Consider the following 57,671-nt stretch of genomic DNA (forward strand, 5'->3'; position numbering starts at 1 on the left):
CAACGCCGGGGTCGACGGCATCGGCCAATTGGAAATGCGCGTCGGCCAACGTCCCTGAAGCCTCCCACCCGGATCAATAAAAAAGGAAAACCCGACATGCCCAACACTCAACCCTTGAAAGTCGCACTGGTGACCGGCGCCGGCAGCGGAATCGGTCGCGCCGTGGCCCAGGCCCTGATGGCTGACGGTTTCACTTTGGTTCTGGCCGGCCGGCGGCCTGAGCCTTTGCAAGCCCTGGTCGAGCAGGCGTGCAATGAAGGTCTCGAGGCCTTGGCCGTTCCCACCGACGTTCGTGATGAAGCCAGTGTCGACCGACTGTTCGCGACAATCAGCGAGGTCTACGGACGCCTGGACGTGGTGTTCAACAACGCGGGCATCAATGCCCCCGCCGTGCCGCTGGATGAGCTGACGGTCGAGCAATGGCGCAACGTGATCGACACCAACCTCAACGGGGTTTTCCTCTGCGCCCGTGGCGCGTTCGGCCTGATGCGCCGACAGCAGCCGCAGGGCGGACGCATCATCAATAACGGCTCGATCTCGGCCCATACCCCAAGGCCGTTCAGCAGCGCCTACACCGCCAGCAAACACGCCGTGCTGGGCCTGACCAAATCCCTGGCGCTGGATGGACGGGAATTCAACATCGTCTGCAGCCAGATCGACATCGGCAATGCCCTGACCGAAATGTCCGTGCGCATGACCAAAGGTGTGCGCCAGGCCAACGGCAGCATCGCGGTGGAGCCGATGGTCGACGTCCAGCATGTCGCCGATGCCGTGCGCTACATCGCCGCCCTGCCGCTGGCGGCCAACGTCCTGAACATGACCGTCATGGCCAGCGCCATGCCGTTTGCCGGTCGCGGTTGAATCTTTTTTGAATTATTCGAGGTTTACATGAAGCCAGAAGTCTTGCAGCTCAGCCCGATCCTGATTCCGCAAATCAATGCCCGACTCGATGAACTGTTCACCGTGCGGCGCTATTTCCAGCAAACCGACAAAGCCGCCTACCTGCAACAGCACGGCGCCAATATCCGTGGCGTAATCACCGGCGGGCATACCGGCATCACCCAGGCAGTGATGGCGCAACTGCCCAATCTGGAAGTGGTCGCGGTCAATGGCGTGGGCACCGATGCGGTGGATCTGGCCTACGCCAGGGATCGCGGCATTCGGGTGACCGCCACTATCGGCGCCCTGACCGAGGACGTTGCCGATCTGGCGATAGGGTTGTTGATTGCCGTGTGTCGCGGGCTCTGCACCAGCGATCGTTACGTGCGCTCAGGCCAGTGGCCGCAGAGCCCGACGCCGCTGGCCCCGCTGCCACTGGCGCGTCAGGTGTCCGGCATGCGTATCGGCATCGTCGGCATGGGCCGGGTGGGTCGTGCGGTGGCGGTTCGCGCGGCAGCCTTCGGTTGCCCGATCAGCTACACCGATCTGCAACCGATGAGCGATGTCAGCCACACCTTTGTCGCCGACCTCAAGCAACTGGCCCGCGACAGCGACGCCCTGATTCTTGCCGCTGCCGCCGACAAGGCCGAAGCAATCATCGATGCCCAGGTGTTGAAGGCTTTGGGGACGGACGGTTATTTGATCAACGTCGCCCGGGGCAAACTGGTCAACGAGACCGATCTGGTCGCCGCCCTTGCAGCCGGTGAGATTGCCGGCGCAGCGCTGGATGTGTTCGTCGATGAGCCGAACGTCCCCGAAGCGTTGTTCGGCAACGAGCAAGTGGTGCTGCAACCGCATCGCGCCAGCGCCACCTTGCAGACCCGCACGCGCATGGGGGAAATGGTGGTGGCGAGTCTGGTGGACAGCTTCGCCGGCAAAGTCCCGCAGGGTTGCGTGACAGGCTGACGGTTCGGCCACCGGGGTGCAATGCCTCGGTGGCGCCTGCCGATGTCGATCAATGCTGTGGCCAGGCACCTTCTGGAATTTGCGCCAGAGCTTTGAACGCAGGCTTGGCGAACCAGTAACCCTGCATCAGATAGATGCCGCAATCGGCGAGGAAGTCCCGTTCTTCGGCGTGTTCGATGCCTTCGGCAATCACCTCTACTCCCAGCTCCACACAGATGCCCACCACCCCTCGAACGATTGCCTGACGTACGCGATCGCGATGAATATCACGAATCAGCGCCATGTCCAGCTTGATCAGATCCGGCTGAAAATCGGCCAGCAGGTTCAACCCGGAATAGCCGGCGCCAAAATCATCGATGGCAGTCTTGAAGCCAAACTCACGGTATTCGCGCAGGATATTCATCAGGTGTCTGTTGCTTTCGACGTGCTCACCCTCGACCGCTTCGAAGATCAGCCGGTCGAGGGGAAAACCGTGAGCGCGTGCCGCATCCAGTGTGCTGCGGATGCACAGTTCCGGGCGGTAAACGGCATTGGGCAGAAAGTTGATCGACAGATGCTGCGTCATTCCCAGGTCTGCGGCGGTCGAGATCGCCCGAACACGACACTGCTGGTCGAAACGGTAGCGGTTCTGATCGTCGACCTGCTCAAGCACAGACAAGGCACTCTCGCCATTGATGCCGCGTACAAGTGCTTCATGCGCGAAAACGCTTCGATTTCGCAGATCGACGATAGGCTGAAAAGCGAAGGAAAATTCGAGGTCGGGCTGGCTGCTGCGTCGGCATCCCTGGCAGCCACCGGATGGCGGGAATAGTTCGGAAAAATCGGTCATGAAGCCTCGCCAAAAATGGGTTGCCGCCTTCCATGGTCGGGCTGGAAAACTGGTAGGCGAAACGCTGTGACCGCGTTTCGCATGCTGTGCGGGTGTAAGTCTGCGGGGTATTGCGCGTGGGCGCCGCTCACTGTTCGCGGAACGGTCGCAATCGGGTTATCGACCGGTCAAATTCAAACCTTAGCTCCGTTCGTCGCCTGCCCCGCGGCCCCTCACAGACGCGGTTCGCCATCAGTCCTGAAAAAACCAAATTGCGATGTGTTTCCTTCGTTCCTTTACACGTCGCAATGTTCATTGCCCGTTCCTGTCTGTCTGGAGTTTCTCGATGCCCGCGCCCAAATCCCTGCCCACTGCATTGTTGGGGCTGGCCCTTGCCTGTCCGGCGATGGCTGAAACCCAAGGCCTGGAGCTGGGGCAAGTGCTGATTTCGGCTGAGGATCAGGGCAGCGAAAACGCGAGTGTCGAAGAAGCCAGGGCGCGTCTCGCTCAGGTTCCCGGCGGCAGCAATGTGGTCGACATGCGCCGCCCGTTGCAGGGCCGCGTGGCCGGCAATCAGGATGTGCTGACTTATCAGCCGGGGGTATATGCCCAGTCTTCCGGCAATGAAGGGACGAAAATCTCGATCCGAGGTTCGGGGATCAACCGTGCGCCGGGTGCCCACGCCTCGGGGTTGTACACGATGCTCGACGGTCTGCCGCTGACCGGCCCCGGTGGCACGCCTTATGAGTTGCTGGAACCCTTGTGGCTCGATCATGTGGAAGTGCTGCGCGGCGCCAATGGCTTCGACCGTGGCGCGCTGGCCCTGGGCGGCGCCATTGATTACGTCAGCCACACCGGTTACGACGCGCCGAAATTACAGGTGCGTTATGCAATGGGCAGCAAGGGTTATCAGCAGCGTCAGATCAGTTCCGGGCAGGTGCTGGGCGACTTCGATTACTACGTATCAGCCACTGACGCGAGCGCTGACGGTTATCAGGATCACACCAAAAGCGAGAGCCAGGGTGTCATTGCCAACGTCGGCTATCGCTTCAACCCGAATCTGGAAACCCGCTTCTATTTCCGCTACCGCGAGACCGACAACGACCTCGCCGGCCGGGTCACCAAGCATTCCATCGAACATGATCCACGGGCGGCCAACCCTGCCTATGTGTCGCGGGACGACAGCCGCAAGCAACCGGGCAGTACGTTCTTCGGCAACAAGACCACGTTCTACATCGACGACGATTCGAGCATCCAGACCGGGCTGGTTTATCACGACTACCCGATGGATCTGCGCGAAGGCCCCAATCGTCTGAAGGTCGCCTACACCGACGTCAGCGGCACCTTCGACTACAAGCGCCGCGACACGCTTTGGGGAATGGAAAGCCGCAGCACCGTGGGCCTGCGCGTGACCAAACACCTGCCCAACGACGGCGCCAGCGAAATGGTCCGCATCCCGACCGGCAACACCGCCGGTTATGCGCCGGGCACGCACATGCGCAATTTCACCTATCAGGGTTCGGACACCGTCCTGCATGTAGGCAATGACCTGGAAATCGCCGACGACCTGTGGCTCACCACTGGTCTCGCCGCGATCTACACCCGCCGCGAAAGCGATGTTACCTACCCGCAAAGCGGCGGCAAGACCAGCCTGGGCGACTGGGACTATGCCCCGCGCCTGGGCCTGCGCTATCAGGTGACGCCGGATCTGCAACTGTTCGGCAATCTCAGCCGTTCGGTGGAAGCGCCGCACCCGTGGTCGCTGATCTACAGCTCCAACATCCGCTTTGGGCCGGGCAACGGTGCGGCCACCGGCACCCAGCGCGACCCGATCAAACTGCAAAACCAGACCGCGACCACCCTGGAACTCGGCGGTCGCGGCGACAGTACGCTGGGCGAATGGAGCCTGGCCTGGTACTACGCGCAAGTGCGCCACGAACTGCTTTCGGTATTGCCGGACGCCAACGCCACCACGCCTTATGAACTCAACGCCAGCCCCACGGTGCATCAAGGCGTCGAAGCCAGTCTGCAGAGCCATCTGTGGACGGCCAACGACGGCGGCCAGTTGAGCCTGCGTCAGGCCTACACCTTCAGCGACTTCCACTACCGCGACGACGAGCGCTTCGGCGACAACCGCCTGCCGGGCCTGCCGATGCATTACTACCAGGGCGAGTTGCGCTACGACTGGCCGCAGGGTTTCTTCGCGGCACTGAACACGCAGTTGTCGTCGAAAGTCGCGGTGGATTACGCCAACAGTTATTACGCCGACCCGTACGCCACTTTCGGCGCCACCCTGGGCTACAACGCGCCCAAGGGTGACTGGCAGACCTGGCTGGATATGCGCAACCTGACCGACCAGCGTTACGCCGCGACCGTCACCCCGGGCTACGACGACAAAGGCCTGGACGCGGCGCGTTCGACGCCGGGGGAAGGCATGGCGATGTATGTCGGGGTGTCGTGGAGTTTGCGCTGAGGACTGGCGGGCTGTTTAACCGTTGACTCGCCGGGTAAAACCGGCAAAATCGCCGGCCTTTTTTCGCGACAGGAAGTCTCCATGCAACGGATTGTGATTCTAGGAAATGCCGGTAGTGGCAAATCCACTCTCGCCCGCAGACTCGGCGAACGCCTAGGGCTACCGGTGGTGCACCTGGATACGCTGTTCTGGGAACCCGACTGGACCGAGCCCGATGCAGAAGAGTTTCGTGAACGGGTTCGCGAAGCGGTCATGCCAGATGCCTGGATTTGCGAAGGCAACTACTCCCGACGCACGTTCGACCTGCGCCTGCCGCGCGCGGACCTGATCATCTGGCTCGATACGCCGCGCCTCACTTGCTTGATTCGGGTGTTCATCCGCAGCGTCATGAACCGCCCTCGCCCCGACCTGCCAGCCGGCTGCACGGAAAAACTCAACCGGGCCTTCCTGACATTTCTTGGGTTCGTCTGGGCCTTTGATCGCGCCTATCGCCCCGGTATCGAGTCGGTGCGCCTTGCCACCGCGCCAGAGATTCCGGTATTGCACCTGCGGGACAAACGACAGATCGCCGCGTTTGTCGAAGGGCTGCGCGCAATGCCCGGGACTTGCCCGGAATAGAGACTTCATTGGCAATCCGCTGCTGTTCTGTGGTGTCCTGTCAGGCAGGAACCCGAGGTTCTGACCCGGGTCCACGTCATCTCAGCCAGCAAACAATGAGGTCTGCTTCATGAGCAAAGCGTCTTACGTTCCGCCCAAGGTCTGGAAACACGAAGCGCCGTCCGGTGGACAGTTCGCCAGTATCAACCGCCCGGTGGCCGGGCCGACCCATGACAAGACCCTGCCAGTTGGCAAGCATCCGTTGCAGTTGTATTCGCTTGCCACGCCCAATGGCGTGAAAGTGACGATCCTGCTCGAAGAACTGTTGGCGCTCGGACACACCGAAGCCGAGTACGACGCCTGGCTGATTCGCATCGGCGAGGGCGACCAGTTCTCCAGTGGTTTTGTCGAGGTCAATCCGAACTCGAAGATTCCGGCGCTGCTGGATCGCAGCGTGGAACCACCGATTCGCGTCTTCGAATCAGGTTCGATCCTGCTGTATCTCGCGGAAAAATTCGGCGCTTTGCTGCCCAAGGACCCGGCCGGCCGCGCCGAAACCCTGAACTGGCTGTTCTGGCAGATGGGTTCGGCACCTTATCTGGGCGGTGGCTTCGGGCATTTCTATGCCTATGCGCCGGAGAAGTTCGAATACGCGATCAACCGTTTCACCATGGAAGCCAAACGGCAGCTGGATGTGCTGGACCGACGCCTGGCCGAAAGCAAGTACCTGGCGGGCGACAGCTACACCATCGCCGACATCGCGGTCTGGCCGTGGTATGGCCAACTGGTGCGCAACAACGTCTACTCGGCCGCCGAGTTCCTGGCCGCCCATGAGTACACCCATGTGCAGCGCTGGGCGGAAGAAATCGCCAAGCGGCCGGCGGTACTGCGCGGGCAGCGGGTCAACCGCACCTGGGGCGATGAAGACAAACAGTTGCCGGAACGGCATCAGGCGTCTGATCTGGATTGATCCTATGCGCATATGAAACAGGGCCTCAGCCGCATTCCGGCTGAGGCCCTGTTGTTTTAACGAGCGCGAACTACTTCGCGACCGCCGCTTTTTCAATCAACCGGGCAACCGCCTCCGGGTGTGAAACCATCACCACATGGGAGCCACCCTTCACCACTTCTATCGCTTTGGCGTCGGCGCGTTTGGCCATGAACGCCATTGCCTGCGGTGGAATGTTCTTGTCTTTATCGCCGTAGATGTACCAGGACGGAATGTGCTTCCAGGCCGGGGCACCGGACTGTTCGTTGAGCGCCGCTTCAGTGACCGGGCGTTGCGTAGCCGCCATCAGCGCCGCTTGCGCGGCAGGCACGTCGGCCGCGAACTGGTCATGAAACTTGTCCTGCTGGATGTACAGATCCTTGCCGCCGTCAGCCAGTGCGACCGGCGCCGCCAGCGTCGGGCCGAGGGTGCTGCCCGGGAACTTGCCGGCCAGCCCGGCGACGGTCTCGCCCTGCTCCGGCGCGAAAGCGCTGACGTACACCAGTGCTTTGACATTCGGCCGGTCATTGGCCGCCTCGCTGATGACGTTGCCGCCGTAGGAGTGCCCGACCAATACGACCGGCGACTTGATGCTCGCCAGCAGCGCGGAAACCTCTGCGCCATCGCCTTTGACGCTGCGCAATGGATTGGCCGCTGCCACCACCGCGTAGCCATCCTTTTCCAGAATCTTTGCCACGCCGTTCCAGCTGGAGGCATCGGCAAAGGCCCCGTGTACCAGAACGACAGTGGGTTTTTCGGACTGGGCGAAAGCGTGGGCGCCTGCAAACAGGCTGCCGGCGACCGCCAATGCCGTGATCAGTTTTTTCATTGCGAACTCCTTGAGCGATTGAGCGAAGCGGATGAGGTTCTTCGAGCCCGGCAGGGCCAAAGTCGTGCGATGGGCGGTTTACCAGTTCATGACGATGTCTCCGGACGTTGAAAGATCCAACCAGGCGACTGGTGTTGCCTCGTTGGAGCTCATTTGACGTCGCGCAGGTATCTCGTGTGTGTCACTGACAGGGGTAAAAGAATCGGCACGTATCGTTGGCGCGGGCGGATACACAGAGATACATATCGCCCGCATCCTTCAGGACCCGGAAGCACTCAATCCCGGGAGTTTTCCATTGCGGCAAACCCACGCTCCAGGTCTTCAATCAGCGCCTCGACATCCTCCAGACCGATGTGCAAGCGCAGCACCGGGCTCTCGATACGGTCTTCCTGGCGTTCGGCGAGCGTGACCAGACTTTCGTAACCACCCCAGGACGCGCCCAGGCCGAATACCCGCAGCGCATCGATGAAGCGTTCCAGTTGAGCGGTATCCGCCTGCTGTAATTCGAACGACAGCAGGCCATTGCTGCCGTTGAAATCGCGTTTCCACAACGCGTGCCCGGGATGCTCCAGCAATGCAGGATGGAACACCCGCGTCACTTCAGGACGAGCTTGTAACCAGTGGGCGATTTCCAGCGCCTGGCGTTCATGGACTTCCATGCGCGCAGCCAGGGTTCGCGCACCACGCAGCACCAGATAGGCATCGTCGGGGCTGACCGTGGAACCGAAGGCATCGCTCATCGACGCCAGTGGCTGCCAGACGTCCTCGCGAGTGCAGACGCTGCCCATGACCACATCGCTGTGGCCGCTCAGGTACTTGGTCAATGCCATGATCGAGATGTCCGCGCCCAGCGTCAGCGGCCGGTACAGGTAAGCCGAGCCCCAGGTGTTGTCCACTGCCAGCAAAATCCCCCGGGGCTTGCACAGGGCAGCGATGGCCGGCAGGTCACTGAGTTCGTAGAGCAAGGAGCCTGGCACTTCGGTGTAGACCATCCGGGTGTTGCTTTGCAGTTGCGCCGCCAACGTGCTGCCGTCGGCCTTGAAGTAATCGACCTGAATGCCGAACGGCTGCAAAAACTCCGCTGCCAGACGCCGCACCGGGGCGTAGACCGCGTCGGTGATCAACAGGTGATCGCCGGGGCGCAGGTAGGCCAGGAATGTCTGCGCGACCGCCGCCAGACCGGTGCCGAACAATCGCGTGCGATAGCCGCCCTCCAGCGCCGTGACCAGATCCTCCAGGGCGAACGCTGTAGGGTTGCCTCGAGCGCCGTAGCTCAACACTCGTTCGGTGTCGCGGCGCCGACGGGCATCGCGCATGTGCGCCAGGTTGTCGAACAGCACGGTACTCAGGCGGGTGACCGGTACGTTGACCCCACGCGGGCCGCTACCGCTTTCAGGACGCGCCGCATGAACCAGCCGGGTGCGTACTCGCGGGTTTTCGCTGGCCTGGGAAGGTGCCGTCAGCGGTTTGAGGCTGGCAATTTCGTCGTCGCTCATTTGCGCCAACAGACCGATTTCCCAGGCCAGATACTGACGCGCCGCGTCCTTGTTGCCGGAATGGCGGTCGTGGGTAAAGAACAGAAAATCGATGCACTCGCGATCCTCAGGGATGCCAGCGTCGGCCTGCACGCTCTGGCCCGCCGCACGCCACGCCTGAAGCCCGCCATCCAGCAAACGCACCTCGGCACGCTGGGCCGCTGGCAACTCCAGAACCGCCAGCGCAGCTATCGCCGGATCGTCTGCCAGCAGCACCAACGGCCGTGCTTCCCCCGCAACTGCCGCCGCCAGCAGCGGCCGGATCGACCAGCGTGAACCCGTGATATGCCCTTGGCGATAGACCATGCTCGGACGCAGATCCACCACGGCTACGGTTCGGTCTTTGAGCGCATCGGCCAGTGCCTGCGCCGAAATCAGCGGCACGCTCTGCTGCACGGTAACCGTACTCGCGGAGATCGCCAGACCGCTGTCCGTGCCGCCTGCCAGCACATAGGCCTCATGCCCCAATTGCCGCAGCCAACTGGCAATGATCGGCGCACGCACGCCCTCGCTGTCGAACACCACCACCCGCGCCCGCCGCACGCCGATATACAGATCGGTGGATTGAACCAGTTGTCCGCCCGGCGTGTGTTGCGCGCCGGGCAAACTGCCGACGGCGTATTCCTCGGCGGTGCGAACGTCGCACAAAAACACACTGCGTCCTGATTCCCCGGCCCATCGGGCGACTTCGGCGGCTTCGACGGTTTTCACTCCGGCGCGCTCGGCCAGGCGATTGGCCGCCCGTTGTCGGACCTCCAGCGCGTCACCGGACACCTGCTCGGCATAGCGGCGAGTGCTGCCATGTTCCAGCTGGAAATCTTCCAGATACCAGCCTTGAGTGCCGTTCTCCAGGGCATAGACCGGGTTCTTCAGCCCCAGATTGATCAGGGTCTGCGCGCCGATGATGCTGCGGGTCCGACCGGCGCAGTTGATGACGATCGGTGTGCTGTCATCCGGCAGCAGATCGTGAATGCGATAACCCAGTTCGCCGTTCGGGCAGCAGATCGCCCCGGGAATGGTCATCTTGCGATATTCCTCGAACGGCCTTCCGTCCACCATCACCAGCGGCTCGCCCCGCGCCTGCCATTGAGCCAGCTGCTGCGCGGTGACGTGCGGCGTATGGCTGGCTTCCTCGACCAGCTCACCAAATGCCTTGGATGGCACATGCACCCCGGCAAACAACTGATAACCCGCCGCTTGCCAGCCATCGGCACCGCCGGCGAGCCGATGTACGCGGTCGTAGCCCAGCGCCTGAAGGCGTTCTGCGCAACGCGCCGCAAGCGTCCCGTCATCCTGGTCGTAAATCACCAGTCTCACCCGGGGATCGGGCGCCAGACGCGCCACCTCCAGCTCCAGTCGGCTGTAGGGCAGATTGACCCCGTAAAACAGATGAGCTTCGCCGTACTGGCCGTGCTCGCGCACATCGAACAGGGCTATTTCCTGCCCGTCGAACAGCCACTGCTGCAGCTGCTCCGGGGATACGCTCTGGCTCATGGGTAGGCCTTGATCGAAGGCGCCATTTGCGAGGCGTTGTAGTTGAGAATGCGCCCGTCGGCCTCGACGCCGTAGCGGCCGTTGAGGGATTCGAGGGGCAACCCGTAGAGATGGAAATGCAAGGTCGCCTGCTCGCCGTCCACGCGAATCCCGTGCAGATCCTCGCCGAGGAACGAAATCGATGTGCCAGGCTGCACGACCACTTCGTTTTGCAGGTGCAACGTGGTGTAACCCGGCTCGCGGCCTTCGTCACTGCGGGCATAGACGTAGTTGATTTCCTGACCCTCCACGGCGCTGATGATCGCCCAGGTTTCGTGGTTGTGAGGAAGGGTGCTTTTGCCCGGCAGCAGTGAATTCAGGTACAGCGTCGGCGTGTCGCCGTCATCGTTGAGACGGTAGCGAAACGCCGTGCTGCCCTGCCCCGGCACTGGCGCCGGGAACTGCTCGAAATTGAACAGATCACGCCGCTCGGCCAGCGCTTCGAGCAACACCACGATGTCCTTCAGGGCGGCGCGGTCGACGCCGCGTTGGTTGATGACGCGGACTTTCTTCAGGAAATCCTCGATGACATCGACTCGGTTTGCGGTACTCATTCAAAACTCCTCGGGTCAGACAGACAGGCTGTAGCGGCTCAGATTGCTCAACAGGTACGGGTCGTTCGCCAGCACCGGACGGCGGCCCGGATCGCCCAGGGCATGGCGCAGAAAGGTTCGGGTACGCTCGCTCGCGGGGTTCTGGAAAATCTGCGCGGCACTTCCGTGTTCGACGATCACGCCGTTCTCGGTGAAATAGACGACGTCGCTGATTTCTTCGGCAAAGCGCATCTCATGGGTGACCAGCACGCAGGTCATGCCCTCTTCGGTCAGTTCCCGAATGACCGTCAGCACTTCGCCGACCGTCTCCGGATCGAGGGCCGAGGTCACTTCATCGAACAGAATCAGTTCCGGGCGCATCGCCAAGGCACGGGCAATCGCCACGCGTTGTTGCTGACCGCCGGACAGTTGTCCCGGATAGGCATCGGCCTTGTGTTCCAGGCGTACTTTGGCGAGTAGCGCGCGTGCGCTTTTCTCGGCGTCGCTGCGGTTGTGGCCGAGCACCTTGCGCGGCGCCACCACCAGATTCTGCAAGACCGACAGGTGCGGAAACAGGTTGTATTGCTGGAACACGAACCCCACGCGCTTGCGCAATTCGATGCGCTGCGCTTCCTGCTGCAACGTGTGGACGTCGGTGTTGCCGACGCGAATGCTGCCGCGCTGGGGCTGCAACAACCCGGTGATGCAGCGCAGGATGGTCGACTTGCCCGAGCCGGACGGACCGATGATCGACACCGCTTGCCCGCGATGAACGTCCAGGTCGATGCCTTTGAGCACCGGGTTGCCGGCAAACGACAGATGCAGATCGCGCAGCCTGACCAGCGGTTCGCCGACGGATTCAATAGAAGGCATAACGGCGCTCCAGGGCTTGGGTGAGTCGGGAAATCGGATAGCAATAAGCGAAGAACAGCGCGAGCAGACTCAAGTAGATCACCACGGTGAACCCGGTCTTGTTCACGGTGTTGCTGGCGATCTGCGCGGTGTCGATCACGTCATGCACACCCACCAGCGACGCCAGCGCCGTGCCCATGGTGATCACCGCATACAGGTTCATCCACGGCGGCAGCATGCGTTTGAAGCACTGCGGCAGGATGATCGAGCGGAAAATCTGGCCTCGGGTAAAGGCCAGCGAACGCGCGGCCTCCCATTGAGTGGCCGGGATCGACGCCACGGCCCCACGGAAGATTTCCGCGATGTTGGCGCTGGCCGGCAGGGCCAGGCCGATGGTGACCTTGAGCCAATCGGGAAACGCGAAGTAGACACCGCCAATGCGCAGTTCGAACGGAAACACGTAGGTGGTGAAATAGATCAGCACCAGCCACGGTGCATTACGAAAGCACTGCACCCAGATCCGCGCCGGCCAGCGCAATCCACGCAGCGGCGACAACGCCAGAGCACCCACCAACAGCCCGAGCAGCGAGCCAATGGCGATCGCCACCAGACTGATCACTATGTTCTGCGCAAAGCCTCGCGCCAGTGCCGGCGACCATTGCAGCAAAGCCTTGGACACCGGGCTTTGCAGGGCGAAATACAGCAGCGCCGCCCCCAGGCCGATCAACAGGAACAGTTTGCCGAGGTGGCGTCGCGGCCAGGCCCGCATCACCACGCCGGAAGCTTCAATGGCCATAACCGGGCATCCTCAGGCGCGCTTCAAGCAAACGCCCCACACAATTGACGAAGAAACTTAGCAGGCCGAAAAAGCCCAGGATCAGGATCATCAGTTCCAGCACGTTGTCGCTCTGGGTCCAGATCATGATCGCGGCGTAGGTGATATCGCCCACCGCGATGGCCGATGCCACGGCGGTCATTTTCACCAGGTCAATCAGGTTGTTGATCAGTGATGGCAAGGCAAAGCGCAGTGCCAGCGGCAATTGCACATTCCACAGCAACTGCCGCTTGCTGAAGGCCAGCGAGCTGGCGGCTTCCAGCGTCACGCCCGGTACGGCCTCGATGCCGGCACGCAGGGCTTCGGCATGGAACGCGCCCTTGTGCAGGGAAATCACGATCACCACCCAGGCGAACGGCGTCAGCGGATTGGCTGCGCCAACGGCCTGGGTCAGCAGCATGTTCAGCACCAGGAACGCGCAATACAGTTGCACCAGTGTCGGCGTATTACGGGTGACTTCGATGAACACCCGGGCCGGTTTCGCCAGCCACGGGTTGCCCGAGGTCAGCATCGCCGCCAGAGCGACCCCGGCCAGCAAGCTGCCGACGATGGTGAACGCGCACAACAGCAGCGTGGTCAGCGCGCCCTGCCCCAGGGTGCCGCGCTGGAAGGCGTCGAGCAAGAAGCCGTAATTCAAACCGAGGCCGCTCGCCCAGTGGACGAAAAGCTCAAGCCAGTGCCCCATGACTCAGGCGCCGTTCGCTTGAAACTGCTTTTGCAATTCCACCAGGGCCGGTGACGCGGGCGTGATGTGGTTGCGGGTCTGGGCGTCGATCAGCCAGCCGCTGCGGTGCAGTTGCTTGATGATCGGATCGATTCGGGCCTGGGTGTCCTGTTCGCCACGACGGGTCCAGATCACCGACGGCGCCGGGTTCAGCTCCGGGGAAATGGCTCGATAACCCTGCCATTCGCTGCTGTCGGCGATCAGCGGGTTGATCAGCGTTGCGTCATGTACCGCCGCGACGCAATTGTTGCCGCGCAGGGCCAGCAAGGATTCCGACGAGCTCTTGAAGGCCTTCAGTTCGGCGCCCAGTTCAGTCAGCGGCTTGATGTAGCTGCTGCCCTGGGAGGTGCAGACCGGTTGGCCCTTGAGGTCTTCCCAGCGGGTGATCTTGCTGTCCTTGAGCACGGCGGCCGTACCGCCCACCCGGTAAAACGGCGTCGGCACGAAACCCAGGATCTCGCCACGCTCAGCGGTCCATTCCATGTTGGCGATCAGCAGATCGACCTTGCCCTGCTGCAAAAACTGCACGCGGTTGGCCGGCAGCACCGGCACCAGTTGCACCTCTGCTCCCAACTGCTTGCCCAGCTCTTGCGCCAGATCGACGTTCAGCCCGCGCGGTTGCTGAGTGGCCGGATCAATGCCGCCAAACGGCCCACCCGACAGCAACACGCCAACCACCAGCACATGCCGTTGCTCAATCTTGTCCAGCGTCGCGTCAGCCTTGGCGGCGACACCTGACAAGGCAATCAAGGAACCCAACATCACAGGCAAAAATCGTTTAACAGACACGCGCTTGAGCAACATGGGCTTCCCTTTCATGGACGATCGGCCAAGCCGATCCGATTGGGTCGCATCGTAGGTAGAGTGAATCGGCAACGGAAATTCTAAGATCTAATATCGTTATAACTTGCCGCGCGGCGAAAAATCACCCAAGCCTTAGATCCCAGTATTTATTGGAATTTCCTGCATTAGCGATTGTTAAATCCGCACTAATACATAACGATACGTGATGTTTATGTTTGCACCGCTGATGTAAAACACCTTCTGGAACCGAGCCATGTCGACGCTTGATCTCGAACTGCTGCGCACTTTCATCGCCGTGGTGGATCACCACAGTTTTGCCGAAGCCGGCGTGCATCTAAACCGCACGCAGTCGTCCGTCACCCAGCACCTGCAACGCCTTGAACAACAGGTCGGCGTGAGTTTGTTCGAGAAACGCGGGCGACAAAAACACCTGACCGAATCTGGTTTGCAGTTGCTGCGCCACGCCCGGCAAATGCTCTCGCTCAACGACGACGCATTGAGTTCCCTGCGGGAAAACAGCTTGAGCGGGGTCTTGCGCATCGGCTCGCCCCACGACATCGCCGACACCATCCTGCCGCCGATCCTCAGCCACATCGCCCGCTCGGCGCCGCGCTTGCGTCTGGAGATCGATGTCGGTCGCAGCCCGTTCCTGATGGACGATCTGCACCGGGGCAAAGTCGACATGGTGATTTCCACCCGTGCCGACCCGAATCTTGAAGGGTTTGCCCTGCGCACCTCGCCAGTGTGGTGGATCTGCTCGGCGCAATACCTGCACACTCCCGGTGAACCGCTGCCGCTGATCCTGGTGGATGAGCCGAGCATCTATCGGCGTTACGCCATTGAAGCGCTGGAACGGGCGAACATTGCCTGGCGCCAGGCCTATCTGGCCTCTAACCTGATCGGCATCAAGGCGGCCACCCGCGCAGGCCTGGGCGTCACCGCCCGCAGCATGGAAATGCTCGGCCCGGACATGCGCGTGCTCGGCGAAAACGACGGCCTGCCGCGCCTGCCGGACGTGACCTACCACCTGTGGATCCGCGCCAACACCGTCAACCCGCTGGTGCGCCGCGCCTATGAGCTGATCAGAAACAGTCGGGGGCTTTGACTGTCCGGCTTGCGTCGGAGCTGCCGACAACCCTGTATTCCGGCCGGGAATACGCCCATGAAAATCATGAATTTTATTTGTTGTCCGGGATCTCGTAGCGTGTCCCTTCCATGCATAAGGAGATCGCCCCGTGAACCCTTCCCCGCTGCGCCTGTATGTCGACGCCCAATTCACCAGCCCGTACGCCCTCTCGGCTTACGTGGCACTCCGTGAAAAAGGTCTCGAGTTTGAACTGAGTACGCTGGATCTCGACGCCGCCGAAAATCAGGCAGAAGGTTATGCCAGCCTTTCGCTGACCCAGCGGGTGCCGACACTGGTCCATGGCGACTTCGCCCTGTCCGAGTCGTCGGCGATCACCGAGTATCTGGAGGACACGTTTCCTCAGTCGCCGGTCTACCCACAGGACCTGAAGCAACGAGCGCAAGCACGCCAAGTCCAGGCCTGGCTGCGCAGTGACTTGCTGCCCATCCGCCAGGAGCGATCCACGCTGGTGGTGTTTTATGGCCTCAAGTCCGGGCCGTTGTCGCCCGTCGCCGAATCAGCCGCGCGCAAGTTGTTCGCCGCTGCCCAGGCGCTGCTGGCCGACAGCCGCGGGCACCTGTTCGGCCAATGGTCGATTGCCGATGTCGACCTGGCCTTGATGCTCAACCGCCTGATACTCAATGGCGACGCCGTGCCGCCGGCACTGGTGGAGTACGCGCAACGGCAATGGCAGCGGCCGAGTGTGCAGGAGTGGGTGACGCGGCAGCGGCCTGCGATGTAGACGTCACCCGTCGACTCAGACTGCACTGCCAAGCAAAGTCTTGGGTTCCAGATACGCGCTCATCCCCCACTTGCCCATTTCTCGCCCGAGCCCCGAGTGTTTGAAGCCACCGAAGGGGGCGCGTGGCTCGTGGGACAGGGTGTTGATGAGCACGCGCCCCGAATCGATCTGCCGGGCGATTCGTTCGCAACGCTGCGGATCCTTGCCCAGAACCAGAGCGCTGAGGCCGTAATCGGTGTCGTTGGCGATGGCAATTGCCTCGGCGTCGTCCTCATAGCCGATGATGGTCAGCACAGGGCCGAAGATTTCCTCACGGGCAATGCGCATCTGATTGTTGGCCTGGGTAAACAGCGTCGGTTTCACGAACCAGCCAGCGTGCAAACCCTCGGGCCGGCCTTCGCCACCGGCGAGCAGTGTCGCGCCCTCCTCCTGCCCGAGACGGATGTAGCGCTGCACCCGTTCCCATTGCTTGCGGCTGACCATCGGGCCAATGTCGGTTTGCGCATCGCGCGGGTCACCGGACTGAATGTGCGAGACGGCGACTTTCGCCACTTGCTCGAACTCGGCCAAGCGGCTGCGCGGCACCAGAATGCGCGTACCGGCGATGCAGGCCTGGCCGCTGTTGAGGAAACCGGCGCCCAAGACCAACGGCATGACGGCTGCGAAGTCGGCATCGTCGAGCACCACGGTGGGCGACTTGCCGCCCAGCTCCAGGGTCACGCGCTTGAGCGTGGCGGCCCCGGCGCCCACCAGATGCTGGCCCACGGCGGACGAACCGGTGAACGAAATCTTCGCCACATCCGGATGACGGGCGATTTCCTCACCCACCACATCACCACGACCATTGACGACGTTGAACACACCCGGCGGCAAGCCCGCCTCGTGCAGCGCTTCGATCACGATCTGCGTTTGCAGGGCGCTCATCTCGCTGGGTTTGATGACGGTGGTGCAACCTGCTGCCAATGCGGTCGCGAGCTTGTTGCAGATGAAACCGGCATTGCTGTTCCAGGGCGTGATCAGACCGGCAACGCCCACCGGGGTCTGGATCACTTTCGCCGAGCCGGCCTGCTCCTCGAAAGCAAAGGATTCCAGCGCATCGATCGCCTGGGCAATGACATCGGCCGGATACGTCGCCATCCAGCGGCCACGGACCAGCGGCGCGCCGTATTCCAGCAGGATTGCCTCCATCAGCTCCTCTTCCCGTGCGGCAACGGCGGCGTGCATCCGTTTCAGCACCGCAACGCGCTCCTCGCGGGAGGTCTGCGACCAAGTGCGGAAAGCAGCCTTGGCCGCCGCGATGGCGCGCTGCGCATCTTGGGCATCGCCCAACCGCACCTGGCCGATGACTTCTTCGGTGCTCGGGTTGTGGAGGTCGAACCATTCCTGACCGTGAGGCGTGACAAATTCACCGTTGATGTAGATGTGTTCGATGCGTTGCATGAGCGTTCCTCGTCAGAGGCTCTTTGAGAGCGAGCCGGTATGAAGCGGAGTCTAGGAATGCTTTACTGTTTCGATAAGACGCTCTTTCGCTGATGACATATCCCTGATTTCAGGACAATCCATGCACAAGACAGGAATGATCGAGCTGGAAGTGGTGCTGGCCGTGGCCCGCCGCAACAGCTTTCGCGGTGCCGCACAGGAACTGGGCATGTCCACCACGGCGGTCAGCAGCGCAGTGGCCGGGCTGGAGGCGCGCTTGAAGGTGCGCTTGTTCAATCGCTCGACCCGCAGCGTGGCCCTGACCGATGCAGGCCAACGCTACGTGGAACGCATCGCCCCCGCGCTGGCGGAAATCAAAAGTGCCGGAGAAGAAATCGGCGCCGGCCCCGACCAGCCCAGCGGCACCCTGCGGATCAACGTTCCGTACGGCGCGGCGAATCTGCTGCTGGTGCCGCTGTTCGACCAATACGCCCGGCGCTATCCCGAGGTGTCGATCGATATTGTCAGCGAGTCGCGCCTGATTGATGTCGTCGCCGAAGGCTTCGACGCCGGTATTCGCCTGGCCGAATTCGTACCACAAGACATGATCGCGGTGCCGATCTCGGGCGACACCCGCATGCGGGTGGTGGCAACCCCCGAATACCTCGAACGTCACGGCACGCCCAAGCATCCACGCGACCTGCTCAATCATAAGAGCATCGGCATGCGCATGGCCCACGGAGGTCTCTATCACTGGGAGCTGGAGCGCGACGACCAGAAACTGCAAATGGATCTTCCAGTGCGTTTCGCCTTCAATGAGCTGCTGGCGATCAAGCAGGCGGTGCAGCTGGGATTGGGCATCGGTTTCATTTCCGAATGGTTCATTCAGGACGAATTGAAAACCGGCGCACTGGTGCCCGTGCTGACTCAGTGGTGCCCGCCGTTTGGCGGACTGAGGCTTTACTACTCGGGGCATCGTTTCGTGCCGGCGCGGTTGCGGGCACTGATCGATCTGGTGCATGAACTGCGGTTGGCTGAATCTTGAATCAGACAGCGCGTTGATCGAGCAACGGTGTCACAGGGTGGGTGAACTCAAAGATGCCTCAGTCCTTGTAACGCAGCGCATCAACCACAACGCCAAACGCCGACGAATGCTCCCGGCGGTTAGGGTAGTAGAGATGGTAACCGGGAAAAGGCTGGCACCAATCCTCCAGCACCCGAATGAGGCTTCCATCGGCCAGTTCTTTGACCACCATATCTTCCGGCAGGAAGGCCAGCCCACAACCGGCGACAGCCGCCCGCAGGATCGGCATGCTGCTGTTGAACGTCCACTGTCCTTCGACACGTGCCTTCAACTCATGCCCGTTCTTCTCGAAATCCCATTGCAGAAGGCTTCCGTGGGTGGGCAGGCGCAGATTGATGCAGCTGTGTTCAGCAAGGTCGCCAGGCGCTTTCGGCCAAGGTCGCCGGTTGAAGTACTCGGGGGAACCCACCACCGCCATGCGTAACCTTGGGCCGACCGGTACGGCAATCATGTCCTTGGCCACTTGATCGCCCAGCCGTACGCCGGCGTCGTAACGTTGGGCGACGATGTCGGAGAGCGCGTAGTCGACGGTGATTTCGACCTTGATGTCCGGGTAGCCGGGGAGCACTTTCAACAGCTTCGGCCAGAGAATGTTGTTGGCTGCATGCTCGGAGGCTGAAATACGCACATTACCGGCAGGGGTATCACGAAACTCGCTGACCGCCGCCAATTCGAACTCGATTTCTTCGAAACGCGGTGCCATGGAAAGGTACAGCCGCTCGCCAGCCTCGGTCGGGGATACGCTGCGGGTGGTTCGGGTCAGCAACCGAACCCCGAGCCTTGCCTCCAGCGCACGCATTGTGTGGCTCAGTGCCGATTGCGAGACGCCCAACTGTGCCGCAGCGCGGGTAAAGCTGCCTTCACGGGTGATGACCACAAAGGCTTGCAGGTCGTTGAGGTTGGCACGGGACATTGATGAGAACCTCTCATGAGGGGTGCTGGATTGTCCCATGTAATCATTCTCGGGCGGATACGCGCACGAATTTCTGTTGATCTGCACCCCTCAACAGAAATCCGCCGCGTACGCACGCAGGTCAGCGACCGGCTCTTGGTTGTGGCTGCTGAAGCTTCAAACCGCGTGACTTTCCGATCACAGGGTTCTCGCATAGAACGCGTTCAGCTTGTCCAGGGCCGCATCGACGTACCGGGGAACCCAGTAGGTTTCGATATGAGTGGCCCCCTCGATAATGAACAGTTCCTTGTCCTGAGTACCGGTGGCCTTGGGAAAGGCATCCTGAGTCATATACAGACTGTCGGCCTTGCTGCCCGCGATCATCAGCAACGGCTGATCGATCAATTCGATCTGGTTGGTGGCGTCGAAACGCATCAGATCCAGGAGACTGCTCGTGGTGTACTTGAAGGTGGAGTTCGGGTGCGCATGGGTCTTCCAGTAGTACTCGTAACCCTGGCGGTACAGGGCGAACGGCAGCCTGGCGATCTGCTCGTCGGTCAGGTTGGCATCCCCCGAGTAAAGCACCTCGCCGCCCGCCGCTTCCTGGGCACGAGCGGCAGACGCCTGTTGCAGGCGTTGCGCGATGGTGTCCAGTTGCGAGTCGTGGTAGCCGTTGCGACGAACCCGCCCGGAGTTGAACATGCTGACCGTCGCCAGCGACTTGAAACGCTTGTCGGTTTGCGCCGCCGCCAACGAATACCCGCCGCCACCGCAGATGCCGAGCAAACCCAGACGCTTGCCGTCGACACCCGCGTACTGCGTGATGAAGTCTGCCATGCCGTGGATGTCTTCGATGCGGTACGCAGGCTTGTCGATACTGCGCGGCTGGCCGCCACTGGCACCCTGATAGGCGGCATCGGCGGTAATCGTGATATAGCCCTGTTCAGCCAGTCGCTGCGCATACAAACCGGCAACCTGTTCTTTCACCCCACCGTTGGGATGCGCCACGACCACCGTCGGATAAAGCTTTTTCGCGTCGTAATTGGCCGGGGTGTAGACGTTGGCGGCGATGTCCAGACCGTTGAGTTTGTACGTGACCGGATGAATATTGACCTTGCCAGGCTCGTTGTGGGTGATGGCACCGTCGTAAACCAGCGTGAACGGGTTCTTTTTGTAATCGGCGGCGGCGACCTCGCCGGCAGAAGCCCCGACCATGGCAGCCACCAACGAAGCTTTCAGAATTTTGTTTCTCATGTGATTTCCCTGGGAGTCATTAGAAATGCGCGATGCCTGTTTTTTTTTTGGGGAGTTGTCTCGGGGTTCAGCGATGCTGACCCGATCAATCCAGGCCTTTCTCATGGAGAAAACCGGACACCAGATCGGCGATCTGAACGTTGTTCAAGTCCGACATCGGGAAGTGGGTATTGCCCTTGATGCCGATCTCCGGCAAATGAATCAGCCTGACGTCGCCGCCGTGCCGATTGACGGCATCACGCCATAGCCGGGCCATCTCGAGTCGGGCGCGCCAACTGTCCTGCGCGGGCAGCTCCACGGGCTGCTCCGGAATGTTGTCGCCGTAGAGGACAAGGATCGGAATTCGCGTGAGCGCCTTGAATTGCTCTATCGGCACTGCCGCCCCTTGCACGGTGTCGAAAACGCTGGGAATCGGCGCCGGCAGTTCACCTTCCGGGAAGACGAAACTGCTGCCCGGTTCGAAAGCCACAATGGCCTTGACCTGATTGTTCCTGATCGCCGTCAACCAGCCCGGGCCGCCACCTTGCGAGTGCGTGAACAGGATGCCCGGCCCGATTTTGTCGAAGACCGACGACACGCCAGCGGAGACCACGTTCATGTCGAACGGCCCGGTGTTTGGCGTCATTGCGCGCAAGAACTGATTGCGTGTCGACGCATCCCGCGCAACCTGAACACCGTCGAAATAGTTCGGCCACAGACCGATGCGGAACTGGTTGAACCACAATTGCTCGTCCGGTACAGGCTTGACCGTCGCCTCGACCATGCTGCGCCCGGCAGCGCCACGGCGCGGCTGATCGATCAGATACACGCCGAACTGGCGGCGCAGAAAAATGTTCTGGAACCCTTCCCGGCCGTCCGCCGTGGTTTCCCAGGTTTTCGAGAATTGGCCGGCGCCGTGCCACATGACGATGGGCAGCTTCCGGGCATCCACCGGGATTTGATAGAAGGCGTAGGCATGGTCGCCGTGGTAGGTCTGACCATCAGGCGTCAGAGGCTTGTATGGGTTGAAGGTCCCGGGGGCGGTTATCATTGTCCCGCCTGCCGCGAAGCTGCCCTGCTCCTGAATCACCAAGGGGCCAGTGGCATTGTCCGGACGATCAGAATGAGCCGCGCAAGCGGCCAGGCTCGATACGAAGCCAAGGCACAGCGCAACGCGCGCGCCTCGCGGCCGGGTCGAGCAATGAGCAGTGTCTGATTCAGACGTCATCGGGAAGTCTCCATTCATCTTGATCACTTGCTTTGGTATTGCGCATCCGAGACTTTTTCCGCCCATGTGACGGTTTTTCCATCCAGTGCTTCGGCAATTGCGATATGGGTCACTCCGGAACTGGCCGTCGCCCCGTGCCAGTGCCGCACCTGCGGCGGGATCCAGACGATGTCCCCCGGATGGATTTCCCGACGCGGACCACCCTCCTGCTGCACATAGCCGACACCGGCCGTGACAATCAGCGTTTGCCCCAGCGGATGGGTGTGCCAGGCCGTTCTCGCGCCGGGCTCGAAGGTCACCGTAGCGCCGCGGGCACGGGCCGGCGGGTCGCCCCTGAACTGACCATCGACACTGACTGAACCAGTGAAGTTTTCGACTGCCCCCCGGATTGATGGCTGAGAGCCCGCAGTGCTGATCCGGATGCCGTCGGCAGCCTGGGCATCCCTGTCCCCAGCGAGAAGCGACAGGGCTACGAGTGGAGCGAGCAACGCGTTCATCGACGAATGCCTCCGCTTCATGTCTGTTATCGCCCGACTCGCGCCTTCAGGGCTTCGGGGTAACGGTCACCTTGAACGGGAATCTGCGACAGCACCGAATCAATGGCGCCCAGATCCGCCGCATCGAGCGTGATCGCCGCACCACCGAGATTTTCTTCCAGACGATGCAGTTTGGTGGTGCCGGGAATGGGTACGATCCAGGGGGTTTGAGCCAGCAGCCAGGCCAGGGCGATCTGTGCCGGCGTCGCCTGTTTGGCGGCGGCAATCTTGCGCACCTGTTCGACCAGGGCCTGGTTGGCCTGCAGCGCTTGCTGATTGAAGCGCGGCACGATGCTGCGGAAATCGTCGTTGCCAAAAGTGGCATCTGCGCCAATGGCTCCGGTCAGGAAACCCTTGCCCAGCGGACTGAAAGGCACGAAGCCTATGCCCAGTTCAGCGAGGGTCGGCAGAATTTCCTGCTCAGGTTCGCGCCACCATAGCGAATATTCGCTTTGCAGCGCGGTAACCGGTTGCACCGCGTGGGCACGGCGAATGGTCTGCGCACCCGCCTCGGACAGCCCGAAGTGCTTGACCTTGCCTTCCCGGATCAACTCCCTGACCAGTCCGGCAACGTCCTCGATCGGTACGTCCGGGTCGACGCGATGCTGGTACAGCAAGTCGATGTAGTCAGTCTTCAACCGTCGCAGTGATCCCTCGACAGCCATACGGATGTGCTCTGGCCGACTATTGAGAATCTGCTGCTTGTTGTCGGAGCCGAAGGTAAAACCGAACTTGGTGGCAATCACCACTTTGTGGCGAATCGGCGCCAGTGCCTGCCCTACTACCTGCTCGTTAAGGTAGGGACCGTAGACCTCGGCGGTGTCGAAGAAGGTAACGCCCTGATCAAACGCCGCGCGGATAAGCGAGACGGCCTCGGCGGTGTTGGTTGCCGGTCCGTAACCGTGACTGAGGCCCATGCATCCGAAGCCCAGAGCGGAGACTTCAAGTGAATGATTGCCGAGTTTGCGCTTGTACATATGCAGTCTCCCTGCTTGTGCTGACCAGCATTGAGCTGTCGAGAAAACAAGATCCGGCACCGCCTGATCCACGTCGGAACAGGTGCGATGCCCGTGCACAAAACAGTAAGCGACGGATCAGCCAGGGACTAGACGGCTAAATCGGCAAGGCTTCGTGAGCTGAATTCATTAATCGGCGCAACTCAGTGATGTAGCTGTTCTCTCGGCAAATCCGACAACTGAGCACATCAGCTCAATCCCGCTGCCCCGCTTCCATCGATCATTGATGTCTCGTTTGCAATCTCCGGCCACTGACCCATGATCGATTCGCGTATCACCTTGCTAGTGTTGTTGTGCGGGCTCGCCGAAACGGCTGCCGCGAGCGGTTTTCTGGACGACGCCAAGTCCGAAGTGCTGCTGCGCAACTTCTACCTGAGCAACGACTACCGCTCGCCCTCGCCCACCGGCAAGAACTACAAACAGGAATGGGCTCAAGGGTTTATCGGTACTTTTTCATCCGGATTCACGGACGGAACAATCGGTTTCGGGCTCGATGCCCACGCCTTTACGGGGCTGAAACTGGACGGCGGCAAGGGTCACTCCGGCACCGGCCTGCTGCCGGTGGACAGTGACGGACGCAGTGAGCACGACTACTCCAGCGCCGGTGGCGCGCTCAAGCTGAAGGCCTCACGCACCACCCTGGCCTTCGGTGAAATGACCGTGGAAACGCCGGTATTCGACACCTCGGACAAACGCCTGCAACCGGAATACGCCACGGGTTTCCTGCTCAACAGCCGTGAGATTGAAAACGTGGGGTTGGTCGCCGGGCATTTCACCGCGTTCAAGAACCAGGACAGTTCATCGGGCAAGGGCGACTTTTATGGCTATGGCGCCAACACCGAGGCCGGCGCCATCAGCTTCATCGGTGCCGATCTGTTCAGCAACAGCCCGGTCGGCGGCGCGCTGTACGCTTCCGAGCTGAGCGACACTTGGCACCAGTACTACGGCAATCTGCACTTCAAGCAGTCCGGCCTGTTCCTCGATGCCAACCTCTACCACACCCGCGACACCGGCCGGGCGCTCGCCGGGGAAATCGACAACACCGCGTTCAGCCTGTCCGGCAAATACACCTTCGGTGCCCATGCAGTGATGCTCGGCTGGCAGCGGATCAACGGCGACACACCGTTCGACTTCGTCGGAGGCGACTCGATCTACCTGGCCAACTCCATCAAATACGCCGACTTCAACGGCGCCAACGAACGCTCCTGGCAAGCCCGCTACGACTTCGACTTCGGCGCACTCGGCATCCCCGGCCTGAACTTCATGACCCGCTACGTCTCCGGCAGCCACATCGATGGCACCCACGCCCCCAAGGGCGGCGCCTACAACCCGTTCGACCCCGACAGCGGCCAGTATCAGCCGCAGCAAGGTGATGGCGGCAAGCATTGGGAACGCGATATTGATTTGCGCTACATCGTCCAGTCGGGTACGGCGAAGGATCTGTCGGTGCAGTTGTCCCACGTTTCGCACCGGGCCAACACGGCTCAGGCAGGGGATGACATTGATCGGATTTATGTGGTGATCCAGTATCCGATCGGGTTCTGAAGCTGAATCAAAACATGCGGGGAGTACCACGCCACCCGAACATTTTTCGCCCCGATGCGTTCTTCATTGCGGTCGTGAGCAATGCCTTTGTGCAAAAAGCATCTACGCTTTCAGCACTCATTATTGCCATGGTCGCTATTTTACGATTCGGCATTTCAGTCATCTGCCAGGAGTCTGAAAGATGAATGCGCACTTCCAACGCGAAGAATACCCTCGGGGGAGCGTGCCAATAGGTGCCTATGCCCGCTTCGATCACCTGGAAGTGGGCGCGAGGGCAAAGACCCTGTTACTTGCCTTTGATCTGGTCGAAAAGAACTGGCTCGATACTCAAGGTAAAACAGATCCGTTGTTCAGCGACGCCCCTTCCATCTCCGATAACGCATGGAAAATCTGGAATCAGCAAGGGCTACAGAGCACCCACAATCCTTTTGAGTCGATGCCGGTATACCGGCTCGAACTGGAAATACCTGCCACTCGCGGTTTTTTTGGCCAACCTCCCTTCCAAACCACTCAACCGACATTCACCTTGCGTAGCAATGTTGGTGAGCTGGAAAGCAAATGGTTTGTACTGGATATTTCCCCTGTTCAAGGTCCAGACACGGAGCCCGCCCGTCTTTACCCGGGACTCTTCGCTGACCCGGTCACGGTGTATGTGAAAGGCACGATGCCGACAGGCAAAAAGGGCGAGGCTCTTTCTTCTATTTTTTCCCTTGCCCACTTGCCCTCGCTGTCCACCGCTCAGCTGGAAAGTGAGCTGTCGGGACTGGACTCTGACTTGTTGGCTGTCTATGACGTCGGACAGGGCAACGCCAATGCCCTGTTATCCACGAAAAAATATGGTGCGCCCGGCGTGCCGACGCTCTATTACGACTTGGGAGCCGGGGTGTACCGGAATCGCCGCACAACCCCCAAATCGTTGGTGTTTTGCTTTACCGAAAAACCAACAATCCTGCTGTCCCACTGGGACGCCGATCACTGGGCCGGTGCCTATGCATCCATGATCAAAGGAGCGTACCCCGCGTTGTCGCGCAAATGGATCGCGCCTTTGCAAAATGTCGGCCCCGTGCATATCGCTTTTGCCCACGATGTTCTCAAAAACGGCGGAAAGTTTTTCACCTACGCCGACAAAAACATCGGTAGCACTGCGTTGAACAACGCAAGGCAAGCAAGATTTACCTTGGGCGATGGGCCGGATCGCAATTGCTCCGGCATCGTCCTCGTTGTGGAAGAGCCAAATCACACTACCGCCAGAAGCTGGCTGCTCACTGGCGATTGTGACTATGTTCACTTCGTCACACACCTCGTCCCTCTGCCCCCGGTGGCCATGGTCGTACCTCATCACGGAGCGGATCTCGATCCCGCCACCCCCGTTCCGAAACCACCATCGGATATCACCTACAAGCGGTTGGCGTATTCATTCGGCCACGATAATAGACACGGCCAAACCAATGTTCGGCATCCAACGGTGAAGGGGGTGTCTTTGCATAACGGCGCAGACTGGGACCATCAATACTGGGATCTGCTCAAGCCAGGGGAAACAGCGCCAGGAGGAGATGTTCTGGCTACCTGCGAACACTCGCCTGGCGCCTTTCGAGGCGGTGTATTGATTGGCTGGGACGCCTCACCCGCAGTTGCCAAGGCGCCGTGCCAGGGCCGCAAATGCACCACATCGCTGACGCAGAGTTAGAAATGCCTTGCGGCGCAATCTGCTCGCGCTCGATGCCGGCAGGCTAAACAGAAAAAACAACGCCTTTTTGTTCAGCCCGCACAGGAGCGCGTGATGAAAAAGTTCTGTGACCTTGTCATGAAGGGCGGGATTACCAGCGGAGTCATTTATCCCAAACTGATTGCGCGCCTGGCAACGAAATATCAATTCAAAAACATTGGAGGCACCTCGGCGGGTGCCATTGCGGCGGCTGCCTGCGCGGCCGCGCAATATGGCCATCTCAATGGCAATCCTGCGGCCTTCGACGACCTGAATAACTTGCCCGAACTGCTTGCGCACAAAGATGAACCAAACGAGTCATCCATGTTGTTCAATCTGTTCCAGCCGGGTGTAAACACGCGCCGCTACTACAACGTGCTGACTCGCGGGTTGAACTTGCAGGCCGGCGACGCGTTGTTATCGATATTGGAGGGAATCGCGGGACTCTTCGCAGGGACATTGTGCATTGGCCTGCTCTTGGGCAGCCTGCTGTTTCAACCTTTTGTTGCCTCCCTCGCACCTGGCACGAGTTCCGGTGCTGCCGCGTTGATTTCTCTGGGATTGATGCTGATGGCAGCCGGTTTCATGGCATTTGGAATAACCGGACTGGTCAAGAAACGGATCGGAGCTGTCGCGATATGGACATTCGTGCTGCCGATTTTGATGACCGTTGTGTTGAAGCTGTCCACCGGGCAAAGCCTGACATGGCACCTGTTCGGTTGCGCACTTGGCATCAGCGTGTTCGCGCTGATCTTCCTGACGCTGTTGCTGCTATTGATCCTGGCACTGTTTGCCAGCGGGATGCTCAAGGCCTTGCATGGCAATAACTATGGGTTTTGCAGCGGCAGAACGGCTCCTGATGCGCCCGAACAATCACAGGGTCTGACCGACTGGCTGGCACGCTATCTGAATACTCTGGCGAACCTTCCGTCCAACGGTCGTCCGCTCACATTCGGCGATCTATGGGGGCACAGTGATCCGCTGAAACCCCGGCTCATCAATCTCGAAGTGACCACCACCGCCATCAGCCAGCAAATGGTCTATGGCATCCCATTCCGGGAGAAACTGCCACCGTTTTATTACGATCCACAGGAATGGGCGGCATTGTTCCCCGATAGCGTAATGGCCTACTTGAATGCCAACAGCTACCCGATCACGGGATTGCCAGTGCATTCGAGCAGCGGAAAAGTCCTCCGTCAGCTTGCCCGTTCGGCCGACCTGCCCGTCATAGTCGCGGTGCGCATGAGCCTGAGTTTCCCTTTATTGTTGTCGGCTATCCCTCTGTACGCGATTGACTGGAGCCGAGAGGCGAGTCAGACAAGCAAGCGTGAACAGCAGCCGGTTATTGCCAATCGTGTCTGGTTTTCCGATGGGGGCATTGGCAGCAACATGCCGCTGCATATGTTCGACACACCTTTACCTGAACACCCGACTTTCGCCATCAACCTGAAATCCGAGCACCCTGACTACCCCATCCAGACGCCCGAAATTGCCGACAACAGCGGGGGGCGTATCTACCTGCCGATGAACAACACGGGCGGGCTTCAGCGATTCTGGTTCGAACCCGATGACCAGATGCCGCTCGGTGGACTACTGGGCTTTTTTACAAGCATGCTCAACACCATGCAGAGTTGGCGCGACGAAATCATGTTCACTTATCCCGGTTTTCGCGACCGGATCCTGCAGATCAGCGTGCGCCCCTCTGAAGGCGGCCTGAACCTGAACATGCCCGACAGCAGCATTCAGGCGTTGAGTCGCGCCGGGGAAATGGCAGCGGATCGGCTCATCGATCACTTTCATCCCGATGGAAGTGGCGCCGGCAAGGGCTGGGATAACCATCAACAGATCCGTTTGAGAACATTCCTGGGGCTGATTCAACCCGCCAGCACTGCGATGGAGCCCTCACTGGCGAGTGGAGCCTGGAATGCAACGATGACAGGCTATGGCGCATCGCAGTTGTCGATCGCCAAGGATGTTCTAGCGTTGCTACAACAAATGGGCACACTGCAAGCCAAATATGGTGTGTCACTGGACACGAAAGCGCCAAAGCCACAACCGCAGCTAAAAGTCAGCCCGAAAATTTGAAGCAAATTACGGCACTTAGAAAAAATCGCCACCCAGTGGCGATTTCACGAAGAGAGATGTCGCAGGAAAATCGATACCGGTTACCTAGGCTGAGCACATATGGACTCTTCTGCCAACGCAGGTTGTAAAAAAAGATCCGGGGCGTTCATTTCCAGGACAGGTAGAACCAGCGTTTCAAGCATGTTTTTTGCCCACATGGACAGCTCCTGCCTTGAGGATTTGGCAAGTTCAAGCAATGCAATATGTACCCGACATAGCAGAGGGACTGAACCTTTAGCTACGACAGCATCGATAAACACGCGAGAGCGCATCAGATCAAGTTCTAAAAACACCCACAAAGACTGAGTGACTTGCTCAACGATACCCGACTGATAATGAACAACTTGGTCGCCGCTCGCAAACTCATGAATCTTTATAGCTTTTGAATTTTTGCTGCCTATGAGAAATGCCGTTGGAGCCATACCAATTTCAAGTAGAACCTCCTCGATACTCAACAATGCATCTTTTTGCCCCGCCCGTACTTCAAGCTCCACCAAATAAGACAAAACCTCCCACGGCGCAAAGTCGCCAACCATATTGCTTAATGTGTATTTCCCTCGAACAATTTTTGGCGGCTGGCCTTTCACCAATAATTCGAATACATCTTTTTCCATCATGCGCAATCTGATCGGAAGGCCATTCTCGTGAAACAACGTAAACTCTTTCCCCATCTTTGGTTCGTGAGACATCGGTTTTACAGCCATAAACCAGGAAATAACTCTCCGTATTAAAACACGCTTTTCGAAACCATCATCCCACAATGCCTGAGCAACTATTATTCCCCCGAGAAAAATATGCTCAACTGCCCCGACCAGCCAAGATCTGAGCGAATCCTCAGAATACTTAAAGTCCAATATATTAATTTTAACATGCTTCGAAATTTCGCTTGCCAGCAAGGCGGGCTGCCGTACGTAATAAACAAACTCATCTGTCACATAGTGCCGAATTTTATTGAGATAGCCATATTCAACAAGATACTCCACGCTCGACTCATCCAGATGCTGGAGTATGGTTTTTTTTCGGATGACAGGAGTCAGATTAAACTCGTCTTTCAGTGTCGCATGGCGCGTATCGTCCTGAGACTCCTTGACACTCGCAGTTGCGAGCGATTTGAAAAGCTCACAAAGCTCTTCATCGGCGAACCGCTCACGGGCATACTTTATAAGGTTAACGTTGGGTATCGGGGCGATGAACACCGTGGATTCTGAAGCAGCGGCTGACATACCACTCAACGCAGCCGCAGACACGGATCGAATTATCCAGGGCTGCCTGTACTCGTTACTAAACTGCCCGCCCTGAACAAACTGCAGACGATGCCGTTTTAATAGGCTTTTGACATTCTCAAACTCAACATCACTGAGTGGCGAGAGTTCCACCGTCTGTACTCTTCGCCCGATCGTCGTAGCGTTTCGACCTTTATCCATGGACAGTCTGGCGGCAACGGAATTATCCAGCGCAATCACCAACTTCAACCGAGGGCCAAACGCCTTGCTTGAGAGCTCCTTGATTTCTTTTTGAATTTCTTTTGAGTCACTACTCAAACCATCAATAGCCAAGATCAATTCCGGCCCATCCGACCTAGATAATCGCTTGAGCCATGAACGTGCCTCAGCCTGTTGCAAAGGCCAGTTAAGAGAATCTTCGAGCGTATCAACGATAGCTTGAATAACACTACAATCGCCATCATTGTTTACATACAGAACAGCCCTCTTTCCACTATTTTCTTCTCGGATGCACAAGTCACGCAAAACACTGCTTTTTCCAGCAAGAGAACTGCCCGCTACAAAGATAAGGTTATGGCCTTCGTCCAACTTTTCAATAACCTCAGAAGTTGCTTCGCGCCTAATTAGAAAATCAACAGCAAATGGCTGAGTCAGCTCATCAAGTTCACCTGTCAACTCTTGAAGTGTTGACTCCGTGGTCTGCCGGATAGCCTGCATCCATACATCCGGATTTGTCCCCATCAATGTATTTACCGCAAACTCCATATCCGAGCTTGCCGCCTTCATCGCACTTTCCATCAGTTTTTTTAGCAAATTCTCATTTACTTCTACGGCGTCCCATGGCTGTCCTGTTCGGGTCTCAAGAAACCTGCAATCTTCTCCATTCGTGACCACTACAAGCGGAGCCGAAGGATGCATCGCACGCGCGTACGACATGCCTTGAATGCCATCTTCTTCACGAAGATCGACACCGGGGCGTTTTAACTCGAGAACAGCAAGAGGTATGTCCCCCGAAAACAATACGACATCGGCGATAGATTGCGCCGAAGTCGGTTGAGCCCCGTCAATCTCAATCGTTTTGTGCCCGAAGTTGAACTTGAATCTGATTTGATGCTGAATGGAGCCCTCAGGCAGATTAAAAAACACGCGTTTGATAGTCGCGCGTATTTTTGCTTCCAGTTCTGCTTCTGTAGGAGATTGAGTTAATTTCGTGACACTCATTGCTTAAACGCATCCCTGACTCGAATTTTTCAGCGATCCTATCAAAACAACATTTATGGAACGAGCAGCCAGATGGGTCATCCGCTCAACGCGTGTGCCCGTCACTTGTTTGTGGAAACTGGCGGAAGGCAGCCGGAGTCGAACCTGCCCAGGAACGGATGCCGTCCCCAACCGGGTTTGAAGCCCGGCCGCGCCACCGGGCGCGATTGCCTTCCTTGAACTCAAGATGCGCCAGCGTTCGCCAACGCATTATCAAACCGAATCTGTCGCCGATCCCCGACACGCCGGGTCAGCCCGAGGCGATCAAAATATTCGAGAAACTGAATGCAGCGCTTGCGCCCCAAGCCTAGCGCATCCCGAAACGCCGTGACCTGAATCTGCGGATTTTCTTGCGCCAGACGTAACAGCACCGCCGCCATCTGCCGCAAAGCAACGTCGCTGACGAACAAATCCCGCACCACTTGATGCATCAATCCCAACCGTGCCCGCTTGCGCAGCAACAAACGCACGTCGGCATCCTCTCGCCCCACGACCTTCGCCACATCGCGAACCCACGGCGGATCGAACCCTGCCGCGTCGAACAGCGGCTGCACCTGCTCCCACAACACTGCGTCCTCGACACTGAGCCGCACCTGATGATCCGGCAGATGCAGCCAGGCGCCACTGGTGCTGATCGAGCCGGCGGCGCGCAATTCTTCGAGCAGACTGACGAACGTCGCGCGTTCCAGAGGCAAACCGCTGAACCGGCGCAGACGATCACGATCCGGCCCCATCTGATCCGGTTCCTGCTCGTGGAATCGTGCCAGATGCTCAAGCAAGGTGAACTTCAATGTCCCCCAGCGCTGGGCGTTGAACAGAATCGGGCCTTGGCGGGTGTCGATCAGCCGGACGTTTTCCGGCAAGTTCCAGCCGTCACGCGGACGGTTGAACTGACGCTCCAGCCGTTGCGGGTCGAGGCCGCTCAAACTCTGGTCGAGCAAGGCCGGCAACAGCGTTTCAAGGCTGTTGCCATTCACCAGCGCCTTCAACTGCACCAGCCGCTCAGGGCTACGCCTCTGACGGGCCGGCGCAAACGGATCAAGGACACGTCCGCCGCCAAGGGTGCGCTGGGCGCTCTGGTCACGAAGGATCAACCGATCACCCTTCACCGCATGCACCGGGGTGTTGGTCAGCAATTGCGCAAACATACGCTCGCCCGGACTCAGGCGCGGGCCTTCCAGCAGCACCACCCGCGCGATCACATCCTGGGTGCCCAGATGCACATGCACCGGATGGAAATGCTCGAACGTCCGCTCGCCGGGCAACAGATGAAATTCGATATCCAGTCGCTGCGTCGGGGCGAACAACCAATCGGCCAGTAACCATTGGCCGCGATGGATTTGCCCCAGTTCCAGCCGCTCAGCGCTGATATTCAGGGCGACCCGTTGCCCGGCAACCGCGTGCCCGGCAGGCTGGTTCTGCGCATGCAGACCGCGCACCCGCACGGCTTTGCCCGCCGGGCCAAGCGTCAGTTTGTCGCCCACCGCGACCGCGCCCGACAGCGCGGTGCCAGTCACCACAATCCCGGCGCCTGCGACACTGAACGCCCGGTCGATCGCCAGGCGAAAGCCGCCCGCCTGACTGCGCTCGCGCACCTCGCCCTGCGCCTCCAGCAAGGCCTCACGCAAGGTGTCGATCCCCTCGCCTGCCACGCTCGACACCGCAATCATCGGCGCCCCGGCAAACGGTCCTGGCGCCAGTAACGCTTCAATCTGCTGGCGAACCTCGCGCACCCTGCCCTTGTCGACCCGATCCACCTTGGTAATCGCCACCAGCGCCCGTGGGATACCCAGCAACTCGACAATCGCCAGATGCTCGCGGGTCTGCGGCATCACTCCGTCATCCGCCGCCACCACCAGCAACACCAGATCGATGCCTTGGGCACCGGCCAGCATGTTATGGGTGAATTTCTCGTGACCGGGCACGTCGATAAATCCGCTCAGTCCCGCCCCCGGCGCCAGTTCGGCGTAAAGGTAACCGAGGTCGATGGTCATGCCCCGTTCGCGCTCCTGCGGGCGGCGGTCGCCGGTTTGCCCGGTGAGCGCCTGGAGCAGCGACGTCTTGCCGTGGTCGATGTGCCCGGCGGTGCCGACGATCATCCGGGCACCTGCAATTGCTCGAGCTGGGCCAGCCACGCTGGCTCGTCATCGAGTTGGCGCAGATCCAGCCACAAGGCGTCATTGTCGATGCGCCCGAGCACCGGAATCGGCAAGGCCCGCAGCGCCGCTTCCAGATTGAGCAGGCAACGCCCACGTAGGCGCTTGGGGACCTGTGGTCGCAAGCACAGCGCCGCACTCGGCAGGCGCGCCACCGGTTGGCTGCCGCTGCCGATCATGCCCAATGCGTCTACCGCGCTGACACTCCAGGGTTCGCCCACGGTCTGCGCCAGCACCGGTTGCAAGCGCCGAGCTTGCGCGAGAATGTCCGCCTGCGGCCGCGTCAGCAGGCGCAGGCTCGGCAGACGCTCGGCCAGACGATCCGGATCGCGGTACAAGCCCAGCACCGCCTCAAGCGCGGCGAGGGTCAACTTGTCCACGCGCAACGCGCGTTTCAGCGGATTCTTCTTGATCTTCGTGATCAGTTCTTTGCGCCCGACAATCAACCCGGCCTGCGGCCCGCCCAGCAATTTGTCGCCGCTGAAAGTGACGATATCGGCGCCATCGAGCAACGCCTGCCGCACTGTCGGCTCCGCCGGCAAGCCCCAGCGCGTCAGGTCCAGCAGACTGCCGCTGCCCAGGTCTTCGAGCAGCGGCAGACCATGGCGGTGCGCCAGATCGGCCAGTTCGGCAGTCGGTACGCGGGCGGTAAACCCTTCGATGCTGTAGTTGCTCGCATGCACGCGCATGATCAGACCGCTGCGCGGGCTGATCGCCGCCTCGTAATCGCGGGCATGGGTGCGATTGGTGGTGCCGACTTCATGCAGGCGCACGCCGGCGCGGGCCATGATGTCGGGGATGCGGAACGCGCCGCCGATTTCGATCAGCTCGCCCCGGGAAATGATGCCTTCCTTGCGCGCGCCGAGGCTGTTGAGAGTCAGCAGCACTGCGGCGGCATTGTTGTTGACCACGGTCACCGCTTCGGCGCCGGTCAGCTCGCGGATCAGGCCTTCGATCAGATCGTCGCGGTCGCCACGCTTGCCGCTCGCCAGATCGAACTCCAGGTTCAGCGGATAACGCGCGGCCATTTGCACCGCATCGATGGCCTCCTCCGGCAACAACGCGCGACCGAGATTGGTGTGCAGCACCGTGCCAGTGAGGTTGAACACCCGCCGCACCTGGCTGCGCTGCTGGAACGCCAGGCGCTCACCGGCACGACCGGCCAGCGCTTCGGGGCTGATTTCGATGGGCGCCAGTTGCCCGGCCACCACTGCATCACGCAAGTCATCGAGCAACTGACGCAGACACGCGAGCAAGGCCTCGCGCCCATAGCGCTCGGCCAACGGCTGGCACGCGGCGTGCCGCAACAGACTGTCGAGGGATGGCAAGCGCAGGGCGACACTCACAGACATCGGGCACTCCCGGAAACAAAAGACTGTCCGGCGAGTGTAGACGCTGCATTCACTCGTCTCCCGGCGCCAGCAACAGATTCGGTGCCAGACGCTGATAACCGTCCTGTGCCAGGCGCATGTCGAGCAACAGGCTGGCGAGATCCGCCGACAACGCCTCGCCGTCAGCGTCATTTTCCAGATACAGCAGCTTCAGATAGGTGTTGCAGCCCGGACAGACCTCCGCCCGCAACGGCGCCTGATTGGCGGCGTGGCGGTCGTCTTCGAGGCTCAGGTATTCCAGGCCCTTGCTCTGTTCGCAGTACACGCACTTGACCCGCACCACATGCCATTCGCAGGCACACAGCGAGCACACCAGATAACGCAAACCGTTGTGCTTGCCGCGATGGCGGATCACCCCGGCCATGGCCGGCGAACCGCAGGCCGGGCATTGGCTGAGGCTGTTGCCGGGTATCAATTGCAGGTTGGGCACGCTGAGCAGCCAATGACTCCAGGCGGTCTGCAGCGCCGCGCCAAGAAACGGCACCAGCGCCGCCGGCACCAGGGAATACTGGCCGCTGACCAACGCCACGGCCCAGGCGCGCAATTGCCCGTGACTGGCGACGCGCAACGTGGTCGCAGCCTCTGCCACGGCGCCTTGCTCGGGAGCGATGTAACGCTGCAAAAACGCTTCGAGGTACGCCTGCCACGAATCCTCGCGAATCAGCGTGTCGGCCGCGAATGGCGGCAAACCGTGCTGCTGGCAGACTTCCACCCTTTGCAGATCGATGGGATCGGCCAACGGCGGATCATCCAGCACCTGTTGCTGCACCTGGCACAACCCGGCGATCAGCCGCAGGTAATCGGCCAGCGGATGTCCTTCGGCCAATTGTTCCAGCCGTTGGGCACGCAGAGAAAACAGATTGGGCGGCGGCAGATGCAGAAACGGCGGCGAACCGGCCGCCGCTTCGATTTGTCCAGGTTCGAGGATGGTTGGCAAACGTCAGCCCTTCTTGGTGGTCGGTCGCTCCGGCGCTTGCTCACGGGTCACTTCGCGATACCAGAGTTCATGGTGTTTCTTCGCCCAGGCGCGGCTGACCCAGCCGTGCAGCATGGCGTCCACCGAACCCTTGATCCACAGCCCGGCGTAGATGTGGATGATGATGCTCAGGATCAGCACAAACCCGGCCAGCGCATGCAGCAACATCGCCCAGCGAATCGTGGTGATGCCGAAGTACGCGCTGAAATACGCCCGCCAGATCACCAGACCGGTGAACAGCAAACCGAGCATGCACAACAGTAAAGTCCAGAACAGCAGCTTCTGCCCGGCGTTGTACTTGCCCACGGCGGGTACGGTTTCCTCGTCGTTGACCAGCACCCGGTCGATGCGTCGCAGCCATTTCCAGTCATTGTCGATGAAGAAATTGGAGCGCCAGAAACGAAACACCAGGCCTAGGAACAACACGAACATCAGCACGCCCATGAACGGATGCAAAATCCGCGTCCACGGCCCGCCGCCGAACAGGTGGGTCAGCCAGAAAATCGACGGATGAAACAGCGCCAGGCCGGACAACCCGGCCATGAAGAACAGAATCGCCACCAGCCAGTGATTGGTGCGCTGGTTGGCGGTATAGCGCAGGATCGTCTTGTTGCTCATGGCCGGCCCTCCCCGCGAGGATCGAAGGTGTGTACCGCCGGATCAACCTGATGCACCGAGGTGTCCGGCACATCCGGGTGTTCATCTTCTTCGGTCCGGTTCGGCCCGATGCGCACGTAATGGAAGAACCCGGCCAGCACCGCCGCGCCCATCGCCAGCAGGCCCAGCGGTTTGCTGATGCCTTTCCACAATCCTACCAACGGACTGATCGCCGGGTTTTCCGGCAGTCCGGCGTAGATCTTCGGCGTATCGGCGTGATGCAGCACGTACATCACATGGGTGCCGCCAACGCCTTCGGGGTCATACAGGCCGGCGTTGTCGAAGCCACGGCTCTTGAGATCGACGATGCGCTCGGCGGCGTGGGTCTTCATGTCTTCCTTGCTGCCGAAGACGATGGCCCCGGTCGGGCAGGTTTTCACGCAGGCAGGTTCCAGCCCTACCGCGACCCGATCCGAACACAAGGTACATTTGTAGGCCTTGTGATCCTTCTGCGAGATGCGCGGAATGTTGAACGGGCAGCCAGTGATGCAATATCCGCAACCGATGCAGTGATCCTGATCGAAATCGACGATGCCGTTGGCGTGTTTGATGATCGCGCCGGGGCTCGGACACGCCGCCAGGCAACCCGGCTCGGCGCAGTGCATGCAACCGTCCTTGCGGATCAGCCATTCAAGGTTGCCGGCGTCGGTTTCGTGCTCGGTGAAGCGCATCAGCGTCCACGACTCTGCGGTGAGATCCTGCGGGTTGTCGTAGGTGCCGTGGTTGTGGCCGACCTCGTCGCGCAATTCGTTCCATTCCGAACACGCGACCTGACAGGCCTTGCAGCCGATGCATTTGGTGGTGTCGATCAGCTTGGCGACGGCCTCCTGATTACGCACCGAGGGTGCCGGCGTCGTGGTGGCCGAGCGGGCAATGATGTCTTGGCTGGCCATTCAGATTTTCTCCACGTTGACCAGGAATGACTTGGATTCCGGGGTCTGAGTGTTGCCATCGCCGAGGAACGGCACCAGGGTGTTGGTCAGGTAACCGTGACGGGTCAGGCCGGTGAACCCCCAGTGCAGCGGAATGCCGATCTGGTGCACGACCTGATTGTTGACCTGCAACGGCCGAATCCGCTTGGTCACCACCGCGACGGCCTCGATGAAGCCGCGCTTGCTGCTGACCCGCACGCGGTCGCCGGCGGCGATGCCCTTCTCTTTGGCCAACACTTCGCCGATTTCCACGAACTGCTCAGGCTGGACGATCGCGTTCAACCGGCAGTGCTTGCTCCAGAAGTGGAAATGCTCGGTCAGCCGATAGCTGGTGGCGGCGTACGGGTAGTCCTTGGCGAGGCCGAGGCTGTCCCACACCGAATCGAAGATCCGTGCCGCCGGGTTGCTGGTGGCTTTCTTGTTTTGCGGATGCAGCGGGTTGATCCCGATCGGCGTTTCGAACGGCTCGTAGTGTTCCGGGAATGGCCCTTCGTTCATCTTGTCGACGGCAAAGAACCGTGCCACCCCTTCGGGGTTCATGATGAACGGGTTCATCCCGGCTTCCGGCGGCACGTCGGCCTTGTAGTCCGGCACGTCGGTGCCGGCCCAGGCCTTGCCGTTCCACCACACCAGGCGTTTCTTCGGATCCCATGGCTTGCCTTGCAGGTCGGACGAAGCGCGGTTGTACAGAATCCGCCGGTTGGCCGGCCACGCCCAGGCCCAGTTCTGGTGCTGATGCATACCATACGGATCGGCGTTATCGCGCCGGGCCATCTGATTACCGGCCTCGGTCCAGCTACCGGTGAAGATCCAGCAACCGGACGCCGTGCTGCCGTCATCCTTCAACTGAGCGAACGCAGCCAGTTGCGAGTTGCCCTTGATCGCCGCGCCCGTGGCGTCGGTGAAATCGGTGGTGGCGTAGCCGTTGACCTCCTTGGCGATTTCCTCCGGCGACGGCTCGTCGGGAATCTTGTACGGCCACGACAGTTTCAGCAGCGGATCGGGGAATTTGCCGCCCTCGGCCTGATAGCGCTCGCGCAAGCGCAGGAACAGCCCGGTCATGATCTGCACGTCGGTGCGCGCCTCGCCGGGGCCATCGGCGCCTTTCCAGTGCCATTGCAGCCAGCGGCTGCTGTTGACCAGCGAGCCGTCCTCTTCGGCGAAGCAGGTGGTCGGCAGGCGAATCACTTCAGTCTGGATGTCGGCGGTCTTCACATCGTTGAATGGCCCGACGTTTTCCCAGAACTGCGAGGTTTCGGTCGCCAGCGGGTCCATCACCACCAGCCACTTCAACTTCGCCAGCGCGGCCATGACCCGGTTTTTGTCCGGCAACGCGGCAATCGGGTTGAAGCCCTGGCACATGTAGCCGTTGACCTTGCCCTGGCCCATCAGGTCGAAGACCTTGAGGATGTCGTAGTTGGGAATGTCCAGTTTCGGCAGGTAGCTGTAGGCCCACTGGTTCTCAGCCGTGGCGTTGGCGCCGTACCAGGCTTTCATCAGGCTGACGTGGAATTTGCTGTAGTTCTGCCAGTAGGACAGTTGCCCCGGCCGCAGCGGTTTTTGCGTGCGTTTGGCGATGAAGGCGTTGTAGTCCTGTTCGGCGTCGGTCGGCAGGGTCAGGTAGCCCGGCAGCGAGTTGGACAGCAAGCCAAGGTCGGTCAGGCCCTGAATGTTCGAGTGCCCGCGCAAGGCGTTCACACCTCCACCCGGCATGCCGACGTTGCCCAGCAGCAATTGCACCATCGCCGCGCTGCGGATGATCTGCGAGCCGATCGAGTGCTGGGTCCAGCCCAGCGCGTAGAGGATGGTCATGGTCTTGCCCGGTTGCGAGCAAGTGGCGATTTCCTCCCAGATTTTTTTCATCGCATCGACCGGCATGCCGCAGATCTGGCTCGCCAGGTCGATGCTGTAGCGGCTGTAATGCTGCTTCATCAACTGATAGACGCAGCGCGGGTCCTGCAAGGTCGGATCGACCCTGGCAAAGCCGTCCTCACCCAGTTCATAGCCCCAGGTGGATTTGTCGGTGTAGCTGCGCTTGTCCGCGTCGTAACCGGTGAACAGGCCATCCTCGAAACCGAACCCGGCTTTGACGATGAACGACACGTCGGTGTAGTTGCGCACGTATTCGTGCTGGATCTTGTCCTCGGTCAACAGGTAATTGATCAACCCGCCCATGAAGGCGATGTCGCTGCCGGTGCGAATCGGCGCGTAGTAATCGGCCACCGACGCGGTACGGGTGAAACGCGGGTCGACCACAATCAGCCGCGCGGCGTTGTGCGCCTTGGCTTCGGTCACCCATTTGAAGCCGCATGGATGCGCTTCTGCGGAGTTGCCACCCATCACCAGGATCAGATTCGCGTTGGCGATATCGGTCCAGGTGTTGGTCATGGCTCCACGGCCGTACGTCGGGGCAAGACTTGCCACCGTCGGGCCGTGTCAGACACGCGCCTGGTTATCGAACCCCAGCATGCCGAGACTGCGCACCACCTTGTGGGTGATGTAACCCGCTTCGTTGGACGCCGCCGACGCCGCGAGAAAACCGGTGGTCAGCCAGCGATTCACCGTTTGCCCCTGGGCGTTCTGCTCGATGAAGTTGGCGTCGCGGTCGGCCTTCATCAGGTCGGCGACCCGGTCGAGGGCTTCGTCCCAGCTGACTCGCGTCCACTCATTGCTGCCGGGCTTGCGCACCTGCGGGTACTGCAAGCGGCCGGGGCTATGGATGAAGTCCAGCAGGCCCGCGCCTTTCGGGCAGAGGGTGCCGCGATTGACCGGGTGGTCGGCGTCGCCCTCGATGTGGATGATATTTTGCGCAACGTTCTTCGCGGCATCGCCCTGGCTGTACATGATCAAGCCGCAACCGACCGAGCAATACGGACAGGTGTTGCGGGTTTCATGGGTATGGGCGAGCTTGAAGTGGCGCACCTGCTCGGCGAAGGCCAGCGTCGGGGCCATGCCCAACGCGCCCAGGCTAGAGCCTGCAAGGCCGATACCGGCGACCTTGAAGAACTGACGACGGCTGAGATCCATCGTGCACTCCTGATCAGGTGGAACCCGGTACTTGTGCCGGGTCTGTTCTGGACAATCACGGTGGCGGCACGACGGGTGCCGACCTCTTCACTGTAGACAATGACCTTACAGTCTGTGTGAAAACCGACCGTCGGCGACCAGCGGTCATTCGCGAACCAGCCCGTTCCTACGCAGGATTTCAGGTGCTTGTCCTACCGGGCGGGCTTATCATGGCGCCCATCCACGACCCCGCTTTCACGAGACTGCGCATGACTTTCGATTTTGATCAGGTATTCGACCGCCACGACACCGGCAGCACCAAATGGAGCCGCTATGCGGCCGACGTGTTGCCGATGTGGGTCGCTGATATGGATTTCGCCGCGCCACCGGTGGTGATCGAAGCACTGCAACAACGTTTGCTGCACCCGCTGGTGGGTTACAGCGTGGCCCGGAACAACCTGCGCGAAGCCATCGTCGCCGACCTGTGGGCCAAGTTTGCCTGGCGCGTACAGCCACAGGAGTTGATCTTCCTGCCCGGCGTCGAGTCGGGCTTCAACATGGCGCTCAAGGCGCTGGTGCAGCCGCAGCAGAACGTCGTGGTGCAAACGCCGAACTACCCGCCACTGCGCCACGCGCCGGGCCATTGGGGCCTGAACAAAATCGAGCTGGAGTTCACCCCGCAGGCCGATGGCACCTACGCCACGCCGCTGGATACCCTGCGCGAATCCCTGAGCGGTGGCGGCGCCCTGCTCCTGAGCAACCCGCATAACCCGATCGGCAAGGTTTTCGGTCGTGAAGAGCTGCAAGCCGTAGCGGACATCTGCGTGACGCAGGACGCCTGGATCATCTCTGACGAGATCCACGCCGAACTGTGCTACGACGGCCGCGTCCACATTCCGACCGCCTCCCTGAGCCCGGCAATCGCCGCCCGCACCATCACCCTGATGTCGGCGAGCAAGGCTTACAACATCGCCGGCCTCAAGACCTCATTCATGATCATCCAGGACGCCGCCCTGCGCGAGCGGGTCAATCACGCCCGTTGCGGCATGGTCGACAGCGTCAACCCGCTGGGCATGGAAGCCACGCGCGTGGCCTACAGCGAAGCCGGACCGTGGCTCAAGGAACTCAAACAATACCTGCAAGCCAACCGTGATTATCTGGTCGACGCAGTACGCAGCCGCTTGCCGGGCGTGCAGATCAACGTGCCCCAGGGCACGTACCTGGCGTGGCTCGATTGCTCGGCGCTGGACCTGGGCGATCCGCAGAAATTCTTCCTCGAACAGGCCCGTGTCGGCCTCAGTGCAGGTCTGGACTTCGGCGACCACAGCCAGCAGTTCGTGCGCTTGAACTTCGGCTGCCCGCGTGCGCTGCTTGAAGAAGGCATCGCGCGGATGGAGCAGGCGCTGGCCTCTCGCTGATCCTCACCCGGTGATCGTTCCCACGCGCAAAGTGGGAACGATCCGCATCGTCAATCCAATCGAACTCGCGGCAAACGGGCCGGGTCAACCGCCCATACCCGCCATGAGCCCGGAGATTGACGATGACTGACTATCCAAAACCACCCTTCCCGAAACAGGCCCAACCGGTGCCCGGTTCCCAACGCAAAATGGAACCGTATCCCGATTGCGGCGAACAGAGTTACGTCGGCTCCGGTCGACTGGCCGGCAAGATCGCGCTGATCACCGGCGCCGACAGCGGCATCGGCCGCGCAGTGGCGATTGCCTTTGCCCGTGAAGGCGCCGATGTCGCGGTCGCCTACCTCAACGAACACGAAGACGCGAAGGAAACCGCACGCTGGGTCGAACAGGCCGGTCGCCAGTGTCTGTTGCTGCCCGGTGACATCGCGCAGAAGGCCCACTGCCAGGCGCTGGTGGACGACACTGTTGAACGCTTCGGCCGCATCGACGTACTGGTCAACAACGCCGCGTTCCAGATGACCCACGAAACCTTCGAAGAAATCCCCGACGACGAGTGGCTGATGACCTTCGACGTCAACATCACCGCGATTTTCCGGCTGAGTCAGGCGGCGCTCAAACACATGCGCGCCGGGTCGTCGATCATCAACACCAGTTCGGTCAACTCGGACATGCCCAAACCCACCCTGCTCGCCTACGCCACCACCAAAGGCGCCATCGCCAACTTCACCGGTGGCCTGGCGCAGATGCTCGGGCCGAAGGCAATCCGCGTGAACTGCGTGGCACCGGGACCGATCTGGACGCCGCTGATCGTCTCGACGATGCCCGACGAGGAAGTGCAGAACTTCGGCGAACACACCCCGCTCGGCCGTCCGGGTCAACCGGTGGAGGTCGCGCCGATCTACGTACTGCTGGCCTCGGACGAAGCCAGCTACATCACCGGCCAGCGCTACGGCGTGACCGGCGGCAAACCGATGCTCTGACCGCCTCGGCGATAGCCCTTGCGGGAGCAGGCTTGCTCGCGAAAGCGGCGTTTCAGTCATCCATGATGTCGACTGACCGTCAGCCTTCGCGAGCAAGCCCGCTCCCACGGGGACTTGCTCAGATCAAGAAAAAGTGAACCCGCAGACAGTCCCGCCTCTCAATAATTTTATGGCCCCATCGGGTCGCGAGAGATCAGGAGGTCGTCATGTCCGCACCTATCGTCAAGCTCTTCACCCAGCCCAACTTCGCCTGGACCGACATCCGCCGCGAAGAAGAGGCTCATCCACGGCATTACCTGGCCCACTTGCTGTTGCTGGCGTTGATTCCGGCGGTGTGCCTGTTCATTGGCACCACCTACGTCGGCTGGAGCCTGGCCGCCGGTGAAACCGTCAGGCTCAGCAGCGCCAGTGCCCTGCAACTGAGCGTGCTGCTGTACATCACCATGGTCGCTGGCGTGGCGATCATCGGCGGCTTCATTCGCTGGATGTCGCGCACCTTCGAGGCCCGGCCGACGCTCAATCAATGCATCGGCTTCGCGGCCTACACCGTCACACCGTTTTTCATCGCCGGATTCGCCGGTCTGTACCCGAGTCGCTGGCTAGCGATTCTGGTGCTCGGCGCCGCCTCGCTGTACTCGACGTTCCTGCTGTTCGTCGGCCTGCCGACCTTCATGCATGAACGCAAGGAACAGGGCCTGCTGAACGCCGCCAGTGTCTGGGGCGTCGGCTTGCTGGTGCTGGTGACCATTCTGGTGTCGATGATCCTGCTGTGGTTCAACGTCCTGACGCCTGAGTACCTGCGCGCGCCGCTGGGTTAACCCCTCGGCGATGAGTTTCATTATCTGGGTCACGGTGCTGGGCGCGGTGCTGTTGACCCTGGCGCTGACATCGTCGTACCTGCGCTGGATGCCGGTCACGACGTCGGCGGTGTGCCTGCTGCTGGGCGTCGGCATCGGCCCGAGCGGGTTCGACCTGTTGAAGCTGCCGCTGGACGACGCCTCGTTGTGGATGGAACACCTGACGGAAGTCGCGGTTCTGTTTTCGCTCTTCGTCTGCGGTTTGAAGCTGCGCCTGCCCTTGCGCGACAAAAACTGGCGGATCGCATTTGGCCTGGCAGGTCCGGTGATGGTGCTGACCATCATCGGCGTCTGTCTGCTGCTGCATTTCGGCCTGACACTGGCGTGGGGGCCGTCATTGCTGATCGCGGCGATCCTGGCACCCACCGACCCGGTACTCGCCGCCCTGGTACAGGTCAACGACGCGCGGGACATCGACAGCGTGCGCTTTGGCCTCTCCGGCGAGGCCGGGCTCAACGACGGCATTGCCTTTCCCTTCGTGATCCTCGGCCTGTTGCTGTTGCATGGCGACGGATTGGCTGCCGAATGGAACGACTGGCTGGTGCAAAGCGTGCTGTGGGCGGTCCCCGCCGGGCTATTGACCGGCTACTGGATGGGACGCGGTATCGGCCGCGTCACCCTGGCGCTGCGCATCCGCAATGAAGACAGCACCGTGAGCCCCAACGATTACCTGGCGCTGGCCTTGATCGCGCTGGCCTATGTCGTGGCCGAATCGATAGAGGGCTACGGCTTTCTGTCGGTGTTCGCCGCCGGTCTGGGCTTGCGGCAGGTCGAGGTGAAATCCACCGGCGCCAGTCAGCCACCGGCCGAACATCTGGTGCAACCGGTGGTCGGCCACCAGAACGTCGAGCCGCAACACGCGGTCCATGGTGACACCGCGCGCCTCGAGGACAGTCAGGTCGCCGCCGGGATCATGATGGGCGACATGCTGGCGTTCGGCAGCCTGGTCGAACGAGCCATGGAAGTATTTCTGGTCACCCTGCTTGGCGTGGTGCTGGTCACCCATTGGGATTGGCGGGCGCTGCTGGTCGGCGCTGTGCTGTTCTGCGTGATTCGTCCGCTGTGTGTGGCGGCCATGCCGTGGGGATCGCTGCTCGAGGGGCGTCAGCGCCTGCTCATCGGCTGGTTCGGCATCCGTGGCATCGGTAGCCTGTTTTATCTGTTCTACGCCTTGAACCACGGCCTGACCAACACGGTGGCGACCCTGTGTACCGACCTGACCTTGTCGGTAGTGGCCTTGAGCATCCTCGCTCACGGCATCAGCACCCAGCCGATTCTTGCTCGCTATGAACAACGTCAACAGCGAAAAACCTGATGTGTGACAGCCGCGTTACCCACTTCGATCATCAAACATTTATCTGGAAAAAAATGGAGTCATCTCGACTACCGGCAGTCACAACCTTAATACCCTCGCCAAATTCCGAAGAGTAAGGTCACGGTCATGAAAGAATGCTCGACGTCCGCACAAATCAAGGCATGCAGAACCCTCGCCCTGGAACGCAACCACCACTTGTTCGAAGAGGCCAGCGCGCTGAACCGTGCTGCCCATGAACTGCTGGAAACCGATCATCTGGATCTCGCACAATTCGACCGCTACCGCGAGCTGCGCCGCAAGGCTGACCTGATGTTCGAGGATGCCATCCAGCATCTGTGCGTGCTCAACGAAGACTTCCCGCCGATCCCGATGTCGCCGCGCAACTCCCAGGCGCTGCGCCAGCGACTCGAAACCAGCGCTTGATCCAGACAAAAAAAGCCCGACCTGATGGTCGGGCTTGTTGTTTCTGCGTACAGCCTCACTTCATCGACTGAGCAATGATCGCGGCCAGATTGAGCTGGGTGAAGGGTTTGGGCAGACGCGGCAGCTCGGCGGCGAAACCTTCCAGGCGCTCGGCATAACCGGTCGCCAGAATGATCGGCAGATCCGGCTTGAGCAGACGCACGGCGTGGGCCAGTTGCGCGCCGCTCATCTGCGGCATGGCCATGTCGGTGATCATCAGGTCGATGACCTCCCCCTCATCGAACAACGCCAGCGCCTGGGCGCCGGACACCGCACTCACCACGCGATGACCGAGGTCCTCGAGCAGCAACGTGGTGCTGGTCAATACCAGACTGTCATCGTCCACCACCAGCACGCTGAGACGCGGCACACACGTCGAGTCGGCGGCGGTGTTTTCAGTCCGGGCCTGTACCCTGTGATCGGCCACCGGCAGCCAGAGCTCAGCGGTGGTGCCATGGCCCTTCTCACTCTTGAGGATGAACCGGCCGCCCAACTGCTCGATGAACCCGTGCACCATCGACAACCCGAGCCCGGTGCCCTTGCCCAGGCCCTTGGTGGTGAAAAACGGGTCCATCGCCGACGCCAGGGTCGCCTCGTCCATGCCTTCACCGGTGTCGGTGAGGCTCAAGCACACATAACGCCCGGCAGCGACCGGTGAATGGGCCTGCTCCAGCACCACCTCCGGCTGGGCACTGATGATCACCCCACCGCCCTCAGGCATCGCGTCACGGGCGTTGGTCGCCAGGTTGAGCAGCGCGAGTTCCAGCTGGTTGGTGTCGGCCAACACCGCTTCGAGATCTTCCGCAAAGCGAGTTTCGATCGTGATACCGGGACCGAGCGAACTGCGCAACAGCCCGGTGATGCCCTGCACCAGTTGCGTGATATTGACCGGCTCGGTCTTGAGTTCCTGGCGGCGGGCGAACGCCAGCATGCGTTGGGTCAGGGAGACACCACGCAATGCGCCCTGGGTGGCGTTTTCCAGCAGACGGCTGACCTTCGGATCATCACCGACCCGCTTACCGAGAATTTCCAGGTTGCCCAGAATCACCGTCAGCAAATTGTTGAAGTCGTGGGCGATGCCGCCGCTGAGTTGACCGATGGCCTGCATCTTCTGCGCCTGGAACAGCGCCTCACGGGTCTTTTCCAGGGCCAACTGCGCCTGCGTGGCCTCGGTGACGTCGCGGGTGATCTTGGCAAAACCGAGCAAGGCGCCGGTTTCGCCCCGAATCGCGTCAACCACCACATGCGCCATGAACCGCGTGCCATCCTTGCGCATCCGCCAGCTCTTGTTCTCGAAACGCCCTTCGCGCACGGCGGTTTCCAGCGCCCGTTGCGGCTCGCCAGCCTCACGATCCTCCGGGGTGTAGAACATCGAGAAATGCTGGCCGATGACCTCTTCCGGCGTGTAACCCTTGATCCGCTGCGCGCCGGGGTTCCAGTTGGTCACCCGGCCTTCGGGGCTGAGCATGTAGATCGCGTAGTCCGTCACCCCCTGCACCAGCAGGCGGAATTGCTGCTCGCTTTGCTTGAGGGTTTCTTCGGCCATCTTGCGGTCGGTGAGGTCGCGGGTGATCTTGGCGAAACCGAGCAATTGCCCGCTCGGGCTGAAAATCGGGTCGATCACCACATGGCACCAGAAGTGCGTGCCGTCCTTGCGTACCCGCCAGCCTTCGCCCTCGAAGCGCCCCTCGCGGATCGCCGTGTCCAGCGCCCGTTGCGGCAGGCCAGCGGCGCGGTCCTCATCGGTGTAGAAGCGAGAAAAGTGTTCGCCGATGATTTCGGCTTCCTCGTAGCCCTTGAAGCGTTTGGCGCCCGAGTTCCAGCTGTTGATGATGCCCGTCGGATCGATCATGTAGATCGCGTAGTCGACCACCGCATCGATCAGAAGGCGAAAGCGCATCTCTTCAGTCGCGGAGGTCTTGTGGTTATCGGTCATCGGGCTTGGCTCAACGCAAATGTTCAATGGTGGGAGTATGCGTCAAACCGGCGGATTGGAAAGCACCCTGTGACTGATCGAGTTGCCACCAGCGCGGCAACAGTTGCTGCACGCGGCTCTCGGCGAAGCGGTCATCGATCAGCATCACCACCCCGCGATCCTGCTGCGTGCGGATCACCCGCCCGGCGGCCTGCACCACTTTCTGCACACCGGGATACAGGTAGGTGTAGTCATATCCGGCCCCGAAAATTGCCGCCATGCGCCGTTTCATCTGCTCGTTGACCGGATTGAGCTGCGCCAGCCCCAGGGTGGCGATGAACGCGCCGATCAGCCGGGCGCCGGGCAAATCGATGCCCTCGCCGAACGCCCCACCGAGCACGGCGAAGCCGACACCCCGACTGTCAGCGGTGAACTGGTCGAGAAAGGCCTGTCGCTGCTCTTCGGCCATGCCCCGGGATTGTTGCCACAGCGGAATTTGCGGGTGGCGCTCGGCGAGCAACTGCGCCACCTGTTGCAGATAATCGAAGCTGCTGAAAAACGCCAGGTAGTTGCCCGGACGCTCGCCGAACTGGCGGGCAATCAGCTCGACGATCGGCTCCAGCGATGCTTGACGATGGTTGAACCGGGTGGAAATCCGGCTGACGACCTGCACCTGCAACTGCTCGGCGTCGAACGGTGATTCGACGTCGATCCACACTGTATCCGCCGGCGTGCCAAGCAGATCGGCGTAATAGCGGCGCGGGCTCAGGGTCGCGGAAAACAGCACGCTGCTGCGCGCGGCCGTCAGGCGCGGGCCGATCAGCGCGGCCGGCACCACGTTGCGCAGACACAGTTGCGACAGCGGCTTTTTCCGCTCCAGGTCGCGCTTGCTGATATCGAACAGGTAATGAGCGTCGAACAGTTCCGCCACCCGGCCGAACTGCAGCATCTCGAAGTAGAAGTTCTGCAGGCCGCTGTCGAGGCCTTGCGGGTGATCGTTGAGGTAATCGCCAATGCTCGCGCTACACAACGAGATGGCCGACAGCAGTTTTTCCGGGGCCTTGTCATAGGCCTGATACGGCGCCAGTTGCGGGGCGTGCAGCGTGTTCCATTCGCGATTGACCCTTTGCAGGGCCTTTTTCAGCACGTCGGGCGCGGTTTTGCGCACGCTGTTCAACGTGCCCTGATCGAGCGTTGCGCTGTACATCTGCCGGCCACGCTCGACAAGGTTGTGCGCCTCGTCCACCAGGGTTGCGACTTTCCATTGGTTGAGCTGGGCCAGACCGAACAACAGCGCGGTGAAATCGAAGTAATAGTTATAGTCCGCAACAACCACGTCGGCCCAACGGGCCATTTCCTGGCTCAGGTAATACGGGCACACCGCATGCTGCGCGGCGACCCGGCGAATCGCCGATTGATCCAGCAATTGCAATCGACTGGCGGCCTGCCGCGCGGCGGGCAAGCGATCATAGAATCCCTGGGCCAACGGGCAGGACTCGCCATGGCAGGCCTTGTCGGGATGCTCGCAGGCCTTGTCCCGGGCGACCATTTCCAGCACCCGCAATGGCAGGACTTCATTACGTTCGAACAGCACTTGCGCCGCGTCCAGCGCCAGTTTGCGCCCGGGGGTCTTGGCGGTGAGGAAATACACCTTGTCCAGTTGCTGCGGTGCCAGCGCCTTGAGCAGCGGAAACAGCGTGCCCAGGGTTTTGCCGATGCCGGTGGGCGCCTGGGCCATCAGGCAACGACCGGTACTGACCGCCTTGAACACTGATTCGGCCAGATGCCGTTGGCCGGGACGAAAACCGGCATGGGGAAAGGTCAGTTGTTGCGCGGCGCTGTTGCGGGCCAGACGGTGGGCCATTTCCTGTTCGGCCCATTGCAGGAACAACAGGCACTGTCGCTCAAAAAACTCCCGCAACGCGCAAGCATCGAAGGATTCGACCAGGCAGGTTTCCTTCTCGCTGACGATATCGAAGTACACCAGCGCCAGATCGATCTGTTCGAGCTGCAACTTGCGGCACATCAGCCAGCCGTAGATTTTCGCCTGCGCCCAATGCAACTGCCGATGATTGGCCGGTTGCTTGCTCAAGTCACCGCGGTAGGTCTTGACCTCTTCCAGGCAGTTTTGCGCCGGGTCGTAGCCGTCCGCCCGGCCCTTGACCTGCAACTGGCGGAACTCGCCTTCCAGCGCCACTTCGCTCTGATAGCCTTCGCTGCGTCGCGAGGCCACGGTGCGGTGGCCGGCGATGCCTTCCAGTGCGGTCGGTGACGGCGTGAAGCGCAAGTCGAGGTCACCGCGCTTGGCCGTGAACTCGCACAACGCCCGCACCGCAATGCTGTAGCTCAAGCGTCCTGCTCCGCCCATTGCACGTAGCACACGGCGACCGGCATCTGGTGCGCGTCGCAGAACTCCAGCCAGCGCAACTGGTTGTCCTGCAAGCGATCGCCGGGGCCTTTGACTTCGATCATCCGGTAGGTCTTGTGCTGCGGCCAGAACTGGATCAGATCCGGCATCCCGGCGCGATTGGCCTTGATATCCAGCAACAGCCGGTTGAACCAGTGTTTGAGGTGTTCGGCCGGCAGACACGCCAACGCCAGGTCCAGCAGCTCTTCATTGAGCGCCCCCCAGAACACGAACGGCGACTGCACGCCCCATTTGGCGCTGAACCGCTCGCGAATGGTCTGCGCATAACGGCCATCGTCAAGTTCGGCCAGACAGGCTTGAAACACCGCGCTGCGGCGCGAATGGAAATCTTCGTTGAGCAAATCCACCGGCCCGCGCTGAAACGGGTGAAAGAACGCGCCCGGCAACGGCGCGAAGATCGCCGGCCAGCACAGCAGACCGAACAGCGAGTTGATCAGGCTGTTTTCCACGTAGTGCACCGGACCGGTGTCTTCGTGCAGATGCGCCTGCACGTAATACTCCACCGAGAGCGCCGGATCGCTGCGCAACAACTGCAGATCCAGGCGCTCCACCGCTCGCGGCGCCACACGCTTGAGTGGCGGGCCGCCGAGCTTGCGTCGCAAACGTGGCAACAGCCGTTGCAGGCCCTGTTGTTCGCTGGCGCTCTCCGGCGCCTGCTCGGCCAGCGTGGCGAGTTCCAGCGCCAGGGCATATTCCGCGCAGCGCTCAAGCACGCGGATCATCCGCAGCCGCGCGCCGGGATAGGCGCAATCGCGATAAACATTCAGCGCCAGGGCGAATTCGCTGATGCGCTCGCAATACTGGCCGATCTGGAACAACAGCTTGCCGCGTCGGCGTTGCAGCCACGGGTTGTCGAAATGCAGCGCGCTGATCTGCTCGACAATCGGTTCCAGCGCCTCTCCCGCCTCGAAGCGCTGCTGGCAGTCGTGGAGGAACAGGCAGGCATCGACGTCGGCGCGGCTGCGCAAGCCCCGGGAGTCGGCGCTGAACTCGACTTTTTCGTAGGTGAAGATGCCAAGGTCGGCGAGAACGAATTCCGACCAGTCCTGATATAGATTGCCAAAGAACATCAGGCGAAAACGGTCGCACAGGTGCATCAGGGTCAGGCTGAACAATCGATCCGCCAGTTGCGGGCACCAATCGACCAGGCTGCGCGGTTCGGGGAATTGCTCGTGCAGGGTCGCCAGCCAGTCGGTTTTTCGGCCTTTGGGCTGTTCGATGAACGCACCGAAGGCGTGCAGGATCTCGGCCTTGAGCAGCACCTCGAACAGTTCGCTCATCGACAGCGTCGCGCGTTCATCCAGCCAGCCATGGGCGAGCAACGGTTGCGCCGCTCGGGCGATGTCGCCGATTTCCGGATAATTGAGTTTTCCGGCCCGAAAATGCACGCCCTTGCGCATCACCATCCGCACCAGCAGGCCCTGTGACGCCTGGGGCAAGGCCCGGAAGTCGCGGAGGAAGGCATGCTCCGTTTCGCTCATCACATCGGCATAACGAAGCTCAAGCCAGTCAAGCACTTGCCGGAAGTTGTTGAGGTAATAGAACGGGTCGTCGAGGGGGTTGGCAGTCACGGTCATGGCAAAGGTTGCTGTGGGCAAATACTGGTTATGCGTACAGATACCAGCTCCGCCCCGCCCGGTGCAAACGGAAAAGGATCAATGGCGGCGGCAAAGCGTTTTTTTTCAGTAGTCCATCGAACTTTTACCGGCGAATTGGCACCAACCGCGTTAGAGGGCCGGCAACGGTCAAAGATCGGGAATGAGAGGTGTATATGAAATTCAAGACATTGGGCCTGCCACTGGTTGTGGCCGCCCTGCTGAGCCTGGCCGGCTGCGCCACCCCGACCGTGGTGACCCTGCAGAACGGCACCCAGTATCTGACCGAAGACATGCCGAAAACCAAGACCGAGGACGGTTTCTACGAGTTCCGGGATATATCTGGCGCGAAGATCCGCGTGCGGGCCGATGAAGTGGCCACCGTGCGCAAGGAAGACTGACGAAGGCCAGCCATCTTGATCGTTCCCGCTCAGCGCGGGAACGATCAACCCACTTGAAAATTAATGCGGCTGGGTCCAGCCCATGCCCGGAAGGCTGTTGTCGCAACTGAAGTATTGCCCGCCCCGCCGGGCCACTTCGCCCTGCAATCGCTGGCAACGCTCGCGATCCTGTTGGGCCATGCGATCAATACTGAGGTTACCGGTGGTTTCTGGCTGTTTGCCGTCGCCCAGGCGGATCGTCACGAACGGTTGTTCGGGTTCGATATGAAAGCGGCTTTTCTCTTCGACCGGTGGCTCTTCATCGGTGTGGGCCGGCGCCGGCAATTGATCGGTGCTGACCCCGTAACGGCTCAGAATCGAGCTGTGAGGCAGATCGGCCCAGGCATTGGCCGATAACAGCGCCAGTCCAGCGATACCGATATACCCCTTGAAACCTTTCACGTTTGAATCTCCTGTACTCATTGGCGGCCTTTACATAACGAATGGGTCGTTAGTGGCTTTAGGCCGCATTTCCTGATGGTGCAGAGGTTTGAGTCAGGGAATGGCTCTCGGGTCACTTTCAGAACCGCGTTATCGGCAAGCCCGCTCCCACAATTACAAAATGTGAGAGCGGGCTTGCTCGCGAAGAGGCCCTTACTGGCGCCACCTGAACATCAGGCGATGACGATCCCGTCAGCACTCAGGCTGCTCAGCGCAACCCCGACCAGGGTCACCGAATCGCCGCCGAACTTGAGCACCGTGTCCTGCCCCACCGCCGTGGCGTGGGCGCGGAAGTCGTCGTTGGGCAGCACGCCCTGCACGCCGAGGAACACCAGTTTGTCGTTGGCCGTGTAACCCACCACCCGATCCTGACCAAACGCGCCGTTGAACAGGAACGTATCCGCCCCGCCTCCCGACTCCATCAGGTCATTGCCGGCGCCGCCGACGAACACGTCGTTGCCCGCGCCACCGATCAAGTGATCGTTACCGTCCAGGCCAAACAGCCAGGAGCCGCTGGCGCCAGCCTTGAGGGTGTCGACCCCGGTGGTGCCTTTGACGCTCGTTTCGTACTGGGTGACGTTGTTGCCGACCTTCAGGCCGCTGGCCGTCACGCTATGGGTCACGTCGTCCTTGAACAGGCCCCAGAGGAAACCGGGCTCCTTGGTGACGATGCTGCCGATGTCGCGGGTGATGCTGATCCCGCCGTTGGCATCGCGGATGTACAGGTTGCCGGCGCCGTCATTGGCGAAGTCGAAGCTGTTCACCGACTTCTGCAACTCCAGGGTGTTGCTGCCCGAGCCGCCAAGCATGATGTTGTAGCCCCCGCTGTCGCGGAAGGTGTCGTTGCCGGCGCGGCCCTCCAGGTAATCGTTGCCGCTGCCGCCCTGGATCAGGTCGTTGCTGTCGCTGCCGATGATAAAGGTGCTGCCCTTGTGGGTTTCAGCGTTGCGGTTCAGGTCCTGCACCCAGGTGTTGGCCCGCGCCGGGTCCGACAGGTTCGCAACGATGATCGTCGAGTCTTTGCTGGTCAGGTCGTAAAATTTCGACTCGATTACCCGGTTCATCCCGTCGCCATAAGCGGTGGGCAGGTGCGAAATCCAGGTCGGGATGTTGACGATGGAGAATGGCAACACATTCCATGCCGTCGAGGCGTAGTGATCGTTGAAGCTGACAATGTTGTCGGTCGTCGACTCCTTGGGCGCATCGTGGACGCCGACCGAGGCCGTGGTGAACGTCGAGCCGTCAAGGGCGCGGAATACCGGGTCGTTCTCGTAACCGACGTTGAGCACCTTGTCGGTGCTGCTCTGGGTCGGCGAGGCATAGGCGATGTAGTTGGAATCGGCGAAGAACCCGCCCCACTTGCTTCCGCTCAAGTCGGCCAGGCTGTTGACCGCCAAACCGCCGAGGCTGTGACCGCTGACCAGCACGTCCTTGCCGGTCAGCCCATTGGCCTTGGCGAAGGCCGCGACATCGGCGAGCAGCTTGCCGAACGCTTCGCCGGCGTAATTCTTGGCGTAGTCCTTGGGGCCGAATGCCGCCAGCAGGTCGTTGATCGCGTCACCGATGGAGTCGCCGATCAGGATTTCCCTCGGGCCGCTGGTGCCGCGAAAGGCAATGCCGATTTCAGTGAGATGGCCCTGGGCGTCGTACTTGCCGAGGATTTCCACCTGGGCGCTGGTGTAGCCGGCCTTTTCGCCGAAGAAGGTCCCGCGTGCGTCAGTTTTGCCGTCGTAACCCAGTTGCGAGGCGGTGATCGGCGTCCAGCCAGCCTGTTTCACGGCGTCCAGCGCGGCTTTTTCCGAGTCGGGGTTCCAGGGAATCCCGGGAATCACCCCTTGCGAGTCGGTCCCGCCGATCAGCGCGCTGACCAGGGTTGCCGGCAGCCCGAGGCCGAAGCCGTTTTGCTGATAACCGACGGCAAAGCCGTTATCGAGGTTGTGATAGGAATACAGCGTGATCGCCATGGCGTCGCTGAACAGCGCCTTGGATTCCGTGCTGCTGAAGTTTTTGTAGTCATACACACCCATTGCTGTTGCCTCTCTCTTTGTTGGAATTGTTCAGAGATAGCTCACAACCAGGGCGCCCCACGGGGGCACCCCGGAGCATTTCGTTACTACATACACATCAAACTTGTGGGAGCGAGCTTGCTAGCGAAGGCGGTTCGTCAGCTACAAAAACGTCACTGATACAGCGCCATTCGCGAACCAGCCCACTCCCACAGGTATTTCCTGCGGCGTTGTCAGGCGAAGACGAAACCGGAGTCCGACAGGTTAGCCACTCCAACCCCCACCAGGGTCACGGCAAAATCGCCAATCTTCAGCACGGTATCCGCCCCCGACTGGGAAGCGTGCTGCTTGATGTCATAGCCCTGCCCCGCGCCTTCGACCCCCATGAACACCAGTTTGTCACCGCCCTGATAGCCATTGATCGCGTCAAAACCGAAGGCGCCGCTGAACAGGAAGGTGTTGTTGCCACCCACCGCCGTCATCACGTCGTTGCCGGCGCCGCCGACGAAGGTCACATGGCCCTTGTCGCTTTGCAGGTGGTCATTGCCGCCGAGACCGAACAGCCAGTCGCCGTCAGCCGTCGCGTGCAGCGTGTTGCCGGAGAGGTCGCCGCTGAGGGAATGGCTGTACGGGGTCAGCTCGCTGCCATTGCTCAAACCCTTGGCGGTGACGGTCCAGGTGATCTCCTTGCTGCCCCACCACGAGCCCGACTCTTTGCTCACCAGTGCGCCGATGTCGCGGGTCATGCTGATGCCGCCGTAGGCGTCGCGCACGTACAACGTGCCGTCGCCATCGTTGGCGAAGCTGAAATTCTGCAGCGGTTTTTGCAGCTCGAAGGTGTTGTGGCCCTGGCCGCCCAGCAGGATGTTGAAGCCACCGTCGTCGCGGAATCGGTCATCGCCGGCGCGCCCTTCAAGGAAGTCGTTGCCCGCCCCGCCCTTGAGCCAGTCGTTGCTGTCGGTGCCGATGATGAAGGTGCTGCCGGTGTGCGGCTCGCCGCTGCGGCCCAGGTCCTCGACCCAGGTCTTGCCCCGGGAGGCCTCTTCCAGGTTGGAGACGATGATCGTCGAATCCTGGCTGGTCAGGTTGTAGAACTTCGAATCGATCACCCGGTTCAAGCCGTCGGCATAACCCAGCGAGCCGTGGGCCGACCAGTTCAGCGGATTGAGGATGCTGAACGGCACCAGGTTCTGCGCGGTCGAGGCGTACTGGTCGTTGAAGTTGACGATGTTGTCGGTGGTCGACGCATGCGGGCCATCGTGCTTGCCCAGCGAACCACTGCTGAACGTGGTGCCGTCGAGCACGCGGAACACCGGGTCGTTCTCATAACCGATGTTCAACACGTTGACGCCGGTGCTGCTCTGGGTCGGCGACGCGAAGGCGATGTAATTGGCGTCCTTGTAGAACCCGCCCCAGTTGCTGGCGCTCAGCTCGGCCACGCTGTTGACCCCAAGGCCGCCGAGACTGTGGCCGCTGATGAGCACGTCCTTGGCCGCAATGCCGTGGGCCACGGCGAACGTCGCAACTGCCTTGAGCAGATTGTCGAAGGCGTTTTTCGCGTAGTTGGTCGCGTAATCCACCGGGCCGATGGCTGCCAGCAGGTTGTTTTTCATGTCGCCGAAAGTGTCGCTGTAACCGAGTCCGCCGGTGCCGCGAAACGCCACACCGATGCCGATCAGCTTGCCCGCCGCGTCGTACTTGCCGAGCACTTCGGCTTCGGCGCTGGTGAAGCCGTCCTTCTCGCCGAAGAACGTGCCCTGCGCCCCGACCTTGCCCTGATAACCCAGCGCCGTGGCGGCAATCGGTGCCCAACCGGTGCCCGGCAGCGCCTGGCCGGTCGGCGTGTAGGCGTACAGCGTCAGCGCGATGGCATCGCTGTACAACGCTTTGCCATCGGCTTTTTTGTAATCGAACAATCCCATGTCGTGCTCTCTCTTCCCTCAAGTAAAACCGGCAGTTCCAGGTGGAACTGCCGGTGTCCGTCAGAACTGCCAGTCGAGGGTCAGGCCCACTCCGTGATCCTTCTCGTTCGAACCGATCAGCCCGTTGTAATCCAGATTCACCCGTACATCGCGATTGAGCGCCAGACCGGCACGCACGCCGACTGCCGCCGCATCACGGTCCATCGACACGCTTTGCACCTTGAACGCGCTGTCACCATTGGCGAAGGCCAGGTGATTTTGCGCATCGACGCTGCTCAGGTTGTGCTGCCAGCCGAGGCTCGCGCCCAGCTCCAGCTGATGCTTGTCCGACAGGGCAAACGTGCGCTTGGCCCGCACACCCAGAGTGGACAACACCACATCGCGATTGTCCTCGCCACCTTTCAGCGCGGCGGCGTCACCCTTCTCGGTGAAACTGTCGCTGTTCAGGTGAACGTAAGCCAGGTTGGCGAATGGCTCCAGGTTCATCGGTTGCAGGCCCAGGTCATAGGCCGCTTCGGTGAACAGTTGCGCGGTGGTCGCATCGCGCTTGGTTTTCTGCTTGCCACTGACACCGGCGAATTGCAGATCACGTTTGACGTCGATGCGATGCCAGCTATAGGCCGCACCGGCGGTCAGGCGCAGGGCATCGATTTCATGCCCCAGGTAGGCGCCCAGGTGATAACTGTCGATCGACGCCGACGAATGCGTGCCCGAGCCCATGCTCAGCGAGCTGTCGCTATAACCGGTGACGAAACCCAGACGGGTATCTTCAGCAATCAAGCCGTCGACGCCCAGCAGCAAGCCACCGATGGAGCTGTTGGTGTCGGCGTTTTTATGGCCGCCATCGCTTTTGCCCCAGGCGCCGAGGACTTTCATCCAGACGTTGCTGCGGTCATCGGTCGGCGCACCAGCGTCGAACAGGTCGCGCTCGCGCAGGCGCTCACCCACGGCATCGCGCAGGTAGCGGCTGTCGTTGACCAGCAGCGTGCCAATCGCCGGATGGATCTCGCCGGACAATTGCTGGAACGCGTCCTGGGCAACGGCAGCAGTGGGCGACAGCAACAGCGTTTCGAACAACGCGTTGCCTGCGCCCAGACGCTCGGCCGCGGCACCGACGGCACGCTGGTTCGGGGTCAGGCCGACGCTGGCGAACGAGGCGCCGTTGCGGCCGACCGCCAGTTGCACACCACCCGCCGAGTAATCCAGGGTGCCGCCGAGGAACGCATAGCTCGGCAGAACCTGGCCAAAACGTCCTTGAATGCCGCCGGCCGCTTGCAGGATGTTG

Annotated in this window: 46 protein-coding genes and 1 tRNA gene (2 of these 47 cut by a window edge); 18 read left to right on the forward strand and 29 right to left on the reverse strand. The window is 60.9% G+C overall.

From position 1 onward, the window contains the following. The 3 genes in view from KVQ74_RS11345 to KVQ74_RS11355 are tightly spaced (at most 38 nt apart) and all read left to right on the forward strand, a layout consistent with a single transcriptional unit that may run on beyond the window. On the forward strand, nt 1-58 hold the end of the coding sequence (locus tag KVQ74_RS11345; protein WP_217831163.1) for a fumarylacetoacetate hydrolase family protein. 641 nt of this gene lie to the left of the window's left edge; the window shows 58 of its 699 coding nt (coding positions 642-699); the start codon falls outside the window, past its left edge; it ends in the stop codon at nt 56-58. 38 nt (nt 59-96) lie between these two features. Continuing rightward, complete coding sequence (locus tag KVQ74_RS11350) at nt 97-861, forward strand: SDR family oxidoreductase (RefSeq protein WP_217831164.1); 765 nt, start codon at nt 97-99, stop codon at nt 859-861. Nucleotides 862-888: 27 nt separating this feature from the next. Continuing rightward, nucleotides 889-1,845, forward strand: coding sequence for a 2-hydroxyacid dehydrogenase (locus KVQ74_RS11355; protein WP_217831165.1), 957 nt, complete (start codon nt 889-891; stop codon nt 1,843-1,845). Between the two features lie 49 nt (nt 1,846-1,894). On the opposite strand, the gene rimA is transcribed toward KVQ74_RS11355, so the two are convergent. Continuing rightward, entirely contained in the window at nt 1,895-2,674 is a 780-nt protein-coding gene (gene rimA / locus KVQ74_RS11360; RefSeq protein WP_217831166.1) for a S6 modification regulatory phosphodiesterase RimA, read from the reverse strand. A 325-nt stretch (nt 2,675-2,999) separates the two neighbouring features. On the opposite strand from rimA, the gene KVQ74_RS11365 reads away from it, so the two are divergent. The 3 genes from KVQ74_RS11365 (at nt 3,000) to yghU (ending at nt 6,693) form a co-directional block, all read left to right on the forward strand. After that, on the forward strand, nt 3,000-5,126 hold the full coding sequence (locus KVQ74_RS11365; RefSeq protein ID WP_217831167.1) for a TonB-dependent receptor family protein: 2,127 nt from the start codon (nt 3,000-3,002) through the stop codon (nt 5,124-5,126). Between the two features lie 81 nt (nt 5,127-5,207). Then, nucleotides 5,208-5,744, forward strand: a complete 537-nt coding sequence (locus tag KVQ74_RS11370) for a P-loop NTPase family protein (protein WP_217831168.1) — start codon at nt 5,208-5,210, stop codon at nt 5,742-5,744. A 109-nt stretch (nt 5,745-5,853) separates the two neighbouring features. Beyond that, on the forward strand, nt 5,854-6,693 hold the full coding sequence (gene yghU / locus KVQ74_RS11375) for a glutathione-dependent disulfide-bond oxidoreductase (RefSeq protein WP_217831169.1): 840 nt from the start codon (nt 5,854-5,856) through the stop codon (nt 6,691-6,693). Between the two features lie 70 nt (nt 6,694-6,763). Here yghU and KVQ74_RS11380 read toward each other — a convergent pair whose 3' ends face one another. From KVQ74_RS11380 to KVQ74_RS11410, 7 genes are all read right to left on the reverse strand, one after another. Next, on the reverse strand, nt 6,764-7,540 hold the full coding sequence (locus KVQ74_RS11380; RefSeq protein WP_217831170.1) for an alpha/beta fold hydrolase: 777 nt from the start codon (nt 7,538-7,540) through the stop codon (nt 6,764-6,766). 275 nt (nt 7,541-7,815) lie between these two features. Continuing rightward, nucleotides 7,816-10,569: a cystathionine beta-lyase gene (metC, locus tag KVQ74_RS11385; protein ID WP_217831171.1), complete on the reverse strand. Its 2,754-nt coding sequence runs from the start codon at nt 10,567-10,569 to the stop codon at nt 7,816-7,818. Further along, nucleotides 10,566-11,162, reverse strand: a complete 597-nt coding sequence (locus KVQ74_RS11390) for a cysteine dioxygenase family protein (protein ID WP_217831172.1) — start codon at nt 11,160-11,162, stop codon at nt 10,566-10,568. Before KVQ74_RS11390 ends, metC begins: the two co-directional genes overlap by 4 nt. 15 nt (nt 11,163-11,177) lie before the next feature. Beyond that, entirely contained in the window at nt 11,178-12,014 is an 837-nt protein-coding gene (locus tag KVQ74_RS11395; protein WP_217831173.1) for an amino acid ABC transporter ATP-binding protein, read from the reverse strand. Next, the gene (locus tag KVQ74_RS11400; protein WP_217831174.1) at nt 12,001-12,789 is read right to left on the reverse strand and encodes an amino acid ABC transporter permease; all 789 of its coding nucleotides are present in this window, start codon (nt 12,787-12,789) and stop codon (nt 12,001-12,003) included. Before KVQ74_RS11400 ends, KVQ74_RS11395 begins: the two co-directional genes overlap by 14 nt. Further along, nucleotides 12,779-13,513 carry an amino acid ABC transporter permease gene (locus KVQ74_RS11405; protein ID WP_217831175.1) on the reverse strand — a complete coding sequence of 245 codons (735 nt, stop codon included), beginning with the start codon at nt 13,511-13,513 and terminating at the stop codon, nt 12,779-12,781. Before KVQ74_RS11405 ends, KVQ74_RS11400 begins: the two co-directional genes overlap by 11 nt. 3 nt (nt 13,514-13,516) lie before the next feature. After that, complete coding sequence (locus tag KVQ74_RS11410) at nt 13,517-14,356, reverse strand: transporter substrate-binding domain-containing protein (protein WP_217831176.1); 840 nt, start codon at nt 14,354-14,356, stop codon at nt 13,517-13,519. A gap of 253 nt (nt 14,357-14,609) precedes the next feature. Between KVQ74_RS11410 and KVQ74_RS11415 the strand changes: the two genes are divergently transcribed. After that, nucleotides 14,610-15,461: a LysR substrate-binding domain-containing protein gene (locus KVQ74_RS11415; RefSeq protein ID WP_217831177.1), complete on the forward strand. Its 852-nt coding sequence runs from the start codon at nt 14,610-14,612 to the stop codon at nt 15,459-15,461. A 130-nt stretch (nt 15,462-15,591) separates the two neighbouring features. After that, nucleotides 15,592-16,224: a glutathione transferase gene (gene yfcF, locus KVQ74_RS11420; protein WP_217831178.1), complete on the forward strand. Its 633-nt coding sequence runs from the start codon at nt 15,592-15,594 to the stop codon at nt 16,222-16,224. Between the two features lie 15 nt (nt 16,225-16,239). Here yfcF and KVQ74_RS11425 read toward each other — a convergent pair whose 3' ends face one another. After that, nucleotides 16,240-17,664 (reverse strand): aldehyde dehydrogenase family protein, encoded by a 1,425-nt coding sequence (locus KVQ74_RS11425; RefSeq protein ID WP_217831179.1) that lies wholly within the window; start codon nt 17,662-17,664, stop codon nt 16,240-16,242. A 121-nt stretch (nt 17,665-17,785) separates the two neighbouring features. Between KVQ74_RS11425 and KVQ74_RS11430 the strand changes: the two genes are divergently transcribed. Further along, a complete protein-coding gene (locus KVQ74_RS11430; RefSeq protein WP_225929963.1) occupies nt 17,786-18,688 on the forward strand; it encodes a LysR family transcriptional regulator in 903 nt (300 codons plus the stop codon). A 58-nt stretch (nt 18,689-18,746) separates the two neighbouring features. On the opposite strand, the gene KVQ74_RS11435 is transcribed toward KVQ74_RS11430, so the two are convergent. The 5 genes from KVQ74_RS11435 to KVQ74_RS11455 form a co-directional block, all read right to left on the reverse strand. Continuing rightward, nucleotides 18,747-19,640, reverse strand: a complete 894-nt coding sequence (locus KVQ74_RS11435; protein ID WP_217831180.1) for a LysR family transcriptional regulator — start codon at nt 19,638-19,640, stop codon at nt 18,747-18,749. A 177-nt stretch (nt 19,641-19,817) separates the two neighbouring features. After that, nucleotides 19,818-20,873, reverse strand: coding sequence for an alpha/beta hydrolase (locus tag KVQ74_RS11440; protein ID WP_217831181.1), 1,056 nt, complete (start codon nt 20,871-20,873; stop codon nt 19,818-19,820). 85 nt (nt 20,874-20,958) lie between these two features. Continuing rightward, entirely contained in the window at nt 20,959-22,098 is a 1,140-nt protein-coding gene (locus KVQ74_RS11445; protein WP_404822670.1) for an alpha/beta hydrolase, read from the reverse strand. 5 nt (nt 22,099-22,103) lie between these two features. Beyond that, on the reverse strand, nt 22,104-22,577 hold the full coding sequence (locus tag KVQ74_RS11450) for a (R)-mandelonitrile lyase (RefSeq protein ID WP_217831182.1): 474 nt from the start codon (nt 22,575-22,577) through the stop codon (nt 22,104-22,106). 26 nt (nt 22,578-22,603) lie between these two features. Next, nucleotides 22,604-23,593: an aldo/keto reductase gene (locus tag KVQ74_RS11455; RefSeq protein ID WP_217831183.1), complete on the reverse strand. Its 990-nt coding sequence runs from the start codon at nt 23,591-23,593 to the stop codon at nt 22,604-22,606. Between the two features lie 297 nt (nt 23,594-23,890). On the opposite strand from KVQ74_RS11455, the gene KVQ74_RS11460 reads away from it, so the two are divergent. From KVQ74_RS11460 to KVQ74_RS29755, 3 genes are all read left to right on the forward strand, one after another. After that, nucleotides 23,891-25,177, forward strand: a complete 1,287-nt coding sequence (locus KVQ74_RS11460) for an OprD family porin (RefSeq protein WP_217831184.1) — start codon at nt 23,891-23,893, stop codon at nt 25,175-25,177. 181 nt (nt 25,178-25,358) lie between these two features. Then, nucleotides 25,359-26,864 (forward strand): ComEC/Rec2 family competence protein, encoded by a 1,506-nt coding sequence (locus KVQ74_RS11465; protein WP_217831185.1) that lies wholly within the window; start codon nt 25,359-25,361, stop codon nt 26,862-26,864. A 93-nt stretch (nt 26,865-26,957) separates the two neighbouring features. Continuing rightward, entirely contained in the window at nt 26,958-28,967 is a 2,010-nt protein-coding gene (locus tag KVQ74_RS29755) for a patatin-like phospholipase family protein (RefSeq protein WP_217831186.1), read from the forward strand. 80 nt (nt 28,968-29,047) lie between these two features. Here the strand turns inward: KVQ74_RS29755 and KVQ74_RS11475 are convergent, their stop codons facing one another. The 8 genes from KVQ74_RS11475 to fdnG form a co-directional block, all read right to left on the reverse strand. Then, nucleotides 29,048-31,450 (reverse strand): type I restriction endonuclease, encoded by a 2,403-nt coding sequence (locus tag KVQ74_RS11475; RefSeq protein ID WP_217831187.1) that lies wholly within the window; start codon nt 31,448-31,450, stop codon nt 29,048-29,050. A gap of 119 nt (nt 31,451-31,569) precedes the next feature. Then, nucleotides 31,570-31,665: transfer RNA gene (locus KVQ74_RS11480), tRNA-Sec, on the reverse strand. A gap of 6 nt (nt 31,666-31,671) precedes the next feature. Beyond that, nucleotides 31,672-33,588, reverse strand: a complete 1,917-nt coding sequence (selB, locus tag KVQ74_RS11485; protein ID WP_217831188.1) for a selenocysteine-specific translation elongation factor — start codon at nt 33,586-33,588, stop codon at nt 31,672-31,674. Further along, nucleotides 33,585-34,997, reverse strand: a complete 1,413-nt coding sequence (gene selA, locus KVQ74_RS11490) for an L-seryl-tRNA(Sec) selenium transferase (protein ID WP_217831189.1) — start codon at nt 34,995-34,997, stop codon at nt 33,585-33,587. Before selA ends, selB begins: the two co-directional genes overlap by 4 nt. 49 nt (nt 34,998-35,046) lie before the next feature. Then, entirely contained in the window at nt 35,047-35,973 is a 927-nt protein-coding gene (fdhE, locus tag KVQ74_RS11495; RefSeq protein ID WP_217831190.1) for a formate dehydrogenase accessory protein FdhE, read from the reverse strand. Nucleotides 35,974-35,976: 3 nt separating this feature from the next. Further along, nucleotides 35,977-36,630, reverse strand: a complete 654-nt coding sequence (locus KVQ74_RS11500) for a formate dehydrogenase subunit gamma (protein ID WP_217831191.1) — start codon at nt 36,628-36,630, stop codon at nt 35,977-35,979. Further along, on the reverse strand, nt 36,627-37,562 hold the full coding sequence (fdxH, locus tag KVQ74_RS11505; RefSeq protein ID WP_217831192.1) for a formate dehydrogenase subunit beta: 936 nt from the start codon (nt 37,560-37,562) through the stop codon (nt 36,627-36,629). Before fdxH ends, KVQ74_RS11500 begins: the two co-directional genes overlap by 4 nt. Next, nucleotides 37,563-40,628, reverse strand: coding sequence for a formate dehydrogenase-N subunit alpha (gene fdnG, locus KVQ74_RS11510; protein WP_217831193.1), 3,066 nt, complete (start codon nt 40,626-40,628; stop codon nt 37,563-37,565). 248 nt (nt 40,629-40,876) lie between these two features. Here fdnG and KVQ74_RS11515 point away from each other — a divergent pair, with 248 nt between their 5' ends. The 5 genes from KVQ74_RS11515 (at nt 40,877) to KVQ74_RS11535 (ending at nt 45,600) form a co-directional block, all read left to right on the forward strand. Further along, nucleotides 40,877-42,025: a MalY/PatB family protein gene (locus KVQ74_RS11515; protein ID WP_217831194.1), complete on the forward strand. Its 1,149-nt coding sequence runs from the start codon at nt 40,877-40,879 to the stop codon at nt 42,023-42,025. A gap of 122 nt (nt 42,026-42,147) precedes the next feature. Continuing rightward, nucleotides 42,148-43,005 carry a glucose 1-dehydrogenase gene (locus tag KVQ74_RS11520; protein WP_217831195.1) on the forward strand — a complete coding sequence of 286 codons (858 nt, stop codon included), beginning with the start codon at nt 42,148-42,150 and terminating at the stop codon, nt 43,003-43,005. Between the two features lie 206 nt (nt 43,006-43,211). Then, nucleotides 43,212-43,823, forward strand: a complete 612-nt coding sequence (locus KVQ74_RS11525) for a Yip1 family protein (protein ID WP_217831196.1) — start codon at nt 43,212-43,214, stop codon at nt 43,821-43,823. A gap of 10 nt (nt 43,824-43,833) precedes the next feature. Further along, the gene (locus tag KVQ74_RS11530) at nt 43,834-45,177 is read left to right on the forward strand and encodes a cation:proton antiporter (protein WP_217831197.1); all 1,344 of its coding nucleotides are present in this window, start codon (nt 43,834-43,836) and stop codon (nt 45,175-45,177) included. Between the two features lie 126 nt (nt 45,178-45,303). Next, entirely contained in the window at nt 45,304-45,600 is a 297-nt protein-coding gene (locus KVQ74_RS11535; protein WP_217831198.1) for a hypothetical protein, read from the forward strand. 55 nt (nt 45,601-45,655) lie between these two features. Here KVQ74_RS11535 and KVQ74_RS11540 read toward each other — a convergent pair whose 3' ends face one another. The 3 genes from KVQ74_RS11540 to KVQ74_RS11550 are packed head-to-tail and all read right to left on the reverse strand — an operon-like array spanning nt 45,656 to nt 51,559. Next, entirely contained in the window at nt 45,656-47,575 is a 1,920-nt protein-coding gene (locus tag KVQ74_RS11540) for a hybrid sensor histidine kinase/response regulator (RefSeq protein WP_217831199.1), read from the reverse strand. A 10-nt stretch (nt 47,576-47,585) separates the two neighbouring features. Further along, on the reverse strand, nt 47,586-49,904 hold the full coding sequence (locus tag KVQ74_RS11545; RefSeq protein WP_217831200.1) for an ATP-dependent DNA helicase: 2,319 nt from the start codon (nt 49,902-49,904) through the stop codon (nt 47,586-47,588). Beyond that, a complete protein-coding gene (locus KVQ74_RS11550; protein ID WP_225929964.1) occupies nt 49,901-51,559 on the reverse strand; it encodes a VRR-NUC domain-containing protein in 1,659 nt (552 codons plus the stop codon). The genes KVQ74_RS11545 and KVQ74_RS11550 overlap by 4 nt, the downstream gene beginning before the upstream one ends. 194 nt (nt 51,560-51,753) lie before the next feature. Between KVQ74_RS11550 and KVQ74_RS11555 the strand changes: the two genes are divergently transcribed. Further along, complete coding sequence (locus KVQ74_RS11555; RefSeq protein ID WP_217831201.1) at nt 51,754-51,978, forward strand: YgdI/YgdR family lipoprotein; 225 nt, start codon at nt 51,754-51,756, stop codon at nt 51,976-51,978. A 60-nt stretch (nt 51,979-52,038) separates the two neighbouring features. Here KVQ74_RS11555 and KVQ74_RS11560 read toward each other — a convergent pair whose 3' ends face one another. From KVQ74_RS11560 to KVQ74_RS11575, 4 genes are all read right to left on the reverse strand, one after another. After that, nucleotides 52,039-52,419 (reverse strand): hypothetical protein, encoded by a 381-nt coding sequence (locus tag KVQ74_RS11560; protein WP_217831202.1) that lies wholly within the window; start codon nt 52,417-52,419, stop codon nt 52,039-52,041. 212 nt (nt 52,420-52,631) lie between these two features. Beyond that, complete coding sequence (locus KVQ74_RS11565; RefSeq protein WP_217831203.1) at nt 52,632-54,485, reverse strand: polyurethane esterase; 1,854 nt, start codon at nt 54,483-54,485, stop codon at nt 52,632-52,634. Between the two features lie 212 nt (nt 54,486-54,697). Further along, nucleotides 54,698-56,386 (reverse strand): polyurethane esterase, encoded by a 1,689-nt coding sequence (locus tag KVQ74_RS11570; RefSeq protein WP_217831204.1) that lies wholly within the window; start codon nt 56,384-56,386, stop codon nt 54,698-54,700. A 60-nt stretch (nt 56,387-56,446) separates the two neighbouring features. Further along, nucleotides 56,447-57,671 carry the 3' portion of an autotransporter serine protease gene (locus KVQ74_RS11575; RefSeq protein ID WP_217831205.1) on the reverse strand. The gene runs 1,862 nt beyond the window's last position, so only the last 1,225 of its 3,087 coding nucleotides appear in the window; the start codon falls outside the window, past its right edge; its stop codon occupies nt 56,447-56,449.

It is taken from the genome of Pseudomonas botevensis (assembly GCF_019145475.1).
Lineage (GTDB): Bacteria > Pseudomonadota > Gammaproteobacteria > Pseudomonadales > Pseudomonadaceae > Aquipseudomonas > Aquipseudomonas botevensis.

Excerpts from the sequence above, each read along its gene's own strand:
- KVQ74_RS11440 (WP_217831181.1), bottom strand. The coding sequence starts at position 20,873 with ATGAGAAACAAAATTCTGAAAGCTTCGTTGGTGGCTGCCATGGTCGGG.
- fdxH (WP_217831192.1), bottom strand. The coding sequence starts at position 37,562 with ATGGCCAGCCAAGACATCATTGCCCGCTCGGCCACCACGACGCCGGCA.
- KVQ74_RS11355 (WP_217831165.1), top strand. The coding sequence starts at position 889 with ATGAAGCCAGAAGTCTTGCAGCTCAGCCCGATCCTGATTCCGCAAATC.
- metC (WP_217831171.1), bottom strand. The coding sequence starts at position 10,569 with ATGAGCCAGAGCGTATCCCCGGAGCAGCTGCAGCAGTGGCTGTTCGAC.
- KVQ74_RS11365 (WP_217831167.1), top strand. The coding sequence starts at position 3,000 with ATGCCCGCGCCCAAATCCCTGCCCACTGCATTGTTGGGGCTGGCCCTT.
- KVQ74_RS11475 (WP_217831187.1), bottom strand. The coding sequence starts at position 31,450 with ATGAGTGTCACGAAATTAACTCAATCTCCTACAGAAGCAGAACTGGAA.
- KVQ74_RS11515 (WP_217831194.1), top strand. The coding sequence starts at position 40,877 with ATGACTTTCGATTTTGATCAGGTATTCGACCGCCACGACACCGGCAGC.
- KVQ74_RS11425 (WP_217831179.1), bottom strand. The coding sequence starts at position 17,664 with ATGCAACGCATCGAACACATCTACATCAACGGTGAATTTGTCACGCCT.
- KVQ74_RS11350 (WP_217831164.1), top strand. The coding sequence starts at position 97 with ATGCCCAACACTCAACCCTTGAAAGTCGCACTGGTGACCGGCGCCGGC.
- KVQ74_RS11455 (WP_217831183.1), bottom strand. The coding sequence starts at position 23,593 with ATGTACAAGCGCAAACTCGGCAATCATTCACTTGAAGTCTCCGCTCTG.
- KVQ74_RS11540 (WP_217831199.1), bottom strand. The coding sequence starts at position 47,575 with ATGACCGATAACCACAAGACCTCCGCGACTGAAGAGATGCGCTTTCGC.
- KVQ74_RS11395 (WP_217831173.1), bottom strand. The coding sequence starts at position 12,014 with ATGCCTTCTATTGAATCCGTCGGCGAACCGCTGGTCAGGCTGCGCGAT.
- KVQ74_RS11390 (WP_217831172.1), bottom strand. The coding sequence starts at position 11,162 with ATGAGTACCGCAAACCGAGTCGATGTCATCGAGGATTTCCTGAAGAAA.
- KVQ74_RS11535 (WP_217831198.1), top strand. The coding sequence starts at position 45,304 with ATGAAAGAATGCTCGACGTCCGCACAAATCAAGGCATGCAGAACCCTC.
- KVQ74_RS11415 (WP_217831177.1), top strand. The coding sequence starts at position 14,610 with ATGTCGACGCTTGATCTCGAACTGCTGCGCACTTTCATCGCCGTGGTG.
- KVQ74_RS11550 (WP_225929964.1), bottom strand. The coding sequence starts at position 51,559 with ATGACCGTGACTGCCAACCCCCTCGACGACCCGTTCTATTACCTCAAC.
- KVQ74_RS11525 (WP_217831196.1), top strand. The coding sequence starts at position 43,212 with ATGTCCGCACCTATCGTCAAGCTCTTCACCCAGCCCAACTTCGCCTGG.
- KVQ74_RS11445 (WP_404822670.1), bottom strand. The coding sequence starts at position 22,098 with ATGAATGGAGACTTCCCGATGACGTCTGAATCAGACACTGCTCATTGC.
- KVQ74_RS11570 (WP_217831204.1), bottom strand. The coding sequence starts at position 56,386 with ATGGGATTGTTCGATTACAAAAAAGCCGATGGCAAAGCGTTGTACAGC.
- KVQ74_RS11430 (WP_225929963.1), top strand. The coding sequence starts at position 17,786 with ATGCACAAGACAGGAATGATCGAGCTGGAAGTGGTGCTGGCCGTGGCC.
- KVQ74_RS11410 (WP_217831176.1), bottom strand. The coding sequence starts at position 14,356 with ATGTTGCTCAAGCGCGTGTCTGTTAAACGATTTTTGCCTGTGATGTTG.
- KVQ74_RS11435 (WP_217831180.1), bottom strand. The coding sequence starts at position 19,640 with ATGTCCCGTGCCAACCTCAACGACCTGCAAGCCTTTGTGGTCATCACC.
- rimA (WP_217831166.1), bottom strand. The coding sequence starts at position 2,674 with ATGACCGATTTTTCCGAACTATTCCCGCCATCCGGTGGCTGCCAGGGA.
- selB (WP_217831188.1), bottom strand. The coding sequence starts at position 33,588 with ATGATCGTCGGCACCGCCGGGCACATCGACCACGGCAAGACGTCGCTG.
- yghU (WP_217831169.1), top strand. The coding sequence starts at position 5,854 with ATGAGCAAAGCGTCTTACGTTCCGCCCAAGGTCTGGAAACACGAAGCG.
- KVQ74_RS11565 (WP_217831203.1), bottom strand. The coding sequence starts at position 54,485 with ATGGGTGTGTATGACTACAAAAACTTCAGCAGCACGGAATCCAAGGCG.
- KVQ74_RS11450 (WP_217831182.1), bottom strand. The coding sequence starts at position 22,577 with ATGAACGCGTTGCTCGCTCCACTCGTAGCCCTGTCGCTTCTCGCTGGG.
- KVQ74_RS11500 (WP_217831191.1), bottom strand. The coding sequence starts at position 36,630 with ATGAGCAACAAGACGATCCTGCGCTATACCGCCAACCAGCGCACCAAT.
- KVQ74_RS11465 (WP_217831185.1), top strand. The coding sequence starts at position 25,359 with ATGAATGCGCACTTCCAACGCGAAGAATACCCTCGGGGGAGCGTGCCA.
- KVQ74_RS11380 (WP_217831170.1), bottom strand. The coding sequence starts at position 7,540 with ATGAAAAAACTGATCACGGCATTGGCGGTCGCCGGCAGCCTGTTTGCA.
- KVQ74_RS11520 (WP_217831195.1), top strand. The coding sequence starts at position 42,148 with ATGACTGACTATCCAAAACCACCCTTCCCGAAACAGGCCCAACCGGTG.
- KVQ74_RS11555 (WP_217831201.1), top strand. The coding sequence starts at position 51,754 with ATGAAATTCAAGACATTGGGCCTGCCACTGGTTGTGGCCGCCCTGCTG.
- KVQ74_RS11400 (WP_217831174.1), bottom strand. The coding sequence starts at position 12,789 with ATGGCCATTGAAGCTTCCGGCGTGGTGATGCGGGCCTGGCCGCGACGC.
- KVQ74_RS11405 (WP_217831175.1), bottom strand. The coding sequence starts at position 13,513 with ATGGGGCACTGGCTTGAGCTTTTCGTCCACTGGGCGAGCGGCCTCGGT.
- selA (WP_217831189.1), bottom strand. The coding sequence starts at position 34,997 with ATGTCTGTGAGTGTCGCCCTGCGCTTGCCATCCCTCGACAGTCTGTTG.
- KVQ74_RS11370 (WP_217831168.1), top strand. The coding sequence starts at position 5,208 with ATGCAACGGATTGTGATTCTAGGAAATGCCGGTAGTGGCAAATCCACT.
- KVQ74_RS11530 (WP_217831197.1), top strand. The coding sequence starts at position 43,834 with ATGAGTTTCATTATCTGGGTCACGGTGCTGGGCGCGGTGCTGTTGACC.
- KVQ74_RS29755 (WP_217831186.1), top strand. The coding sequence starts at position 26,958 with ATGAAAAAGTTCTGTGACCTTGTCATGAAGGGCGGGATTACCAGCGGA.
- KVQ74_RS11460 (WP_217831184.1), top strand. The coding sequence starts at position 23,891 with ATGATCGATTCGCGTATCACCTTGCTAGTGTTGTTGTGCGGGCTCGCC.